The organism is Rhodococcus sp. EPR-147 (assembly GCF_001647185.1).
Taxonomy (GTDB): domain Bacteria; phylum Actinomycetota; class Actinomycetes; order Mycobacteriales; family Mycobacteriaceae; genus Rhodococcoides.
Genome location: NZ_LVCU01000137.1, coordinates 1 through 41,709 on the forward strand (window position 1 = coordinate 1; position 41,709 = coordinate 41,709).

Genomic DNA, 41,709 nt, shown 5'->3' on the forward strand with positions numbered 1-41,709 from the left:
CCGGTACTTCTGTGCCGACAGATGCTTACAACGCGCGCACCTGTCGGCTTGTTCCCCGGACGAAAGATCCGGGAAACAATTGTCAGTCGTTCGCCCCGCCCGGCGCAGTCTTGGAGACTTCCATCAGGAACTCGAGGTTGTTCTTGCTCTTCTTCAGACGGTCGACCAGCAGGTCGATGGCCTGATGCGAGTCCAGTCCGGACAGCACGCGCCGCAGCTTGTGTACGACGGCGGCCTCGTCGGGAGCAAGGAGCAACTCGTCGTGGCGGGTGCTCGACGGGTTGATGTCCACTGCCGGGAACACGCGGCGTTCGGCGATCTTGCGATCGAGCTTGAGCTCGGCGTTGCCGGTGCCCTTGAACTCCTCGAAGATCACGGTGTCACCGGTGGATCCGGTCTCGACCATGGCCGTGGCGATGATCGTCAACGAACCACCGTGCTCGATGTTGCGAGCCGCGCCGAGGAACCGCTTCGGCGGGTACAGCGCGGTCGAGTCGACACCACCGGACAGGATTCGGCCCGATGCGGGCGAGCTGTTGTTGTACGCACGTCCCAGACGGGTGATCGAGTCGAGCAGAACCACCACGTCCTGGCCGGCTTCGACCAGACGCTTGGCCCGTTCGATCGCCAGCTCGGCCACCGCGGTGTGGTCGCCCGGCGGCCGGTCGAACGTCGACGCGATGACCTCGCCCTTGACGGAGCGCTGCATGTCCGTCACTTCCTCGGGACGCTCGTCGACGAGGATGACCATCAGGTAGCACTCGGGATTGTTGATGGCGATCGCGTTGGCGATGGCCTGCAGGACGCTCGTCTTACCTGCCTTGGGCGGGCTGACGATGAGTGCGCGCTGACCCTTGCCGATCGGCATCACCAGGTCGATGATGCGCGTGGTCAGGATGTTCTGCTGAGTCTCGAGACGCAACCGCTGATTGGGGTACAGCGGGGTGAGCTTGCCGAACTCCGGACGCTTGCGCGCGGCCTCGACCTCTCCCCCGTTGACGGTGTCCAGACGCACGAGCGGGTTGAACTTCTGCCGCTGGCTGGACTGCTCGCCTTCGCGTGCCACCCGAACCGCACCGGTCACCGCGTCGCCGCGGCGAAGGCCGTTCTTGCGAACCAGGTTCATCGACACGTAGACGTCATTGGGTCCGGCGAGGTAGCCGGAGGTACGGACGAACGCGTAGTTGTCGAGAACATCGAGGATGCCGGCTACCGGCTGAAGAACATCGTCCTCGCGAATCTCGGTATCGCGCTCGCGGCCACCGCCACCGTCGTTGCCTTCCCCACGGTCGCGTCCGCGACGGCGCTCACGGAACCGACGTCCCCGACGTCCGCGCCCTTCGCCGTCGTCGTCCTGGTTGTTGTCGCGGTTGTCGCGGGGACCGTTGTTGCGATCCTCGTTGCGGTTGTCGTTGCGACCGTCGCCCTGGTTGCGATTGCGTCCGCCCTGATTACGACCACCGCCGTCGCGGTTGTCGCGGTCACCCTGATTGCGGTTTCCATTGTCCCGGTTTCCGTTGTCACGGTTGCCGTTCTCGCGGTTGGAGCCGTCCCGGTCCCCTTGATTGCGGCTTCCGGAGTCGCGGTTCGCGTTGTCGCGGTTGCCGTCGGCGTCACGGGGTTCGCGTTCCGACCCGTCCTGGCGGTTGCGGTCGCCGCGACTACGGCGTGGGCGCTCGGTCGCGGCGCTGTCGCCGGTCTCGTCCGGCTTCTCCGCCTGCGGCGCGACTGCGGGTGAATCGGTCGCCGCGGGAGCGGATCCGGCCGAATCGTTGCTGTCGTCGAGTGGGAGCTGTTCGGGAGCACCGGCTCGCCGACCTGCGGCACGACGTCCGCGTGTTCGGCGGCCCGTCTCGGGAGCGGCATCGGCAGAGTCGCCCGATTGCGTCGCCGGCGCGTCCGAGGACGGCGCTTCTGGAGCCGACTGCTTCGGTGCCGCCTCGGCTGCAGGCCGATCTTCGACGACCGGCGCGGATGCAGCAGCGCGACGCGACTTGGGTGCGTCGGATTTCGGTGCGTCCGTCTTGGCCGGTGCGCTGCCCGATTGCCGCTCGGAAATCGCAGCGATCAGATCGCCCTTGCGCATCCCGGAAACGCTCTTGATACCGAGTTCACCAGCGAGGCTGCGGAGCTCGGTGAGAACCATTCCGGACAGGCCAGCACGTCGGCGTGACGTTTCGGGCGCAGAGATAAGTTCCGTATCGGTCACGGAGGTCCTTTCCTTCCCTCGCTCGCTCGATGCGCAGCCGAGGGTTCGTTCCGCAGTTCGGCGTTCTGCCGAGCTCGGATATTGCCGTTCATGTTCGACGCACCCCGTCGACGACACCATCGATCCGGACCGCAGAGAACTACGGGAAGGATCGAGTCAGGAGCGTCACATCACTCGGACGTTTGAATCCCCCGAATGCAGCGACCTGAATGCCCTGACGAAACCGGCGTCTGAAGCGCACGATGTACGGACAGGGTTCACCATAGCGCCGTTGTCCCCACTCGGCAAGAACCCTACTGCCGCGTCTGTCACGCGACGGTGACTCCGTCGGCCACGTCCAGGTCGAGCACCCGCCACCCCTCGGCCGATGCGGCCTCGCGCAGATCGGCCGGAAACTCCTCGGTGCACAGCGCCATGACCGTCGGGCCCGCACCGGACACCACGGCCGCGATGGACCGCGCGCGCAAGGTGGTGATCCAGCGAGTGGTGTCGGGTAACGCCTGAGCGCGCTGACCTTGATGCAACAGGTCCTCCGTCGCCGACATCAGCAGATCCGGGCGCTCGGTCAGCGCCACCACCGCGAGGGCACTACGGCTGACGTTGAAGGCCGCATCACGGTGGGGCACCAACTCGGGCAACAATCCCCGCGTGTGCGACGTCGACGAGCGTTCGGACGGTACGAGCACGACGACCTTGATGCTCGGGTGCACCTCCAGCCGCACGGCTGCATACTTCCGCGCCGTGACACTGGCATTGGGCGGTTCGCTCCACGACACCACCGCACCGCCGAGGCAACTCGCCGACGCATTGTCGGGATGACCCTCGAATTCCGATGACAGCTGGACCAGCTGACCCTCCGACAGCGCGAGCGAGCGATCCACTTTCGCGGCCAGTGCGTTGGCGGCAGCGAGGCCCCCGACCACAGCCGACGCCGAGGAACCGAGCCCCCTTGAGTGCGGAATCACGTTGCGGCAGTGGACATCCAAGCCGTCGGCCCACACTCCGGCAGCTTCGAGACCCCGCTCGATGGCGCGTACGACCAGATGCGTCGGTCCCCACGGCACGTCCGCCGAACCCTCACCGTCGACGTGAATCCGCAGTCCCGACGCGGTGGTCGTCACCTCGATCTCGTCGTACAGCCCCAAAGCGATTCCGAGACTGTCGAATCCGGGTCCGATGTTGGCACTGGACGCCGGGACGCGCGCGGTGACCGTGAGCCCGATGGGAAGTGTCGTCGTCATGGCCGGAGATTCCGTCAACTCAGGCCAGCTCGAGCGCAGCCGCGACAGCGACGGGATCGACCGAAATGGGTTCTACGACAGGCATTCCCGACAGCGCCGTATCGGGATCCTTGAGGCCGTTTCCGGTGACCGTGCACACGACGGTCAGGCCCGGTTCGAGCCAGCCTTCCTTTCGAGCTGCGAGCAGCCCGGCGACACTGGCGGCGGAGGCGGGCTCGACGAACACGCCCTCGGTCTTGGCGATCAATCGGTACGCCTCGAGGATCTCCTCGTCGGTCGCTGCGCGGAATGCTCCGTTCGATTCTTCCTTGGCGTTGACGGCGCCGTTCCAGGATGCGGGCGAGCCGATCCGGATCGCGGTGGCGATGGTTTCCGGATCCTTCACCGGCGCACCGTGAACCAGCGGAGCAGCGCCCGCGGCCTGGACTCCGAGCATCCGCGGCTTGCGCGTGGTCAGACCGTCACGGAAGTACTCCGAGTAACCGCGCCAGTACGCGGTGATGTTGCCTGCGTTGCCGACCGGCAGTGCGTGGATGTCCGGTGCGTCGCCGAGGGCGTCGCAGATCTCGAAGGCCGCGGTCTTCTGGCCTTCGATGCGGACGGGGTTGACGGAGTTGACCAGACCGATGGTCGGAAACTCGGCCGTGGTCTTGCGGGCCAGTTCGAGGCAATCGTCGAAGTTGCCCTGCACCTGAATGATCTTGGCTCCGTGCATGACTGCCTGCGCGAGCTTGCCCATGGCGATCTTGCCCTGCGGAACCAAGACGGCACAGCTCATTCCGGCCTTGGCCGCGTAGGCAGCTGCGGAGGCCGAGGTGTTGCCGGTCGAGGCGCAGAGAACGGCCTCCTGACCTCGGGCGAGCGCGTCGGTGACGGCCATGGTCATCCCGCGGTCCTTGAAGGAGCCGGTGGGGTTGAGTCCCTCGACCTTGAGATGCACTGTGCACCCGGTCAGTTCGGACAGGTGCCCGGCCGGCAACAGCGGGGTGCCGCCCTCGCGCAGCGTGACGGTCTTCCAATCCGGGCCGATCGCCAGACGCGAACGGTATGCCTCGATCAGACCGGGCCAGGGGGTGTGGACGCTCATACGGTGGTGCCTTCCAATCGGAGAACGCTGGCGACGTGAACGACGACGTCGAGCTGCTCGAGGGATGCAACGGTGTCGGACAGTGCGGAGTCGGCCGCGAGGTGCGTGACGACGACGAGCCTGGCTCCGTCACCCGAGCCCTGCTGACGCACCGTGGAGATGCTGACGTCACGCTTGGAGAACTCGGCCGCCACGGTGGCGAGAACGCCTGGCTTGTCGGCAACCTGCATGCTGACGTAGTAGCGAGTGAGGATGTCACCCATGGGGGCCACCTTGAGCTTGGCGTACTTGGATTCGAGTGGACCCCGTCCGCCGTAGAACTTGTTGCGAGCGGCCATCACCAGGTCGCCGAGTACTGCGGACGCGGTCGGCGCGCCGCCTGCACCCTGGCCGTAGAACATCAGGCGGCCTGCGGCCTCTGCTTCGACGACCACGGCGTTGAACGCACCGTTCACCGACGCCAACGGGTGGTTCAGCGGAACGAGCGCCGGGTAGACCCGAGCGGAGATTCGCTCCTTGCCCTTGGGCGTGACGATCCGCTCGCAGATGGCCAGCAGCTTGATGGTGCAGTCCAGGGATTTCGCGGTTTCGAGATCGTCCGAGGTGATCTTGCTGATGCCCTCGCGGTAGACGTCACCGGCAGTGACCCGCGTGTGGAATGCGATGGACGCCAGGATGGCGGCCTTCGATGCAGCGTCGTAGCCTTCGACGTCGGCGGTCGGGTCGGCCTCGGCGTAGCCCAGACGCCCTGCCTCGGCGAGGGTTTCGGCGTAGTCCGCGCCCGTCTCGTCCATGGCCGAGAGGATGAAGTTCGTGGTGCCGTTGACGATGCCGGCAACCTTGTTCACACGGTCACCCGCGAGAGACTGCATCAGCGGGCGGACGACGGGAATGGCTCCGGCCACGGCGGCCTCGAAATACAGGTCGGCACGTGACTTCTCGGCCGCGTCGGCCAGTTCCCCGGTGTACTCGGCCAGCAGGGCCTTGTTCGCCGTGATGACGGACTTGCCCTTCTCCAGGGCAGAGAGCACCAGCTTGCGGGGAATGTCGATGCCGCCGAGAACCTCGACGACGATGTCGACGTCGTCGCGGCCCACGAGCTCGGCGGGATCGTCGGTGAGCAGCTCGGCCGGAACTCCACGATCGCCGTCGACCCGACGCACCGCGATGCCCCGAATCTCCAGTGGCGCACCGACTCTCGCCTCGAAGTCGTCAGCGTTCTCGGTGAGGATCCGAACGACCTCGCGGCCGACGTTTCCGAGTCCGAGTACGGCGACGCCTATCGGCTTCGATGTCATGGCTGAACCTCCAAGCTGAGCAGATCTTCGATGGTTTCCCGCCGCAGGATCAGGCGCGAGTGCCCGTCCTTGACCGCAACCACAGCGGGCCGCGTCAGCAGGTTGTAGCGACTGGACATGGAGTAGCAGTAGGCCCCTGTGGCCGCTACCGCGAGCAAGTCACCCGGCCCGACGTCTGCCGGCATCCATGTGTTCTTGATGACGATGTCGCCGCTCTCGCAATGCTTTCCGACCACCCGAGCCACGACGGCCTCGGCATCGCTCGTGCGAGAGACCAGCCGACAGTCGTATTCGGCCTGATACAGCGAGGTTCTGATGTTGTCGCTCATGCCGCCGTCGACGCTGATGTAACGCCTACGCGTCGACTTGTCGACGGTGACATCCTTGATCGTGCCGACCTCGTACAGCGTGACGGTGCCCGGTCCGGCGATGGCGCGGCCCGGCTCGACGGCAATCGTCGGGACCGGTAGACCCACTGCAGTGGACTCGGTCTCCACGATGGTGGTCAACTTCGCCGCGAGCTGCTCCACCGGCGGCGGATCGTCACTCGGCACGTACGAAATACCCATGCCGCCACCGAGAGCCAGAGTCGAGATCTGCGCGGTCTTGTCGACGCCGAACTCCGAGACGATGTCTCGCAGCAGACCGATGACCTTGTGCGCTGCCAACTCGAAGCCGTCGACCTCGAATATCTGCGAACCGATGTGACTGTGCAGTCCGACGAGGCGAAGGTTGTCGGCAGCGAACACGCGCCGGACGGCGTCGAGCGCAGAGCCGTCGGCGAGCGAGAATCCGAACTTCTGATCCTCGTGCGCGGTGGCGATGAACTCGTGGGTATGCGCCTCGACACCGACGGTGATGCGAATGAGAACGTCCTGCACCACACCGGCCGCACCGGCGACGCCGTCGAGACGGTCGATCTCGATGTTGGAGTCGAGCACCACATGTTCGACGCCTGCGCGCACGCCCGCCTCGAGCTCGGCGACCGATTTGTTGTTGCCGTGCATGGCAATTCGGTCGGCCGGGAATCCGGCAGCCAACGCGATGGCCAACTCGCCTCCGGAACAGATGTCGAGAGAGAGCCCTTCGTCGGCCACCCAGCGTGCGATCTCTCCGCACAGGAAAGCCTTGGAGGCGTAGTGAACTCGTTCGGGCGCCCCGAAAGCGGCGGCCATCTCACGGCAGCGCGAACGGAAGTCGTCCTCGTCGACGACGAACAACGGTGTGCCGTACTGCTCCGCGAGATCGGTGACCGACACTCCGGCGAGCCGGACGGTTCCGTCCTCACCGCGCTCGGCGTTGCGGGGCCACACCTGCTCGGGCAGCGTCGTCATCTCCGACGCGTCGGCCGGGCGATGGGACATCGACTCCTTCGCGGGGGCGTCGGCATGCTTGGGTCCTGCCGGATGTGCGCTCACATGCGCTCCGGTGCGCTGACCCCGAGCAGTTCGAGGCCGTTGGCCAGGACCTGCCGGGTCGCGTTCCCCAACGCCAGTCGTGCGGTGTTCACAGGTCCGGGCTCCTCGTCTCCTTGTGGAAGTACTCGACACGCACCGTAGAAACGGTGGTAGGCACCCGCCAGCTCTTCGAGGTAGCGGGCGATCCGGTGTGGTTCGCGTAGTTCGGCGGCGCTGGCCACCACTCGCGGGTACTCGCCGATCGTCCTGATCAGCTCGCCTTCCTGCTCGTGGGTGAGCAGGCTCAGATCCGGTTGCTGCGCGCTGATTCCCAGTTCGGCGGCATTGCGCGCGAGTGAGGCCAGGCGGGCGTGGGCGTACTGGACGTAGTACACCGGGTTCTCGTTGCTGGCGCTCGCCCACAGGGCGAGGTCGATGTCGATGCTGGAGTCGACGGACGACCGGATCATGACGTACCGGGAGGCGTCGACGCCGATGGCTTCGACCAGGTCGTCGAGGGTGATGACGGTTCCGGCACGCTTGCTCATCTTCACGGCCACACCGTCGCGCACCAGGTTGACCATCTGGCCGATCAGTACCTCGACGGTCGCGGGGTCGTCTCCGAACGCAGCTGCGGCCGCCTTGAGGCGTCCGATGTATCCGTGGTGGTCCGCTCCGAGCATGTAGATGCACAGATCGAAACCGCGCTGCCGCTTGTTCTGGAAGTAGGCGATGTCGCCGGCGATGTAGGCGGCGTTGCCGTCGCTCTTGATGACGACACGATCCTTGTCGTCGCCGTACTCGGTGGACCGTAGCCACCAGGCACCGTCCTCCTCGTAGAGGCTCCCCGAGCTCTTGAGGTACTCGACCGACTTCTCGACCTCACCTGAGTCGAACAGCGAATTCTCGTGGAAGTAGACATCGAAGTCGACACCGAACTCGTGCAGATTGGCCTTGATCCGGTCGAACATCAGCTGGGTGCCGATCGCTCGGAACGTCTCTTCCTGGGCCTCGGGTGCCAGCGCGAGCGCTTCCGGCTCCTGCACCAGCACCTGCTCCGCGATCTCGGCGATGTACTCGCCTGCGTAGCCGTTCTCCGGAGCGGGTTCGCCCTTGGCCGCGGCGATCAGCGACCGGCTGAATCGGGCGATCTGTGCGCCGTGATCGTTGAAGTAGTACTCGCGAGTGACCTCGGCCCCGTGGGCGGTCAGGATCCGACCGAGTGCATCGCCGACGGCTGCCCACCGGGTACCGCCGAGGTGCACCGGACCGGTCGGGTTGGCCGAGACGAACTCGAGATTGACCTTCTTGCCCGTCATCGAGGAACCGCTGCCGAAGGCCGCGCCTTCGGCGAGCACGCGGGCAACGATTTCGCCCTGCGCTGCAGCGGCCAACCTGATGTTCAGGAACCCGGGACCTGCGACGTCGGCGCTGTCGATCGCGGCCTCGGCCGCGAGAGCCTCGGCGAGCCAGCCGGCGAAGTCGCGGGGGTTGGCTCCGGCCTTCTTCGCGACCTGGAGTGCCACGTTGGTCGCGTAGTCGCCGTGCTCGGGATTGCGAGGACGCTCGACGGTCAGCTTCGCAGGGAGGACTGATGCATCCAGGCCGCGGTCGGCAAGCACCTTCGCGGCGGTCGCGTGAAGCAATTCGGCAAGATCGGCGGGAGTCACAGGTAGCTATCCTATTGGCTGGTGCGCGGCGTCCTCGCATCCACTGCCCGTCTGCCGGCGAGCAACCTCGGCCTGCGCGGTCCGCGCAGGCTCTGAGCACGCTCTCAGGCAGAGAACGTACAGTGAGGGCGCTCTGCGCTGATGGTCATCGGACGATGCTGTCACCAGCAGATACGCATCACCAGCGCAACCGAACACCACCTTTCCACGACTGAGAGAGCAACTACAGCGATGCCAACGGGTCCCGACAAAGGCAGTCAGAACAAGTCGGCTGCGAAGGCAGACAAAGCCATCAATGCAGCCAACAAGAAGTCAGCTCGCAAGAAGAAGGGCGGCGTGCCCACCGCGACGGGCAGGCAGATTCCCTGGCTGACGGTTGCCGGTGTCGTTGTCGTCGTCGGTCTCGTTGCGGGCCTCGGGATCAATCTGTATCCGAAGTACCAGGACCGCGCCGAGGCGCAGAAGTTCGCGCCGAGCGAGGCCAATCAGGATCCGTCGACCGGCATCGAGGGTGTCGCGATCCAGGAGTACCCCGCGGCTCTGCACGTCGGGCGCACGCAGCGGGTCGCCTACGACCAGTCGCCGCCGTTCGGTGGACCGCACGATGCCGTGTGGGCCACCTGCACGGGAATCGTGTACCCCGAGGCCATTCGCACCGAGAATGCCGTGCACTCGCTCGAGCACGGTGCCGTCTGGGTCACCTACAACCCCGACGATCTGAACGAGGACCAGGTCCAGTCGCTGGCCGATCGCGTCGACGGTGAAACGCAGATGATGATGTCGCCGTACCCCGGCCTCGATTCCCCGGTCTCGCTGCAGTCCTGGGGCCACCAGCTCAAGTTGGACAGCGTGGACGACGAACGCATCGGCCAGTTCATCTCCGCCCTGCGCCTCAACCGTTTCGCCTACCCCGAGGTCGGCGCCAGCTGCGCATCGGTCCCGGGAACCGGTGACAACGCATTCGATCCGGACAACCCACCCCTGTTCGACGCCTCTGCACCCGGCGCGGACGCGGTACCGATGGACGGTGCCGGCATCACCCCCGATGCAAGCGAGACCGGCGGCACCGGCGGAGTTCAGCTGCCGAGCGATCTTCAGGTCCCCACCAACTGATGACCGAGCCGACGACAACCGACAGCGCGGACGCCACCGCGTCCGCCACCAAGCCGAGCCAGCGCACCGCGCTGGTGGCGCTGGCGCTGATCGCCGTGCTGGCGATCGGTTTCGCGCTGGGCTTTCTGGTGCAGAGTCCGTTCCGGGACGACGACACCGCACCTGCTGCGGACTCGGTGGACGTCGGCTTCGCGCAGGACATGACCGTGCACCACAACCAGGCGATCGAGATGGCGGCGGTGGCGCTGACCAACGCGCCGGATCAGGCAGTCAAGAGCCTGGCGTTCGACATGCTCACCTCGCAGCAGAACCAGGTGGGACAGATGCAGGGCTGGTTGGCCCTGTGGGACCGAGCACCGATCTCGACCGACGGCTACATGAACTGGATGGCCGAGGACGACTCTCACGGTCACTCGATGGGCGGAATGTCCATGGATCCCGGGTCCTCGGATCCCACCAGGGCCATGCCGGGCATGGCCAGTTCCGCTGAGCTCGCCGCTCTTCGCCAGGCCACCGGCTCGGATGTCGACGTGATGTTCCTGCAACTCATGCTGCGCCACCACGAGGGCGGCCTGGCGATGATGGAGTACGCGCAGACTCACGCGCAGTCACCGGCGGTGATCAATCTGGCGAACTCCATGGTCGCCACCCAGACCAGCGAGTCGACGCTGATGAAGCAGATGCTCGCCGAGAAGGGTGCGCAGCCGCTGCCCGAGGGGTGATTTCGGCTCGGGTCGCGGATGCGCTAGTCTTTCGTACAGCCCAACAGGCACACCGGTTCGTCCGGTGCGCCCCCGTAGCTCAGGGGATAGAGCGTTCGCCTCCGGAGCGAAAGGCCGCAGGTTCGAATCCTGCCGGGGGCACACATCTTTCACGCACGTCACCGTCGTACGGTGGCTGCTCGAACGAGACGGTGGACTTCGATGTCCGAGAATCTCCCCCGAGTCGAGACCGTCGTCGACGACCTGTACTCACTCCCTCCCGCTGATTTCGTCTCGCATCGTGCGGCATACGTCACCCGGTTCAAGAAGGCCGGCGACAAAGCCGGTGCCACCCGCATCGGCGCCCTGCGCAAACCCACTCTCGTGGCGTGGTTGGTGAACACACTCGCTCGCCGAGACGAATCGGCCCTGGCGGAACTGTTCGATCTGGGTGAGCAACTCGAACGAGCACAGCAGTGCGGCGACGGCCCCCGACTGCGTGAATTGTCCACTGCCCGAAGCACTTCGATACGTGCACTGACCGACCGAGCAGTCGCGCTCGGACGCGACCTCGGGGCGACCGTCGGCGACAACGCAGCCCGCGAGATCTCCAACACCCTGAACGCGGCGATGGCCGACGCCGAGATACGCGACCGCGTCCGCAAAGGCAGAACCGTGGTGGCCGAAACGTACAGCGGCTTCGGGCCTGCGCTGCTGTCGATCGTTCCGGACTCTCCCGACGATGACGACGCCGCCGAGGACGACCCGGTTTCTCCCGAGGTCGAGGACGACCGGCATAAAACCGACGAAGCCGAACGAAACCGACTGCTCGCCGAACTCGAGTCGGCCGAATCCGATCTCGATACCGCGCGAACCGAAGTCGACGAAGCCCAAGCGGACACCGAACGAAAAGCGTCCGAACTGCACAGCGCTGCAGAAGAAGTCGAGCGAATCGAGGCCGAGCTGGAGGCCGCCGGAGCCCGAGAGCAGGCTGCACGAGAAGCACACGAGGCCAGCGTCGTACAGGCGGAGTCGACGGCGGCGGCACTAGACGCGGCCCGCATCCGCGTGGCCGAAGCCCGGTCGGCCCTCGACTCCCTGACCTGACCTACCCTGGCGGGGTGACCACACGCTGGCAAGCCGAGAACTCCGCAGACGATTCCGCGCGCTACATCGAGCGATTCGACCGCCTGGCCGAACGCGGCGTGGATCTGCACGGCGAGGCCCGCATGGTCGACGCGGTGGTCTCCCCCGCGTCGAGCATTCTCGATGCCGGATGCGGGACCGGCCGACTCGGTGTCGAGTTGGACCGCCGCGGACACCGTGTGACCGCAGTGGATCTCGATCCCGTTCTGGCCGAGGCCGCGCGAGCACACCCCGAACTCGACGTTCATGTCGCCGATCTGACGACGCTCGATCTGGGCCGGACGTTCGACGCGGCCGTCGCAGCGGGCAACGTACTCGTCTTCATGAAGCCCGGTACCGAACGCACTGCGCTCCAACGCATCTGGGCACACCTGACCGAAGGCGGAGTGTTCGTCACCGGATTCGCCACCGATAGGGAGTACACCGTGGACATGCTCGACGAGGATCTGGCGGCGGTCGGTTTCGTCCTCGAGCACCGATTCGCGACGTGGGATCTCCGGCCCTGGCGGACGGACGCCGACTGGGCCGTCACCGTGGCACGAAAGCCGGCCCTGCTGGCCTGACACGGCATCGATCGGAGCGACGGGATTCGAATACCGAGGGTTGATTCGGACGCCTACGGGAAGACTGTGCGTCATGAAGGAACACATGGCGAAGCTGCGGGAATCGTTCTGGTTCATTCCCGCCGTCCTCGGGGTCGTCGCACTCGTGCTCGCGCAGGCTCTGGTGAGTCTCGATCGCTATCTGCTCGATACCCGGGTGGATCTGACGGGCTCGCTGCTCTACCACGTGGGTGCCAGCGGCAGCCGAGACATCCTCGGTGCCATCGGCGGGTCCATGCTCGGCGTGGCTGCGACGTCGTTCTCCATCACCATCTCCGTCCTCGCCACCGCCAGTTCCTCGTACGGCCCCCGCCTGGTGCGCAACTTCATGGCCGATCGCGGCAATCAGGTGGTGCTCGGCATCTTCGGTGCCACGTTCCTGTACTCGCTGATGGTGCTGCGGTCGATTCGCTCGATCGAATCCGACGGCTCGGTCTTCGTGCCGGACATCGCCGTCAACGTTGCCGTCGCACTCGCGGTGGTCGACGTGGGTGTGCTCGTCTACTTCATTCATCACATCGCACAGTCGATCCAGGTGGCGACGCTGTCCGGCCGCGTCCGCGACGAACTGTCGGAGTCCGTCGACGCGCTCTACCCACCCGAACAACCCGCCGATGCAGCGTCGGCAGAGGGCATCGTCAAGCCGCCCGTCTCCACGACGGTGCTGGCCGAGGAGTCCGGGGTGATCATCGACATCGACGAAGACGCAGTGCTGAACATCGCTGGCGACACCGACACCGTGATCGATGTTCATCGAGTGCCCGGTGAACACGTCGTCGCCGGTGAACCGCTCGCCGATGTTCTGGCCGATCGATCGGCGAACATCTCCACCGACGCGGTCGGACGGGTTCGAGGGTCGTTCGCCATCGGCACCAGTCGAACACCGCGGCACGACATCGCTTTCGCCGTCGAGCAGATGACCGAAATGGCTGTGCGCGCCCTGTCGACGGGCGTCAACGACCCGTACACGGCACGCAACGCCATCGACGATCTCACGGTCGGACTGGTCGCGGTCGTCCAGCGTCCCAGGCCCTCCCGTGCTCGGTGCGGCTCCGACGGCACCGTGCGGGTGATCACCCGCCGCGTCGCGGTTCCGTCACTGATCGACCATGCCCTCGATGCGGTGCGGATCTACGGCACCGGCAGCCCCATGGTGGTGCAGGCCGGAATTCGCCTCGCCGAGCGAGTGGGTCGGGCGGCACAGGATTCCGAGAACGTCGACGCCGTACTGACTCAACTGGTCTTGCTGGACCGCGCGTTGGCCTCCGGCGACACCGATACCGCCCGCACAGCCGAAGCCCGCGAGCAGATCTCGCTTGCCCGCGCCGCGATCACGGATCGAGTTCCGCTCGCAGTACCTCGCGTCGTCATTCGGTAGACGCCGGAACCGGACACCGTGGGAGGATGGTCGGTATGCCAGCACCGTCTCCGCTTCCCCTCGATCCCATTGCAGAGGCACACCGCCAGTGGACCAAACACGGATGGTCCGACGCCGCCGACGGTATGGCCGCAGTGACCTCGTTGATGCGCGCGCAGCAGATCATGCTCGCCCGGGTCGAGGAAGCGTTGAAGCCGACGGGACTGACCTTTTCGCGCTACGAGCTGCTGACGTTGTTGACCTTCACCAAGAACGGGGCTCTGCCGATGGCGAAGGCGAGCGCACGTCTGCAGGTGCATCCCACGAGCGTGACCAACGCTGTCGATCGTCTCGAGTCCGTGGGATACGTTCGACGCATCCCACATCCGAGCGATCGGCGCACCACACTGGTCGAAATCACCGAGCAGGGACGCACTTTGGCCGTCGAGGCCACAGAGCGCTTGAACTCACTGGTGTTCGCACGCCCCGGACTGGCACGGGACAAATTACTGGCGCTCGTTCGGATCTTGGCGGAACTCCGTTCGGATGCAGGCGATTTCGACAGTGAAAACATCACTACATCGTTCTGAGTTCGATCGTGACTCGTCACAAGACAATGGCACACCCGTACCGTTCGTGGTGCAATTGCTCCAGGAACAGGTCGGAGCCGATCTGCTGAAGGGCGGGGCGGGGTGCTGGTTTTGGGGGTCGGGGCGGGTGCGCACGGCGCACGCGCAATTCTGACGTATCTGGACAGCCCCCACCGCACACCCATCGTGTCCAGGACGGTGCGCCGAGCCCCGGGTCAGTCGCTGTCCACCACGATCGCCACCGGCGTCGACGCCATCCACTCCATCGCCGCGACGATGTCGCTCCCGGTTCAGTTCTCCGCCATCGCCTATCGGGTTGCCACCGATCCCGGCTCGGTCGCCACCAGCGGTACGGCGCGCACGGCCTCGCTCGTTCCGGAAACCGCTGCGCAGGTGCGCTATCTGCGTTTCATCGGGCTGGTGCCCAATCACGGCGTCACCGTGTTGTGCGATATCGGAAGCACCGGAACCACTGTCACCGTCATCGACCTCGCGTCCACTCGCACCCTCATGACGCGGCGAACGGCCACGTTCTGCGGCGACGATCTCGATCACTCGGTTCGGCGGCTGCTCTCGTCCAACGGTGTTCGCATCGGAATCGACGCCAGCCGGTCCATCAAGGAGCAACTGAGCGTCGACTCCGTCGTCAGCACCACCGATCCATCCGGTGCGGCGCGGCATGTGCTGACCCGACGCGACTTCGACGATCTGATCGCCGGACCGGTGCGGTACGCGGGCATGTTGGTGGAGCAGACCATCGAATTGTCCGGTGCCAGACCGCAGTCCATCGTCGTGGTGGGCGGCGGCGCGAACATCACCTCGATCGCGCGGTCGCTCGAGTTGCGAACCGGCCTGACGACGCTGGTGCCATCGATGCCGGAGTTGGTCTCGGCCCGCGGGGCCGCCCTCCTGTCACCCGACAGGTAGGGCGGGCCCGGGAGTGGAGCCTGCGGAACGACCCCGAAGGTCAGCTACCGATGCTGGAAGTTCGGCGTTCGCTTCTCGATGAAGGCCGACATGCCTTCCTTCTGGTCCTCGGTGGCGAAGGTCGAGTGAAACACGCGGCGCTCGAACAGAACACCCTCGCGAAGGCTCGACTCGAACGATCGGTTCACTGCTTCCTTGGCCATCATGGCGACCGGGAGCGACATCTCGGCGATGGTGGTGGCGGTCGCGACGGCGTCGTCGAGGAGATCCGCGACCGGCACGATGCGCGAGACCAGCCCTGCTCGCTCGGCTTCCTCGACCTTCATGTTGCGACCGGTCAAGCACATCTCCATGGCCTTGGCCTTGCCCACTGCACGCGTCAGGCGCTGCGACCCACCGATTCCCGGAATGACGCCGAGCTTGATCTCGGGTTGCCCGAATACCGCGGTGTCCGAGGCGATCAGAACGTCGCACAGCATCGCGAGTTCGCACCCGCCGCCGAGCGCGTAACCGGACACCGCCGCGATCAACGGCGTTCGAGCAGATGCCAATCGGTCCCATGCGGCGAAGAAGTCGTCGAGATACACGTCCATGTAGGACTTGGGCTGCATCTCCTTGATGTCGGCCCCGGCCGCGAAGGCCCGCTCGGAACCGGTGATGAGAATTGCACCGATGTCGGAGTCCGCGTCGAGCTCCTCGACCACCGCGACGACCTCGCGCATCAACTGAGAATTGAGTGCGTTCAACGCCTTGGGACGGTTGAGCGTGATGATGCCGACGCGTCCCCGACGTTCGAGCAGAATCGTCTCGTAGTCACTCACAGGTCTGCTCCGTTCGAGCGCTCGCGGATGTCGTTGATGATGCCGGAGAAGTCGACATCGGTGCCGCCCCCGGTTGTTTCCTTGAAGCGAGCGTACAACTCGGCCGCCCGTAGGCCCAGAACACCCTCGACACCGTTGTCGCGCAGTGCATTGGCGGCCAGGCCCAGATCCTTGTCCATGAGCGCCGCCGCAAAGCCGGGCTTATACTCGTTGTTGGCGGGGCTCGTCGGTACGGGACCGGGCACCGGGCAATTGGTCGTCAGCGCCCAGCATTGACCGGACGCAGTCGAGGCCACGTCGAACAACGCCTGGTTGCTCAAGCCGAGTTTTTCCCCCAACACGAACGCCTCGCTGATGGCGATCATCGACACTCCGAGAATCATGTTGTTGCAGATCTTGGCGGCCTGGCCGTTGCCCGCTGCGCCGCAGTGCACCACCTTGCGACCCATGACGTCGAGAACTGCTGCAGCAGAAGCGAAGTCCTCTTCGGATCCGCCCACCATGAATGTCAACGTTCCCGCAGCCGCTCCCCCGACACCACCGGAGACCGGTGCGTCCAGACTGCGGTGGCCAGCCTCGTGCACCAGCTTGTGCGCGGTGTGTGCGTCTGCGACGTCGATGGTCGAGGAGTCGATGAACAACGTGCCCGGCGCGGCAGCAGGCAGCAGGTCCGCGTACAACCCGAGTACCAGTTTGCCGTTGGGCAGCATCGTGATGACGATGTCGGCATCGGTGACGGCGGCCACGGCCGATTCGACCACGGTGACGCCGTCCTTCGTGGCCTGCTCGAGCGCGGCGGGCACCAGATCGAAACCCTGCACCGTGTAGCCCGCCGCAGCCAGATTGGCGGCCATCGGTCCACCCATGTGGCCGAGGCCGATGAAGCCGATCGTCTTCTCGCTCATGACTGCTCACCTTCTGTGTGTGCGTTCGACAGGCCCAGTTCCGCGTCCCCGAGAGGTGCGAAGTACCGATCGACGTCCTCGGGCGTGACGTCTGCCGACGTACGCGGTTGCCATTGCGGGTTGCGGTCCTTCTCGACCACCTGTGCTCGAATTCCTTCGACGAGGTCGTGACTGCTCAGGGATGCGACCGACACGCGGTACTCCTCGTCGAGCACTGCTTCCAGCGTCGGCAGCGTGGCTGCCCGGCGCAGCGACCTCAGCGTCACGGCCAGCGACACAGGCGATTTGGACGCGATGTCCTCCGCGGACTTCTGCGCCTCCGGCACCGTGCTGGCTGCCAGAGCGTCGACGATGGCCTGAACGTCGTCGCCGGCGTAGCACTCGTCGATCCATCCCTGCTGACGGGCAATCGTGGACTCCGGTGCCGGCTCGCTGAACGTCGCGACCGCCTCTCCGACGCTGACCGTCTCGAGTGCCGAGTAGAAGTCTTCCAGCTTGTCGGACGGGATGTAGTGATCGGCGAAACCGACTGCGATGGCGTCGCCGGCATTCATCCGCGCCGTGGTGAGCGCGAAGTGGGTGCCGATCTCGCCCGGAGCACGCGAAAGTAGGTACGTACCACCCACATCCGGAACGAAACCGATTCCGACCTCCGGCATCGCGATCCTCGATCGCTCGGTGACGATGCGAGTGTTGGCATGTGCCGAGAGCCCGACGCCTCCGCCCATGACGATGCCGTCCATGATGGCGACGAACGGCTTGGGGAATCGAGCGATCGCGGCGTTGAGGATGTACTCCTCGCGCCAGAATTCCTTGCTGCCGCTGCCACCGTCCTTGGCGTCGTGGTAGATGGAGACGATGTCTCCGCCTGCGCACAGTCCGCGCTCACCGGCTCCGGTCAGAAGGACGACGTCGACAGCGTCGTCGGTTGCCCACTGCGCCAACGCCGGCGCGATCTCACGCACCATCGCATGATCGAGCGCATTGATCGCTTTGGGGCGGTTCAGGGTGATCCGACCGATTCCGCCGGAGACCTCGAGGATGACGTCACTCATGCGGCACCCACGATCGAACGTGCGACAACCACTCGCATGATCTCGTTGGTCCCTTCCAGAATCTGGTGCACTCGAAGGTCACGAACGATCTTCTCGACGCCGTATTCGCTGAGGTAGCCGTACCCACCCAGCAGCTGCAATGCGCCGTTGGCGACCTCGAAACCGGTGTCGGTTCCGAAACGCTTCGCCATCGCGCACATCTCGACCTTGTCCGCAGCGTCGTTCTGCAACGCGTCCGCGGCCCGCCACAGCAGCGTGCGGGCGGCTTCGAGTTCGGTCTTGAAATCGGCCAGTCGGAACTGGAGCGCCTGTGCATCGAGCAACCGTGCCCCGAACGCCTTGCGCTCGGCCAGGTACGCAACGGCCTTGTCGAGAGCGGACTGCGCTCCGCCGATCGAGCACGCGGCGATGTTGATGCGTCCGCCGTTGAGTCCGTTCATGGCGATACGGAACCCGTCGCCCTCGTTGCCGAGCAGATTCTCGGCCGGAATGCGGACTCCTTCGAGAACGACCTGCCGAGTGGGCTGAGCGTTCCACCCCATCTTCTTCTCGTTGGCTCCGAAGGAGAGGCCCGCCGAATCCTTCGGCACGATGAACGCGGAGATGCCACGAGGGCCCGGAGCACCGGTACGCGCCATGACGACGTACACCTCGGAAGTGCCTGCGCCGGAGATGAATTGCTTGACACCGTCCAAGACGTATTCGTCACCGTCGCGCACCGCCTTGGTGCCGAGCATCGCGGCATCCGATCCCGCGCCTGGCTCGGTGAGGCAATAGCTGCCCAGCTGATCCATCGTGCACAGGCCCGGCAGCCAACGCTGCCTCTGCTCGTCGGTTCCGTAGGTGTCGATCATCCAGGCGACCATGTTGTGAATGGAGATGTATGCCGCGATGGACGGGTCACCGGTGGCCAGCTGCTCGAAGATCCGCACCGAATCGACTCTGGTCAGACCCGATCCGCCCACGTCCTCGCGAATGTAGATGCCGCCCATACCCAGTCCCGCTGCCTTGCGCAGTACGTCCACGGGGAAATGCTTGCTCTGGTCCCACTCGACCGCGTTCGGGGCCAGAAACTCGTCGGCGAATTCACGAGCGGTGTCGTTGATCGCCCGCTCGTCCTCGTTCAATGTGAACATCGCCGAATCAGTCCATGTTCGGAATGACGAAGTGATTCTGTGCCGCAGCCTCTTTGGTGCCCGACGGCCAGCGCTGCGTGACGGTCTTGGTCTTGGTGTAGAAGCGGATCGAATCGGGTCCGTGCTGGTTCAGATCACCGAATCCCGAGCGCTTCCAACCGCCGAACGTGTGGTACGCGATCGGTACCGGAATCGGCACGTTGACCCCGACCATTCCCACCTGGACGCGGGAGCAGAAATCGCGTGCAGTGTCGCCGTCGCGGGTGAAGATGGACACGCCGTTGCCGTATTCGTGCTCGGTGGGCAGACGCAGCGCATCCTCGTAGTCTTTTGCGCGCACGACGATCAGGACGGGCCCGAAGATCTCTTCCTTGTAGATCCGCATGTCGGTCGTCACTCTGTCGAACAGTGTTGCGCCCGCGAAGAACCCACCCTCGTGGCCTTCGAGGCTGAAACCGCGCCCGTCGACGACCAACTCGGCACCCTCGTCGACACCGATCTGGGTGTAGTCGTTGACCCGCTTCAACGCATCGCTACCCACGAGCGGGCCGAAATCCGCGTCCTCGTCGTCGGAGCGACCGATCTTCAGCTTCGCAACCCGCTCGGTGAGCTTGGCGACGAGCGCATCCGCGGTCTCTTCACCCACCGGAACCGCGACGGAAATGGCCATGCAACGCTCGCCCGCGGAACCGTAGGCGGCACCGAGAAGGGCGTCGGCGACCTCGTCGAGATCGGCGTCGGGCATCACCAGGGCGTGGTTCTTGGCTCCACCGAAGCACTGTGCACGCTTGCCGTGCTTCGCTGCGGTCTCGTAGATGTACTGCGCGATGGGAGTCGAGCCGACGAACCCGATCGCCTTGACGCGGTCGTCGGTGAGCAGCACGTCGACGGCGGTCTTGTCACCGTTGACGACGTTGAACACACCCGGCGGCAGTCCTGCTTCGAGGAAGAGTTCGGCGAGCTTGAGCGGGACGGACGGGTCGCGCTCGGAGGGCTTGAGGATGAATGCGTTTCCGCAGGCGATGGCCGGGCCGGCCTTCCACAGGGGAATCATCGCGGGGAAGTTGAAGGGGGTGATTCCGGCTACGACGCCGAGCGGCTGACGCATCGAGTAGACGTCGATTCCGCCGCCTGCACCCTCGGTGTACTCGCCCTTGAGCAGATGCGGAACGCCGACGGCGAACTCCACGACCTCGACGCCGCGTTGGATGTCGCCCTTGGCGTCGGCAATCGTCTTGCCGTGCTCGGAGGACAGCAGGCGGGCCAGTTCCTCGGTGTCGCGAGTGACGAGCTGCAGGAACTTCATCAGGACTCGCGCTCGGCGCTGCGGGTTCCACTTGGCCCATTCACGTTGGGCCTGTTCGGCATCGGCGATGACGGCCTCGACCTCGGATACGTCGGCCAGGGGAACACGGGCCTGAACCTCGCCGGTGTTGGGGTCGAACACGTCCCCGAAGTTTCCGGAGGTGCCGGCGACGTGCTTGCCGCCGATGAAGTGCGTGAGTTCGCGAGCCATGGAGTTTGTCCGTCCTCGAGCGTGGAAAGTGAAGTACGCCCATCCTATAGTCGGATGTCCACGTAAGTCCAGAAGTCGTCACATTCGGTCGTAGAACTGCCTCAGATCGGCACCGGCGCGACTGACCTCGGCCTCGGAGGAGCCGTCGGCGCGGAAGATTCGACGCAGGATCAACGGATCGAGATCGTCCATCGCGGGAGCGAACGACACCTGGGGAAGTTGGGGGAACGACGCGCGATCGCCGAACCAGTCATCGGGGTCGAACTCGTCGTCCCCGTCGCCGACGCCCTCGATCAGTTGATCGAGATCGACTCCACGCAGTGTCAGGATGGTGGCGGCGGATGCGTCGATGTGCTCGGCGGCGATGTACATCAGCGCCGCCGCGTGTTTGCAGGGCCACCCGTCGTCGGGGCACGTGCAGTCGAAATCGAGCTGCCCCTTGTCGTGCGGCAGCAACACCGACGCCAGCGCCTGCGGAATGGCGTTGGAGGCCAGCTCGGCCAGCATGCCGGGGTTCGAACGCACCCGGCCGACCAGTGCGGCAACCTCACCCTGAGTGAGCGGGTCGACGGTGACCGAGGCCGAGAACGGCTCGAGCTGACTGCCCTGCACCTCGCCGTATATCTGCCCGCGCTCGACCCCGAGAGTGAGCACCTGCCCTTGGCGCGCATACGTTCTACCCCGAGCGATCCGGCCCGGATCCGCGAGGTCTTCCATGGCCGCCACGAAATGCCTGCCCCACCACGTCTGCCCGAAGGCACCGCGCTTGTTTCTGGACTCGATGCCGCCCTTGGCTTTTCGACGCTTGCCGTACTGCGAGAAGTCGACCATCACTCCCCCACCGCATCCTCACTGAGGCGGAACAGTTCCTGCAGCTCCGCGGTGTCCATCTCGGTCACCCAGTTCTCGCCGGTGCCCACCGCCAGATTCGCCAGGTCCTGCTTGGAGACCAGCATCGAGTCGATCCGTTCCTCCACGGTGCCCACGCACAGCAGTTTGCGCACCTCGACGTTCTTGCGCTGCCCGATGCGAAAGGCCCGGTCCGTCGCCTGATTCTCCACCGCCGGATTCCACCAACGATCGAGATGAACAACATGGTTGGCGGCCGTGAGGTTCAACCCGGTGCCGCCGGCCTTGAGCGAGAGCATCATGATCGGCGGACCGTCGTCGCTCTGGAACTTCTCCACCATCTCGTCGCGCTTGGCCTTGCTCACCCCGCCGTGGAGGAACGGCACCTCGGTGCCGAATCGTTCGGCGAAGTAGGGTGCCACGAGCTCACCGAACTCCCGAAACTGCGTGAACAACAACGCTTTCTCGTTGTCGCCGAGAATCGAGTCGAGCATGTCCTCCACCAAGCCGATCTTGCCGGAACGATGCTGACCCCTCTTGAGCACCGGCGAGCCGTCGGACAGGAAATGGGCGGGGTGATTGCACACCTGTTTGAGGCGAGTCAGCGCGGACAGCACCGCGCCCTTGCGCTTCATGCCCTTCGCGTCGGCGATCTGCGCCATCATCTCGTCGACGACCGCCTTGTACAGCGCAGCCTGCTCGGCCGTGAGGTTGGCGCGCACGGTCATCTCGTTCTTCTCGGGCAGATCCGAGATGACTGTCGGATCGGTCTTGACGCGACGCAGAATGAACGGCGACGTGATGGCGCGCAGACGCGAAACCGCGCTCTCGTCGTTCTCGCGCTCGATCGGAACCGAGAATCGCTTTCGGAAATCCGACGGCCTACCGAGCATGCCCGGATTGGCGAAGTCGAGAATGGACCTCAGCTCGTCGAGACGATTCTCGACCGGCGTTCCGGTGAGCGCCAGCTTGTGATCCGCGGGGATCGCGAACGCCGCCTTGGCCTGCACGGTGCCCGAGTTCTTGATGTGTTGCGCCTCGTCGAGGACCACACGACGCCACGTCTGCTCCGCCAACTGCGCGCGATCCTTCGCCATCAGCGCGTACGTGGTGACGATCAGATCGTGCTCGGCGATCGCCCGGTCGAGCTCCTCGTCGCGTAGTCGCGTCGGACCGTGATGCACCAGAACCCGCAGTGCCGGCGTGAATTTCGCCGCTTCACGCTGCCAGTTGCCGACCACCGCCATCGGTGCCACCAGCAGTGTCGGCGTCGAACTCTTCTCGTGCGCGAGCAGTGTCAGCACCTGCAGCGTCTTGCCCAGCCCCATGTCGTCGGCGAGTACCGCCCCGAGACCGAGCCGACTCATGAACGCGAGCCAATCGAGCCCACGCTGCTGATACGGCCGCAGAGTCGCGTTCACACCGTCGGGCACCGGGATCGTCTCCGGCACCGCACCGGGCTCGAGCAACGTGGCCGCCCAGCCGGTGGCGCGGATGTCCTGGACCGGAGCAGGTGGCGGATCGGCCAACGTCATCTCACGCATCAGCGTGCTGAGCGCAGTCCCGTCACCGTGATGCTCGGCGACGTACTTGGCGGCTCGCGCGAGCTGACCGCCGTCCGCGAGCACCCACTGACCGCGGAGCCGCACGAGATCGCCCTTCGAGACGGCGAGCCTGTTCATCTCCGCCTCGGTGAGCACCATGTCGCCGAGTTGGAGTTGCCAGTCGTAGGACACCAGTTCGTCCATGCCGACCGCCCGATCGGCTGCCGCTTTCGTCACCGCCGGTGAATCGACGCGCAATCTCATCGACGGATCGAGCCTCGTCCAGGCCCGGGGAAGCAGAACCGTGGTTCCGGTGGCCTGCAGTGCCGTCGCACCGTGTTCGACGAGGTCGATGACCACCGAAGTCGGAAGCAACAGATCCAGGGTGCCTTCCTGCGACGGCAGATCGCGCAGTCTCGGGTACGCCGCCACGGCCTCACCGAGCTTGCGCACGGCGATGGAGAGCAGCGTGGCATCGACCTTGCGGCTCATCGGAACCGGTCGCGGCGCTTCGCCGTCCGCGCGCAGACACACCTGCAGCGTCCAGTACGACTCCACCGCTTCCTCGGAGGAACTGTCGACGGCGTCGTCGTCATCGGGTTCGAGCAGCCGGAGCACCAGCGAGGGTTCGTCGACGGTGAGGCTTCCGCGCCACTTCTCGAGCAACGTCGACATCTGTTGAGTGCCATCGGCATACGGGTCGTCGCGAACCAGAGCCGACAACAGTGGATGCTCCGAGTCGGGTCTACCCAGAACCGATCTGACGATCGGATCGGTGAGCTCCTCCACCATGTCGTCGAGAATCTTCTTGGGCCGCTCACCTGCGCGCTGCACCGACGGCATCGCGACGGCGAGTTCGCTGAGCCAGGCACGTTGACGCTCGCCCCCGACCAGACGCCACCGTGGCCACCACTGCCCGTCCATCAACTTCAGGGCCGGAACGACGCGACCGCCGCGGACCCAGCGTTCGATTCCGCGGGCGACATGCGCCAGGTAACGGAGGTCACCGGAGATCGCCGCGTGGTCCGGCGGCGTCCGCAACAGCAGATCGGCGCCGTCGTGCGGGGCGAGTGCGATGGCCGGAACCTGCACCGGGGCCTGCGCGGTGGCGGCGCGTCCGGGTGCCGGAAACGACACCGCAGCACGGTGCCGGAACGTTCTGGTGAGCACGTGCGCGTGGGTCGGCGGCAAGTCGGGTTCGTCGCCGGTGGTGATCTCGTCGTCCCACAGCATCAGCCCGGCACCGGGAGACCAGAGACCGTGCAGCATCGGTCCATCCAATCAGCAAGCACCGACAGACTTCGGGTGAGGCGCTTCGAGTGAGTCGCTGGGTGAGGCACAGTATGTGCATGATCGCGTACGGCTTCAGTGAATACGGCGGGCCCGACACCGAATACCTTCTGGACCTACCCGTCGCCGAGCCGGGACCTGGCCAGATTCTCGTCGCGGTCCACGCCGCCGGCGTCAATCCCGCGGATTGGAAGGTGCGGGCGGGCAATCGCAAGGACACCGTGCCGATCACCCTGCCTGCGGTTCTCGGCCGGGAAGTATCGGGCACGGTCGTTTCGGCCGGTGCCGGTGTGGCCGACTTCTCGGTGGGCGACCACGTGTTCGGAGCCACCGCGTCGGGATACGGAGGCTATGCGCAGTACACCGTGCTCAACGCGTCGAGCACAGCCCACAAGCCCGAATCCGTGTCCTGGGCGGCCGCAGCCACTCTGCCGGTGGCCGCCGGGACCGCATACGACGCGCTGGCGCGGCTCGCCGTTGACACGGGTGACTCCATCCTGGTGCTCGGCGCGGGCGGCGGCGTGGGTTCGACCGTTCTGCAACTCGCGCGAGCCGACGGTATCGACGTTCTCGCAGTCGCGAGTACGGGCAAGCAGGAGTGGATCGAGAGCCTCGGAGCCGAATTTCTCGCCTCCGGCGCCGATTTCGTCGACTCGCTGTCACGACCGGTGAACGGCATCATCGATCTCGTCGGGGGCGAGAGCTTGCGCGCCGCCGCGACCGCTGTGACGGCGGGGATACCGATCGTCAGCGTTGCCGACCCGGTGCTCGCGGCGCAGTGGGGTGGTTCCGGTGTCGATCGCGACCGCACCACCGCGGCATTCGCCCGGCTGGCCGACCTGACTGCGTCGGGCATCATTCGTCCGCGTATCGACCATGTGTTCCCGCTCGAGCGTGCGGGTGAGGCTCTCGCTTCGGTAGAGGACGGGCACGTGCTCGGCAAGGTCGTGGTCGAGGTTCGCTGATGCCGGGTTGGCGTGAGCGGAGAACTGTCGGTGTCTTCCGGCACACTGCTGACGCAAGGAACGACAACCGAGGACCGAGATCGACGATGGGGCGTGCGTGAGAAAGCTGTGGGTGGCGGTACTGCTGGTGATCTCTGCGGCCGTGATGGCTGTGTTCGGCTCGTGCGACCGGCCCGTCATCCCCGGTTTCTCCCCCGCCGAACCCGCTCCGGGTAGTCCCACTCGCACTCAGGTCGAGCAATTGCTCGCGCAGGTTCGCGTGGCCGCCGCCAGGCCCGACGCCCTCGGCTACGAGCGCGGATGCAAGAGCGGCGAAGGGTGTGTGTTCGGCCCGGCGTGGACGGACGACTACGACGGGCCGGGTGGTCACGACGGCTGCGGTACCCGCGACAACGTCCTGGCGCTGTCGATGACGGAAGTCGAATTCCGCGCCGGCACCCGCGACTGCGTCGTGCTGTCGGGTTCGCTCGCAGATCCGTACTCCGGTGAGCCGATGCAGTTCACCAAGGCCGATGCCGGAAAGATCCAGATCGATCACGTCTACCCCCTGTCCGCCGCGTGGGACATGGGCGCGAACACGTGGTTGCCCGACAAGCGAATTCGGTTCGCCAACGACGTGGCGTTCAATCTGCTCGCGGTCAACGGAGTCGACAATCAGAGCAAGAGCGACAAGACACCCTCGCAATGGTTACCGCCGAACGAGGCCTACCACTGCTTCTACGCGGGAAAATACCTGTCGGTCGCCGCCCAGTACGAGTTGCCGATCACCCAGGCCGATCATGGTGTTCTCGCTTCGGTCGCCTCGACGTGCGCGGCGTAAAGTCTCAGCGATGGCACCAGCACACGCGCGCAGCTTCCTCGACCGTGAGACACAGCTCTGCATGTCCCTGTCCGGCCGACCGAGCAACATCGGAACACGCTTTCACAACTATCTGTACGACGAGTTGGACCTGAACTTCGTCTACAAGGCGTTCACCACCACCGACCTCGCCGCCGCGGTGGGAGGCGTTCGCGCGCTGGGCATTCGAGGCTGCGCCGTGTCCATGCCGTTCAAGGAAGATGTCATCGAACTGGTCGACGTGATGCACGAGTCCGCCAGCGCGATCGAATCCGTCAACACGATCGTCAACGAGAACGGCGTCCTGCACGCATACAACACCGACTACCAGGCCGTCGCGAACCTACTCGGCGCGAGTGGATTCTCGACCGATTACTCGGTGGCGGTCACCGGCAGCGGCGGTATGGCCAAAGCTGTCGTTGCCGCGCTGCGGGATTCGGGTTACACCCGGGGTACCGTCGTCGCCCGCAACTCGAACACCGGCCCCGCCCTCGCCGACACCTACGGCTACGACTGGTCCGCCGAAGCGGTGGGCGCAGACCTGTTGGTGAACGTGACCCCGGTGGGTATGGCCGGCGGACCGGACGCTGATTCGGCACCGTTCACCGACGAGCAGATCGACGCGGCGAAAGCCGTGTTCGACGTCGTCGCCATGCCGTCGGAGACGCCGCTGATCGTCGCCGCTCGGGCCGCCGACAAACCCGTGATCACCGGCGCTCAGGTCATCGCCCTGCAGGCGGCAGAACAATTCGTCCTCTACACCGGAGTCCGGCCGTCGGACGAACAGATCGCGCGCGCATCGGAGTTCTCGCGCAGGTGACTCACAGGTGCTGCCACCGCGGCTTGTTGGCGTAGGCGTACCGGTAGTACTCCGCGAGTGCGAGCGACGACGCCGCGGCCTCGTCCAACAGCACCGTTGCGTGCGGGTGCCATTGAATGGCCGACGCCGGACAGTACGCCGACAGCGGTCCCTCGACGGCCGCCGCCACCGCATCCGCCTTCGACTCCCCCGTCGCGATCAACACGAGGTGCCGCGCCTCGTCGATGGTGCCCAGCCCCTGCGTCAGTACGTGATGCGGTACGTCCTCGGGAGAATCGAAGAACCGGGCATTGTCGACGCGCGTCTGTTCGGTCAGCGTCTTCACCCGCGTCCGCGATTTCAGTGAAGATCCGGGCTCGTTGAAGCCGATGTGCCCGTCGGTGCCGATTCCGAGGATCTGGACATCGACGCCACCTGCGGCCGCGATCGCGGCGTCGTACCGCTGCGCCTCTGCAGCTATGTCGTCCGCTTCGCCGTCGGGCGAGAACACCGCGGCGTCGTCCAGGTCGACGTGGTCGACGAAGTTCTCTCGAATGAACGAGAAGTACGACTGCTCAGCGGTTTTCGGCAGTCCGATGTACTCGTCGAGGAGGAAGGCGCGACAAAGCGCGAACGACAGGCCGTCCTCCCGATGCCGTCGAGCCAATTCGCGATAGGTGCCCACCGGGGTCGACCCGGTCGCCAGTCCCAGTACAGCCGGACCGGCTCGCACCACTCGTTCGACGATGTCGGCGGCCGTTCGATCCACTGCGTCGACCCCCTCGAGGATCACTACCTCCATCTAGCTGTCCTCTCCGATTGCAGTTCCGCCTCTGATCACCTGCAGTGGCTCGAACGCCGCGTCGACCACCAGGACGTCAGCTCTCATGCCCTCTTCGAGGCAACCGATCTCGGAGTCGAGGCCGATCGAGGCCGCCGGAGTCGACGATGCAGCCCGCACGGCCTCGACCAGGGGCACGCCGGCGTCCAGCACGGCTCGGCGCACCAGGTCCAGCACGGTAGCGGTTCCGCCCGCGATCGGAGCGGTCTCGTTGTCTGCGTCGCGGGCCAACCGTGCAACCGCGTGGCGGACGGTCACATCCAGTGGTCCGAGTCGATAGCGACCGTCCGGCATACCGGCTGCGGCCATCGCGTCGGACACCAGTGCGATCCGTGCGCCACCGACGAGATCGAACACCGCACGCACGGTCTCGTCGGCGAGATGCACTCCGTCGCCGATCAATTCGAGCACCATCATGCTGCGCGCCGCGGCCGCCAGGCATTCGCTCACCGGGCCCGGCGACCGATGATGCCAGGTCGGCATTCCGTTGAACAGATGTGTTGCAGTCATGGGGCCGTCCCCCAACGACTCGATACCGCGTCGAGTGGTGAGCGCGTCGGCGTCCGTGTGCCCGATGCTGGGAAGTATTCCGTTCTCCCGCAACATCTCTGCGATGACGGGGAACCCGTCGATCTCGGGCGCCAGGGTCATCGACCGCACCGCGCCGCGGCCCGCGTCCAGTATGTCGCGGAGCAGTCCGGGATCTCCGCTGCGCAGCGAGGCCGGATCCTGTGCGCCGCAGCGTGCGACGGCGAGAAACGGCCCCTCGAGGTGGACGCCTGCGATGTCACCGGATTCGTACAGATCGGCCAACAGCGACGTCTGCGCGATCAGCCGATCCGGCGGTGCCGACACCAGTGAGGCGAGCATCGTCGTGGTCCCGCGAGAGCGGTGATGCCGTACCGCCGTCATGAGATCGACGGCCGGTGAATCGGGAAACGACGTTCCAGCTCCACCGTGGCAGTGCAGATCGACCAACCCCGGGAGGATCGTCGAATTCGTTTGCGGGACGGCCTCACCGGGCCACGCCGATGTCGGCCCGACCCACGAGATCCGGTCTCCCGTCGACGCGACGACGCCGTCCTCGATCACCCGGTCGCGCGTGACGACCCGTCCGCGGTGCGTCGTCGCAGTGGATGCGGTCATGCTCGGTCGGGTTCGAGCACGGCGTCGTCCTCACGTCCGGGGGTGCGCAGGTTCCACTTCTTGATGACGAAGCTGAACAGGAAGTAGTAGATCACCGCGTACACCAGGCCGATCGGAATGAGCAGCCAAGCCTTGGTGGCGATTCCGTAGTTCAGCAGGTAGTCGATGCCACCGGCGGAGAAGAAGAAACCGTCATGGATTCCGAGGGCATTGGTCAACGCCATCGAGGTTCCGGTCAACACCGCGTGGATGATGTAGAGCGGCCAGGCCACGAACATGAACGAGTACTCGAGCGGCTCGGTGATCCCGGTGACGAAGGCAGTCAGGCCGGTGGACAACATGATTCCGCCGACGATCTTCTTCTGCGACGGCTTGGCATTGCGGTAGATCGCGAATGCCGCAGCGGGAAGGGCGAACATCATGATCGGGAAGAATCCGGTCATGAACACTCCGGCGGACGGGTCGCCGGCGAAGAACCGGTTCAGATCGCCGCGGACCAATTGACCGCTTGCATCCTGGTAGTCCCCCACCAGGAACCAGACGACGGAATTCAGAATGTGGTGCAGCCCGGTGGGAATGAGCATGCGGTTGGCGAAACCGTAGATTCCGCTGCCCACCACACTGTGGTCGGCGACGGTGTTGCCCACCCATTGGAGAGCGCTGTAGAAGAGTGGGTACACGAACGACATGATCACGGCGACGACGAGACCGGTGATCGCCGTCATGATCGGCACCAGACGACGGCCGCTGAAGAAGCCGAGATAGTCCGGCAGCTTCTGGCGATAGAAACGCTGCCAGAGAATTGCCGAGAGCAGTCCGATGACGATGCCTGCCAACACGCCGTAGTCGATCACGGCGGGGTCACCGTTGGCATCGACCTCTCCGTCGAGCACGACCGGCGACATTGCCGTGAAGACGCCGTTCATCACCATGTAGCCGACCACCGCTGCGAGCGCCGTCGAACCATCGGACTTCTTCGCCCAGCCGATGGCGATACCGACCGCGAAGATGAGGGGAAGCCAGGTGAAAACCGACTGACCGGCGGCGGAGATGACCGCAGCAGTGGTCTCCAGTGCGCTGAATCTCCCCAGCAGGTCGTCCTGACCGAGCCGCAGGAGAATTCCGGCGGCAGGCAGAACAGCGATCGGCAGCATGAGGCTGCGACCGAACCGCTGCAGCCCGGCCAATGATCGTGATTCCTTCTTCGGCTCGGTATCGATCGAGTCCGTCTTCTTCGGGGTCATGGCGACCTTCTCTTCGAGGCTGGTCCTTCGAGGGCGATTTCGCTGTTGTGACCGGATGCCATCAGGGGTACTGTCCGGTCATTACCAGTTGTAGTTTGGCCAGGTGGCAGGCTCGTGTCAACCCGGCCGTGTGATCCACCCGACAGATACAAGCCGACAGAAAGCGAGAATCCACATGTCCAAAGCGGACGCGATCGTCGAAGGCCTCGGCGGTGCCGACAACATCGTCGAGATCGAAGCGTGCATCACTCGGCTGCGCACCGAGGTGAAGGACGGGTCGTTGGTGAACGAGGCGGCGCTCAAGGCGGCAGGTGCCCACGGCGTGTTTCACAAGGGAACCGCCGTTCAGGTCATCGTCGGCCCCGAAGCGGACACGCTCGCAGAAGACATCGGCGACATCCTGTGAGCGCACGGGCGATCCTCAGCCCGGTTGCCGGGCAGGTCATCTCGCTCGCCGATGTGCCGGACCCGGTGTTCTCGGCGCAGGTGGTCGGCTCCGGTGTCGCGCTACGCCCGGCTCCGAGCGACGGGGCCGTCGAGGTTCGGTCACCGGTCGCGGGCACGATCCTCAAACTCCATCCGCACGCGTTCGTCGTCTTCACCGAGGACAAGGCGGGCGTGTTGGTGCACATCGGCATCGACACCGTGAAGATGAAGGGCGCGGGCTTCGAACTCGTTGCCGCAGAGGGTGATCGAATCCAGGCCGGCGACCTCGTCGTCACCTACGATCCCGCAGCGATCGCGGCGGCAGGCTACTCGGATGTCGTTCCGGTGGTACTGATGGACTCGAAGCCGGATTCGGTCACCAGTGCAAGCATCGACAACACCGTGGCAGTGGGCGATCTTCTGTTCGAGCTGCCCTGATCTCACCGACGCTGCGGGGTGCGCCGCCCGCCTTCGACTTCCATCGACAGTTGATACCGATCGCAGCGGTACCAGCTCTCGGTGTGTTCGAGCGGCTCGTCGCCGCTGAAGGAGACGCGGTCGAAATACAGCACGGGGGCACCGCGCTTGGTGCCGAGCAGAGTGGCGATATCGCTGTCGGCCGCAGTGGCTTTGACGGTCTGCTCGGCCCGGTCGATGGTCAACCCGTAGTGGATCTGCACGGCCTCGTACACCGATTTGCTCAGGTCGTGCTCGATCAGGCCGGGGAGCAGGGAAGCCCGGTACCACGCGTCGTCGACGCTGACCGGTTCGGCGTCGGCCAGCCGGAGGCGCTTGACGTGGTAGGTCTGTTCGCCGTCGGCCAGGCCGAGGGCACGAGTCGTTGCCGCCGAAGGGCTTTCGAGCCGTGCGAACAGCACCACCGTGGTAGGCGTCAATCCTTGCGCGCGCATCTCCTCCGAGAACGACGCCAGGTGCAAACGAGACTGAACGGTGCGACTGGCCACGAACGTGCCCTTGCCACGCACCCGAACCAGGTGTCCGTCGTTGACGAGCTGGCCGATGGCCTCGCGGACGGTGATGCGGCTGACGCCGTAGTCCTCCATCAGTTTTCGCTCGCTGGGCATCAGATCGCCGGGTTGCAACTCCTTGGTGCAGCGGTGCAGCAGAATCGCGCGAAGCTGTTCGTGCTTCGGGACTTGACTGTCCCTCAGATGTACGGGCATCACCACTGCGCCGGCCTTTCCGTCACTCGCCGACCCAGCGGTACGGACTGGTCCGGTCCAACCCAAAGACTACGTCACGTCGACCGTGCCCCGACAGCGTTCGGCCACCGACTCCGAGCGCCGACCCGGCGCGACGGGAAACGACGCGACAGGCGACGGCCCACAGTGCATCATCGTCAGTCGTGACCACTGCCGACGCCGCCGACAGACCGACGCCGCTCTCGACCCCCGTCAGCGCGGGAATCGTGGCATCACTGGTCGGCTTCACCAGCTCGTTCGCCGTCGTGCTGACGGGCCTGCGGGCGGTAGGGGCAAGCCCGACCGAGGCGGCCTCCGGATTGCTGGCGCTGTGTGTCACCCAGGCCGTGGGCATGATGTGGCTCGCGCGCAGATACAGACAGCCCATCACGCTGGCGTGGTCGACGCCGGGCGCTGCGCTGCTCGCCGGAACCGGCATGGTGGTCGGAGGGTGGCCCGCCGCAGTGGGTTCGTTCGTCACTGTTGGGGTGCTGATCGTCCTGACCGGCCTGTGGCCACGACTCGGTGCCGTGGTCTCGAAGATCCCGATACCACTCGCTCAGGCGATGTTGGCCGGAGTGCTGCTACCGCTGTGCGCGGCACCGGTCGTTGCATTCGCCGACTCCCCCGCCCGGATAGCTCCGGTGGTACTCGTCTGGCTGCTGGTACTTCGCTTCAACGCGCGCTGGGCGGTGCCCGCTGCGTTCCTCGCGGCAGCTGCAGTCATCGCAGCGGACTTGATCGGCGGCGGCACACCCATCGCGGCCTCCGATCTGATTCCTCGGATCGACTGGACGATTCCGCACTGGACGTGGCAGGCGACCGTCGGTATCGCGGTGCCGCTGTACATCGTCACCATGGCGTCGCAGAACATCCCGGGCACCACCGTCATGGCGTCGTTCGGCTACCGAATTCCTTGGCGTGCGTCGATGACCGTCACCGGAACCGGAACCGTCCTCGGCGCTTTCGCGGGTGGGCACACGATCAACCTCGCGGCGATCAGCGCTGCGCTCGCGGCGAATCCCGGTGCCCATCCGGACCCGAAGCGGCGATGGGTCGCGGCGTTCTCTGCCGGCTCCTCGTATCTGGTGCTGGCGCTGGCGTCCGCGGCCCTGGCGACCCTGGTTGCCGCAGCGCCTGCAGGCGTGGTCGAAACCGTTGCCGGACTTGCCTTGTTGGCAACTCTCGCCGCGTCGCTGTTCGGTGCACTCGAACATGCGTCGGACAGGGAGGCGACCGTTCTGACGTTCCTCGTCGCCGCTTCCGGCCTGACGTTCGCAGGAATCGGCTCCGCATTCTGGGCCTTGGTCGTCGGGCTGGTGGTCCGAGCGATCCTGCGTCGGCAGTCCCCGGCGACGCCCGCTTCCGACGCCACTGGTTAGGGTCACGTTCATGACCGATCAGGTGAACCCAGGGCCGGAATTGTCGCACGCATCGGACTTTCCGGCTCTGTGGCCCGTGACGACGCGATGGGACGACAACGACCACTACGGCCACGTCAACAACGTCACCTACTACGCGTATTTCGATACCGCCGTCAACGGTTGGTTGATGGAGACGACCGGACTCGATATCCGGACACTGCCGGCGATCGGTGTCGTCGCCGAAACCTCGTGCCGCTACCTGTCCGAGTTGAGCTTCCCGGATCGACTTCAGGTGGGCCTGGCCGTCGAGAGGCTGGGCACCCGAAGCATCGTGTACTCGCTCGGGTTGTTCCGCGAGGCCGGCGACGATGCGTTGGAGTTGGCGGCGAGGGGTCGATTCGTACACGTGTACGTCGATGGGGTCACCCGTAAGCCGGTGGCGATTCCGCCCGAAATCGAGAGCGCAGCGCGCACTTTGGTGATCGGGACCGCGTCGAGCTGACCGACTACAGGCCGATTTCGTCGGCCGTACGCAATGCCCTGGTGACTATGTCGTCGATGGGCGTCGTCGTCGGCCCGCCTGCCACGGCCCGGTTTCGCGAGTCGGCTTCCATCCGGCGCATGACGCCTTCGGCGATGATCGAGAGCTTCCACAGCGCCAACACCTGCCAGAATCCGACGTCGGAGACGTCGCGCCCGGTGTGCTGCGCATACGACTCGACAAGCTCGGCCCTGGTGGGAAAGCCCGGCAGAGTCGAAGCCATGAACGGACCAGCGAACCCGTCGTCGGCTTGCGGCCAGTAGGCCAGCAGACCGCCGAGGTCCGCCAACGGATCTCCGAGTGTGCACAGTTCCCAGTCGACGACCGCCGCGACACGGCCGTCTTTGCGGGCCGTGATGACGTTGCTCAGGTGGAAGTCTCCGTGCACCAGGGTCACCTCGTGCTGCGGAGGAATCCCCGCTGCCAATCGAGTTGCCAGCGAATCGATACCGGGTACGTCGCGAGTGCGCGAGGATTGCCACTGCTTCGTCCACCGGGCGAGTTGGCGAGCGGCGTACGGTTTGTGACTGGCCAGATCTGCCAGACCCGCGGAGTCGAGATCGACGCGGTGGATGTCGGACAGCGCCACCGTGAGGCCGAGTCCGATGCGGCGTCGGTGATCGGGGTCGAGTTGTTCGGCTGCCGCCACCGAGTCGACGACGATCCCGTCGACGAAACTCATCAGCACGAGCGGGACCTCGGACACCGAAGGATCCTCGGTGATCGCAATCATCTTCGGAACCGGCACCGCCGTGTTCTGCAGGCCGGACAGAATTCGATGTTCGCGCACGACATCGTGTGCGGAGGCCAGCAGATGCCCCAGTGGTGGACGGCGAAGCACCCAGTTACTGCCACCGGCGTCGCGGACGGCGTAGGTGAGATTGGACTGACCGTTGCCGATCCGCTGAAAGGTGAGGGGCGAGGTTGCGCCTATCCCCAATCCTGCGATCCAGGTCGATACTGCGTCTTCGTCCAGTCCCACTGCGCCCATACAGAACCCTCACTTCGCCGCGCGACACCGTTGTCGCCTGCCGTCACCGGAATTCGACCGATAGTAGCGAAGCGGAACCTGCCCTGGTGCGAAAGACTCCGGGCTCGGGGCGTGTCAGCTGGCGCGCACGAACGCGGGGACCAGATCCGGTGCGGCAGGTACTGCGGCCGGCACCGCTGCGCCGCGCTTGACGGCGATTTCGTCCACTTCACCGATCAGCATTGCGACCAACGTCTCCGGTTCTGCCGCCCACACCGAGGAGATGTTGCGCACCTCGGCCGGAGCGAAGAGGCCGCTGTTGGTCAGTGCATCGATCCACTCGGCGACGGCCTCGGCGGTGGGCTCGGGCACCGTGGATCGATCGAGGGAGTCCGCCTCGAACTCGTTGCAAAAGAAGGCGCGGACCATGTCGAGCTGTCCCTGAGACATTGCGGTCATGTTCTTCTCCTTCGAATGTCCGGCGTCCGTAGTTGTCGAATACCCCGTGGCTACGGGTTACGACGGGTAGCACGGTCCGTTTCCAGATCGTTATCGTTTGGGCTGTAACGGTCGAATGCGGGTTTCCGATGCGGCTGAAACTACGCCCTTCCGGTGGGTCTCGCCCAGGGTGAACTGGACTATGTGAGTATCGTCACACAGTTTTACCCATCCGATCAACGCTTTGCAACGAAGTCATAGTTCGCTTTACGAACTGCTGTGATGGGGAACAATGGGAGGACAAATGCCCAGCTGAGAGGGCCGAGGGCCGACCCGGGGTGCTGTTCGACACTCGGACATGAGCACCACCGAATCGAATCCACCCCGCTCCGTTCCAGGTCAGAGGATTGCTGCCACGCATGCAAACATGTTCGCGCACCTGAATATGGCGCTGAAACAAACTTCCAGAATTTGACGGCGCAGACTCTGCTCCTCGACAATTCACGGTTCCGCACACGCGACCCGGTGTGATCGAATCGTTACCAGAGCAATGATCAGCCGGTTCCCAAGTTCCTCACATCCGCCGTTCAGCAGGTTCTGGCACCGTGGCACCCATGTCACCACCGAGCCTGGACTCCGGACCGATTCGCGCGTCGACCGACGCAGAGACGACTGCGCTGCCGTCCAGCACCTCGAGCCGCAGACGCAGGCGAGCCGTCGTCGCGCGCTCGGCCGTGTCAGGTGCCTCTGCGGTCCTGCTGCCGATCTTCCTGATGTGGGCACCGCACATCGCAACCACGACGTCCTGGGAATCGACCCCGGCCGCGGCACTGGCCGCTCATCTGCTCGATGCGATCGATGTGACCGCGGTGTTGATCGCCGTAGCCGCGCTCGCCGTCGTGGCGCTGATACGCAAGCTGCCGTACGGAATCGGGGTGGTGATCGCCTGCACCGTCGGTGCCGTCGTCACCAGTGCGATCGCTCGCGAGATCATGGGAGCGTCGATGCCGTCCGCAGACCTTCCGAGCGGTCAACTCGTCGCCGTGGCCTCGCTGCTCGGAGCTGCATCCATGGTGGCGTCCGCGGCGTGGCGGCCCGTGATCCTCGGTCTGGGAACGGTCGCAACACTCGCGGTGGCGGCGGCCGCCCTGATCGTCGGATCCGCGTCCGTCACCGGGATCGTGAGCGCCGCATCGATCGTGTTCGTGTGGTGGCCGACGTGCTCGATCGTCATGCTCTTCTCGCCCGATGCAGCTGCCCGTGAAGCCCGCAACCCGATCGACACGGCCGCTCTGGCCGTTCGACGCAAGACGGGGCGCTCCCGTTGACATCAGGAGCGCCCCATTCTGCGTTGCTACGAGGTCGTGACTAGAGAGCTTTGAGCTCCTCGGTCACCTCGGATACCGACTTCTTCGCGTCACCGAACAGCATCGAGGTGCCCTCGGCGAAGAACAGCGGGTTCTCGATGCCTGCGAAGCCCGAGGACATCGATCGTTTGAGGACGATGACCGACTTCGACTGATCCACGTTCAGGATCGGCATCCCGTGAATCGGGCTCGACGGGTCGTTGCGCGCCGCCGGATTGGTCACGTCGTTCGCGCCGATGACCAACGTGACGTCGGTACGGGCGAACTCGTCGTTGATGTCGTCCATCTCCTTCATCGCGTCGTAGGCGACGTCAGCTTCGGCAAGGAGCACGTTCATGTGCCCGGGCATGCGACCGGCGACGGGGTGAATGGCGTACTTGACCTCGACGCCCTTCGACTCCAGCAGCTTGGCCATGTCCTTGACCGCGTGCTGCGCCTGCGCGACGGCGAGGCCGTATCCGGGAACGACGATGACCTGGTTGGCGTACGCCATCTGGATGGCAGCGTCGGCTGCGGAGGTGGCCTTCGCCGTTCCGCCGCCTGCACCCGCAGGACCTGCAGCAGCGTCGCCCCCGCCGAATCCACCGGCGACGATCGCCGGAATGGAACGGTTCATGGCCTTGGCCATCAGGTTGGTCAGGATCGTGCCGGACGCGCCGACGATCATGCCGGCGACGATCATCGCAGTGTTGTTGAGCGCCAGGCCTGCGGCCGCCGCAGACAGACCGGTCAGAGCGTTGAGCAGCGAGATGACGACCGGCATGTCTGCGCCGCCGATGGGCAGCACGACCGTCAGACCGAGAATTCCGGCGAGTACGAGAACCGCCACGATCCACCACTGCGACACCCCGCCGCCCGGAGTGGCGTTGATGCCGATGACCACGGCGGCGGCCACAGCACCGATCAGCAGCAGAGCATTGAGCGGCTGCTGCAACTTTCCGATGGTGATGGGCGAGCCGGGCAGGGTCTCCTGCAGCTTGAGGAACGCGATCAGCGATCCCCAGAACGAGATCGACCCGATGATGGCCGCGAACAGCGACCCGATGACGATGTGGACCGTCGGCGATTCACCGTGCTTGAAGTTCGAGAATCCCGACGTGTCGAGGAATTCCGCCCACGCGATCAGCGCAACCGTTCCACCGCCGACGCCGTTGAACAGGGCCACCAACTGTGGCATCGCGGTCATCTTGACTCGGCGAGCAGGCGGGATACCGAGCGCGACGCCGACGACCAAGCCGACGACGATCAGAATCCAGTTTCCGGTATCGCGAATAGAGATCAACGTCGCCACGACGGCGAGGAACATGCCGACAGCGGCGATCTGGTTGCCGCGCACGGCTGTCTTCGGTCCGGTCAGACCCATCAGTCCGTAGATGAACATGCCGAAGGCGACGATGTAGAGAATGTTGACGAGATTGTCCATCAGGAGTCAGCACCCTTCGTGGCCTTGGCAGGAACGGGCTTGGACTTGAACATGCCGAGCATGCGGTCGGTGACCACGAATCCACCGATGACGTTGACCGTTCCGAACACGAGAGCGACGAACAGGATGACCTGCAGGCCGATGGACGGATCCTCGACCTTGCCGAGCACCACCAGGGCACCGAGCACGACGATGCCGTGGATGGCATTGGTTCCCGACATCAACGGGGTGTGCAAGGTGTTGGGCACCTTGGAGATCACCGCGAAGCCGACGAACCCGGACAGCACCAGGATCGCGATGTTCGCGAGCAGCGGGGTGTACATCAGTTCTCCTTCTCACGTGTCACGCAGGCACCGGCGAGGACCTCGTCCGAGAAATCCGGAGCGAGCTTGCCGTCCACCAACATGAGTTCGAGCAATGCCGAGATGTTCTTCGAGTACAGCTCGCTGGCGTGCTCGGGCATCGAGGCCGGCAAGTTCAACGGGGAGCAGATGGTGACGTCGTGCTTGACGACGGTCTCGCCGGGCTCGGTGAGTTCACAGTTGCCACCGGTTTCCCCTGCGAGGTCGACCACGACGCTGCCCGGCTTCATGCCCTCGACGGCCGCGGCCGTGACCAATCGGGGGGCAGGGCGTCCGGGCACCAACGCGGTGGTGATGACCACGTCGAATCCCTTGATGGCCTCTTCGAGAGCCTTCTGCTGTTGCACCCGTTCGTCTTCGGTCAGCTCACGCGCGTATCCGCCCTCGCCAGCGGCGTCGATCCCCAGATCGAGCCACTGCGCGCCGACGGAACGAACCTGATCCGCCACCTCCGGACGCACGTCGTATCCGGTGGGGCGGCCGCCGAGACGCTTCGCGGTGGCGAGCGCCTGCAAACCTGCCACGCCGACGCCCAGCACCAGCACGGTAGCGGGCTTGACGGTGCCCGCAGCGGTGGTGAGCATCGGGAAGAACCGGGTGGACTCCGACGCTGCCAACAGCACGGCCTTGTAGCCGGCGACGTTGGCCTGAGAGGACAGTGCGTCCATCACCTGCGCCCGTGAGATCCGCGGGATCGCCTCGACGGCGAAAGCCTGTACTCCAGCCGCCTTCAACGCCCCGATGCTGTTCTCCGCGTTGCGCGGTGCCAGAAATCCGATGAGCGTCGAACCCGACGTCAGCTTGGCGATCTCGGCATCGGACGGCGGCGCGACCTTCACCACGACGTCGGCCGACCATGGATCACCGATGGTCGCTCCGGCGGCGACGTACAGCTCGTCGGGAATCAGAGCGCCGAGACCGGCGCCGGACTCGACGACGATCTCGACGCCCTTGCCCGCCAGGGAGGCAACGATCTTGGGCACCAGAGCGACACGACGTTCACCCTCCCCCGATTCCCGAACCACACCGACGACAGTCGTGGATCCCGAACCCTTCTCAGTGCTCTGCGATGTATCCAAATCTCCGTCTTCCTGCGTTGAATGGTGTCCACGAATCGACCAACGGCTCCGAGCCTGCGACGAGCGGACGAACCCATGCGACAAGGCACAAGGTCCCTGATAGTAGCCAGAGGAGACAGACCGCGGGTAGCCCGGAACACAGTCCGATTCGTTCTGAATCGAGTCCGTTTCGACATTCCTCGGCCACGGGGAGCGCAATTGTGATGCGCGCCATATGGGTCTATCGGTGATGAACGGACCCTACAGTGACAACCGTGGAACCTTGCATCTTCTGTGCCATCGTCGCGGGTGACGCTCCCGCGCACCGCGTGTTCGAGAACGACCATGCCGTCGCGTTTCTCGACATCCGGCCGGTCACTCGCGGCCACCTGCTCGTCGTTCCGCGCGAGCACGCCACCGATCTGAACGCGACCCACCCGGACGCGGCCGCAGACGTGTTTCGCGTCGGGCACACGCTGGCGCGCGCGGTCCGGCACTCGGACCTGCGCGCCGACGGAGCCAATCTCGTGATCAACGACGGTAAGGCCGCATTTCAGACGGTCTTCCACCTGCATCTGCACGTGGTGCCTCGTTGGCACCGGGACCGCTTCCGGTTCGCGGCCGGCTTCGTGACACGTCGTCTGAGTGAGCCCGAGCGTGTCGCAGACGCCGTTCGTGTCGGGTTGGCCCGGCTCGATGGCGATCCGACAGCATGAAGCTGTTCCTGTCGTCGTATCGATTCGGTGGCCACTCCGAGGCTTTCGTCGACCTCACCGGCCCACCGTCCGATCTCGCCGTGATTGCGAACGCATCGGACGCGTGGCCGCGCGCCGCTCGCGAATCCTCGCTCACAAGCGAGTTCGTTCCGCTGCGGGCGCTCGGGTATCGGCCTGCCGAGCTGGATCTGCGCGAGTACGTGGGTCGGTCCGCTGCTCTCGACCGCGCCCTCGACGACTTCGGCGCGGTGTGGGTGCGCGGGGGCAACACGTTCGTCCTGCGCGCTCAGCTCGCCCGCTCGGGCGCAGACGAGGTCATCGCCGAGCGTGTTCGGCGAGGATCGATCGTGTACGGCGGATACAGCGCGGGCGCGTGTGTTGCCGCACCGTCGTTGATCGGCGTCGAGGACGCGGACGACCCCGGCGAGGTTCGGCCCGCGACAGGTGTCGATCCGGTGTGGACCGGACTGGGCCTGGTCGGTTTCTCGATCGTCCCGCACCTGAATTCCGTTCTGGACGAGAACGATTCGGGGCATGCAACGATGCAGCGCCTGCGCAGGGACGGCATCGACTGCCGTGGGTTGACCGACGAACAGGCCATCGTCGTCGATGCGTCGGGAACGCGTGTGCTCGGTAGTTGACCGTCCTTCGGCCCGGGCGAGTCTTCAGCCCAGGCGAGCAAGTGGAGCGAGTCGGTCCAGCGAGGACCACGCCAGCGAGCACCGTCTGGCGGTCATTTCGTCCGCGTCGAGCACCAGCATGTCGAACAACTGGCGAGGGGCCTGATGCCACGAGTCGGCAATTTGCGCGATGGCTGCTCGATCGAAGAGCCCGGACTGTGTCAGCGCCTGAACCCACTCGTCGATCTCGCCTCGGTGAATGCGCTCGATGGTGTCGTATTCGATTCCGCCCCCGAGAAATTCGTACGAGAACATCGCGGCCACGTAGTTCCAGGAGTCACTTCCGGGATCGATCATGGTGCAGCCTCCTTGTCGACTCGCACCGCGTGGAGTGCGAGGTTCGCTGCGCTGGACGCTAGCGTGGCGAACTACAAATTTACGTGTCGACGACGCATCGATCTGGTAACGCCTGAGGCTGGTGTTACTGATGTGACTCACTTCGGTCAAACGCTCTCCCTCTCCCCGACAGGGTGGGTAAAGTCCGCGTTCGTGCGCACTCGAGCCGTTGCAGCCTTGATCGCTGCGGTCGCGTGCGGGCTGGTCGGATGCTCGAACACGCCGGCCACCGAGGCCGGTCCGGATACGTCCGAGACGGCCGACCGACCCATCACCGAAGAACTCTTCGTCGGTGAATGCGGCTCGATGGACGACGCAGAAGTGCAGGAACTCACGGCCGTATCCGACCTGACGGCGGTGTCCGAGAACGCCATTCGTTGCCGCTGGGAATCCGCGAGCGGCGCGTACGCGATGTTCACCTGGTACCGCGGCAGCCCCATCGACCGAGAGAGTTCCGTGGCCGAGGCCGTCGGTCGCACCATCGAGCGCATCGATGTGGACGGTCACCCTGGATTCACCGCCGCGGCGTCGGGAGCGTC

41 protein-coding genes and 1 tRNA gene are annotated in these 41,709 nt (G+C 65.3%); 19 read left to right on the top strand and 23 right to left on the bottom strand.

All coding sequences use genetic code 11. The features are described from left to right. Positions 1-82: 82 nt before the first annotated feature. The 6 genes from rho to argS all read right to left on the bottom strand — a co-directional run bounded on the left by rho (position 83) and on the right by argS (position 8,902). On the bottom strand, positions 83-2,329 hold the full coding sequence (gene rho, locus A2J02_RS06510; RefSeq protein ID WP_373454781.1) for a transcription termination factor Rho: 2,247 nt from the start codon (positions 2,327-2,329) through the stop codon (positions 83-85). Between the two features lie 188 nt (positions 2,330-2,517). Next, positions 2,518-3,450: a homoserine kinase gene (gene thrB / locus A2J02_RS06515; protein ID WP_068048282.1), complete on the bottom strand. Its 933-nt coding sequence runs from the start codon at positions 3,448-3,450 to the stop codon at positions 2,518-2,520. 19 nt (positions 3,451-3,469) lie between these two features. After that, positions 3,470-4,537, bottom strand: a complete 1,068-nt coding sequence (gene thrC / locus A2J02_RS06520) for a threonine synthase (protein ID WP_027497914.1) — start codon at positions 4,535-4,537, stop codon at positions 3,470-3,472. Continuing rightward, positions 4,534-5,835 (bottom strand): homoserine dehydrogenase, encoded by a 1,302-nt coding sequence (locus tag A2J02_RS06525; protein ID WP_068048287.1) that lies wholly within the window; start codon positions 5,833-5,835, stop codon positions 4,534-4,536. Before A2J02_RS06525 ends, thrC begins: the two co-directional genes overlap by 4 nt. Next, positions 5,832-7,253, bottom strand: coding sequence for a diaminopimelate decarboxylase (gene lysA / locus A2J02_RS06530; protein WP_068048290.1), 1,422 nt, complete (start codon positions 7,251-7,253; stop codon positions 5,832-5,834). The genes A2J02_RS06525 and lysA overlap by 4 nt, the downstream gene beginning before the upstream one ends. Further along, positions 7,250-8,902: an arginine--tRNA ligase gene (argS, locus tag A2J02_RS06535; protein WP_068048294.1), complete on the bottom strand. Its 1,653-nt coding sequence runs from the start codon at positions 8,900-8,902 to the stop codon at positions 7,250-7,252. The genes lysA and argS overlap by 4 nt, the downstream gene beginning before the upstream one ends. Before the next feature lie 231 nt (positions 8,903-9,133). On the opposite strand from argS, the gene A2J02_RS06540 reads away from it, so the two are divergent. The 8 genes from A2J02_RS06540 (at position 9,134) to A2J02_RS06575 (ending at position 15,338) form a co-directional block, all read left to right on the top strand. Further along, complete coding sequence (locus A2J02_RS06540) at positions 9,134-10,015, top strand: DUF3105 domain-containing protein (RefSeq protein ID WP_068048298.1); 882 nt, start codon at positions 9,134-9,136, stop codon at positions 10,013-10,015. Next, a complete protein-coding gene (locus A2J02_RS06545) occupies positions 10,015-10,737 on the top strand; it encodes a DUF305 domain-containing protein (protein ID WP_068048301.1) in 723 nt (240 codons plus the stop codon). Before A2J02_RS06540 ends, A2J02_RS06545 begins: the two co-directional genes overlap by 1 nt. A gap of 68 nt (positions 10,738-10,805) precedes the next feature. Then, positions 10,806-10,878: transfer RNA gene (locus A2J02_RS06550), tRNA-Arg, on the top strand. A gap of 60 nt (positions 10,879-10,938) precedes the next feature. Continuing rightward, positions 10,939-11,823: a hypothetical protein gene (locus A2J02_RS06555; RefSeq protein ID WP_068048304.1), complete on the top strand. Its 885-nt coding sequence runs from the start codon at positions 10,939-10,941 to the stop codon at positions 11,821-11,823. A 14-nt stretch (positions 11,824-11,837) separates the two neighbouring features. After that, complete coding sequence (locus A2J02_RS06560; RefSeq protein WP_068048307.1) at positions 11,838-12,425, top strand: class I SAM-dependent DNA methyltransferase; 588 nt, start codon at positions 11,838-11,840, stop codon at positions 12,423-12,425. Between the two features lie 73 nt (positions 12,426-12,498). After that, positions 12,499-13,842 (top strand): DUF2254 domain-containing protein, encoded by a 1,344-nt coding sequence (locus tag A2J02_RS06565; protein WP_068048310.1) that lies wholly within the window; start codon positions 12,499-12,501, stop codon positions 13,840-13,842. Between the two features lie 35 nt (positions 13,843-13,877). Beyond that, positions 13,878-14,411, top strand: coding sequence for a MarR family winged helix-turn-helix transcriptional regulator (locus A2J02_RS06570; protein ID WP_068048377.1), 534 nt, complete (start codon positions 13,878-13,880; stop codon positions 14,409-14,411). A 102-nt stretch (positions 14,412-14,513) separates the two neighbouring features. Next, positions 14,514-15,338 carry a hypothetical protein gene (locus A2J02_RS06575; protein WP_068048313.1) on the top strand — a complete coding sequence of 275 codons (825 nt, stop codon included), beginning with the start codon at positions 14,514-14,516 and terminating at the stop codon, positions 15,336-15,338. Positions 15,339-15,382: 44 nt separating this feature from the next. Here A2J02_RS06575 and A2J02_RS06580 read toward each other — a convergent pair whose 3' ends face one another. The 7 genes from A2J02_RS06580 to A2J02_RS06610 form a co-directional block, all read right to left on the bottom strand. Beyond that, positions 15,383-16,159: an enoyl-CoA hydratase gene (locus tag A2J02_RS06580; protein WP_068048315.1), complete on the bottom strand. Its 777-nt coding sequence runs from the start codon at positions 16,157-16,159 to the stop codon at positions 15,383-15,385. After that, on the bottom strand, positions 16,156-17,064 hold the full coding sequence (gene mmsB, locus A2J02_RS06585) for a 3-hydroxyisobutyrate dehydrogenase (protein ID WP_068048317.1): 909 nt from the start codon (positions 17,062-17,064) through the stop codon (positions 16,156-16,158). The genes A2J02_RS06580 and mmsB overlap by 4 nt, the downstream gene beginning before the upstream one ends. Continuing rightward, positions 17,061-18,119, bottom strand: a complete 1,059-nt coding sequence (locus A2J02_RS06590) for an enoyl-CoA hydratase/isomerase family protein (RefSeq protein ID WP_068048321.1) — start codon at positions 18,117-18,119, stop codon at positions 17,061-17,063. The genes mmsB and A2J02_RS06590 overlap by 4 nt, the downstream gene beginning before the upstream one ends. Next, positions 18,116-19,255, bottom strand: a complete 1,140-nt coding sequence (locus A2J02_RS06595; RefSeq protein WP_068048324.1) for an isobutyryl-CoA dehydrogenase — start codon at positions 19,253-19,255, stop codon at positions 18,116-18,118. Before A2J02_RS06595 ends, A2J02_RS06590 begins: the two co-directional genes overlap by 4 nt. 7 nt (positions 19,256-19,262) lie before the next feature. Next, a complete protein-coding gene (locus A2J02_RS06600) occupies positions 19,263-20,771 on the bottom strand; it encodes a CoA-acylating methylmalonate-semialdehyde dehydrogenase (protein WP_068048327.1) in 1,509 nt (502 codons plus the stop codon). 78 nt (positions 20,772-20,849) lie between these two features. Next, the gene (locus A2J02_RS06605) at positions 20,850-21,602 is read right to left on the bottom strand and encodes an SWIM zinc finger family protein (protein ID WP_068048330.1); all 753 of its coding nucleotides are present in this window, start codon (positions 21,600-21,602) and stop codon (positions 20,850-20,852) included. Then, entirely contained in the window at positions 21,602-24,433 is a 2,832-nt protein-coding gene (locus A2J02_RS06610) for a DEAD/DEAH box helicase (protein ID WP_068048332.1), read from the bottom strand. The genes A2J02_RS06605 and A2J02_RS06610 overlap by 1 nt, the downstream gene beginning before the upstream one ends. Before the next feature lie 80 nt (positions 24,434-24,513). Here A2J02_RS06610 and A2J02_RS06615 point away from each other — a divergent pair, with 80 nt between their 5' ends. The 3 genes from A2J02_RS06615 to A2J02_RS06625 all read left to right on the top strand — a co-directional run bounded on the left by A2J02_RS06615 (position 24,514) and on the right by A2J02_RS06625 (position 27,077). Then, positions 24,514-25,419, top strand: a complete 906-nt coding sequence (locus A2J02_RS06615; RefSeq protein ID WP_068048334.1) for an NADP-dependent oxidoreductase — start codon at positions 24,514-24,516, stop codon at positions 25,417-25,419. A 97-nt stretch (positions 25,420-25,516) separates the two neighbouring features. After that, positions 25,517-26,239 (top strand): HNH endonuclease family protein, encoded by a 723-nt coding sequence (locus tag A2J02_RS06620; RefSeq protein ID WP_068048337.1) that lies wholly within the window; start codon positions 25,517-25,519, stop codon positions 26,237-26,239. Positions 26,240-26,249: 10 nt separating this feature from the next. After that, complete coding sequence (locus tag A2J02_RS06625; protein WP_068048338.1) at positions 26,250-27,077, top strand: shikimate 5-dehydrogenase; 828 nt, start codon at positions 26,250-26,252, stop codon at positions 27,075-27,077. A 1-nt stretch (position 27,078) separates the two neighbouring features. Here A2J02_RS06625 and nagB read toward each other — a convergent pair whose 3' ends face one another. The 3 genes from nagB to A2J02_RS06640 are packed head-to-tail and all read right to left on the bottom strand — an operon-like array spanning position 27,079 to position 30,287. Beyond that, positions 27,079-27,858, bottom strand: coding sequence for a glucosamine-6-phosphate deaminase (gene nagB / locus A2J02_RS06630; protein WP_068048339.1), 780 nt, complete (start codon positions 27,856-27,858; stop codon positions 27,079-27,081). Continuing rightward, positions 27,859-29,043, bottom strand: a complete 1,185-nt coding sequence (locus A2J02_RS06635; RefSeq protein ID WP_068048340.1) for an N-acetylglucosamine-6-phosphate deacetylase — start codon at positions 29,041-29,043, stop codon at positions 27,859-27,861. Further along, positions 29,040-30,287, bottom strand: a complete 1,248-nt coding sequence (locus A2J02_RS06640) for a PTS transporter subunit EIIC (protein ID WP_068048343.1) — start codon at positions 30,285-30,287, stop codon at positions 29,040-29,042. Before A2J02_RS06640 ends, A2J02_RS06635 begins: the two co-directional genes overlap by 4 nt. Before the next feature lie 175 nt (positions 30,288-30,462). Between A2J02_RS06640 and A2J02_RS06645 the strand changes: the two genes are divergently transcribed. Further along, positions 30,463-30,693 (top strand): glucose PTS transporter subunit EIIB, encoded by a 231-nt coding sequence (locus A2J02_RS06645; protein WP_032393491.1) that lies wholly within the window; start codon positions 30,463-30,465, stop codon positions 30,691-30,693. Further along, positions 30,690-31,151, top strand: a complete 462-nt coding sequence (locus tag A2J02_RS06650; protein WP_068048345.1) for a PTS sugar transporter subunit IIA — start codon at positions 30,690-30,692, stop codon at positions 31,149-31,151. Before A2J02_RS06645 ends, A2J02_RS06650 begins: the two co-directional genes overlap by 4 nt. 2 nt (positions 31,152-31,153) lie before the next feature. Here A2J02_RS06650 and A2J02_RS06655 read toward each other — a convergent pair whose 3' ends face one another. After that, positions 31,154-31,897, bottom strand: a complete 744-nt coding sequence (locus A2J02_RS06655; protein WP_176460457.1) for a GntR family transcriptional regulator — start codon at positions 31,895-31,897, stop codon at positions 31,154-31,156. A 182-nt stretch (positions 31,898-32,079) separates the two neighbouring features. Here A2J02_RS06655 and A2J02_RS06660 point away from each other — a divergent pair, with 182 nt between their 5' ends. Together A2J02_RS06660 and A2J02_RS06665 are read left to right on the top strand one after the other, a co-directional pair. Beyond that, complete coding sequence (locus A2J02_RS06660; RefSeq protein WP_068048348.1) at positions 32,080-33,297, top strand: benzoate/H(+) symporter BenE family transporter; 1,218 nt, start codon at positions 32,080-32,082, stop codon at positions 33,295-33,297. Between the two features lie 10 nt (positions 33,298-33,307). Further along, positions 33,308-33,781 (top strand): acyl-CoA thioesterase, encoded by a 474-nt coding sequence (locus A2J02_RS06665; RefSeq protein ID WP_068048350.1) that lies wholly within the window; start codon positions 33,308-33,310, stop codon positions 33,779-33,781. A 4-nt stretch (positions 33,782-33,785) separates the two neighbouring features. On the opposite strand, the gene A2J02_RS06670 is transcribed toward A2J02_RS06665, so the two are convergent. Then, positions 33,786-34,811: a phosphotransferase family protein gene (locus A2J02_RS06670; protein WP_068048352.1), complete on the bottom strand. Its 1,026-nt coding sequence runs from the start codon at positions 34,809-34,811 to the stop codon at positions 33,786-33,788. Between the two features lie 114 nt (positions 34,812-34,925). Beyond that, complete coding sequence (locus A2J02_RS06675; RefSeq protein ID WP_068048355.1) at positions 34,926-35,249, bottom strand: hypothetical protein; 324 nt, start codon at positions 35,247-35,249, stop codon at positions 34,926-34,928. Positions 35,250-35,842: 593 nt separating this feature from the next. Between A2J02_RS06675 and A2J02_RS06680 the strand changes: the two genes are divergently transcribed. After that, positions 35,843-36,556 carry a hypothetical protein gene (locus A2J02_RS06680; protein WP_068048358.1) on the top strand — a complete coding sequence of 238 codons (714 nt, stop codon included), beginning with the start codon at positions 35,843-35,845 and terminating at the stop codon, positions 36,554-36,556. A 40-nt stretch (positions 36,557-36,596) separates the two neighbouring features. Here A2J02_RS06680 and A2J02_RS06685 read toward each other — a convergent pair whose 3' ends face one another. From A2J02_RS06685 to A2J02_RS06695, 3 genes are read right to left on the bottom strand one after another with little or no spacing between them, the layout of a single operon-like run. Next, the gene (locus tag A2J02_RS06685) at positions 36,597-38,018 is read right to left on the bottom strand and encodes an NAD(P)(+) transhydrogenase (Re/Si-specific) subunit beta (RefSeq protein WP_037193418.1); all 1,422 of its coding nucleotides are present in this window, start codon (positions 38,016-38,018) and stop codon (positions 36,597-36,599) included. Beyond that, positions 38,018-38,341 (bottom strand): NAD(P) transhydrogenase subunit alpha, encoded by a 324-nt coding sequence (locus A2J02_RS06690; RefSeq protein WP_068048360.1) that lies wholly within the window; start codon positions 38,339-38,341, stop codon positions 38,018-38,020. The genes A2J02_RS06685 and A2J02_RS06690 overlap by 1 nt, the downstream gene beginning before the upstream one ends. Next, a complete protein-coding gene (locus tag A2J02_RS06695) occupies positions 38,341-39,459 on the bottom strand; it encodes a Re/Si-specific NAD(P)(+) transhydrogenase subunit alpha (protein WP_068048363.1) in 1,119 nt (372 codons plus the stop codon). Before A2J02_RS06695 ends, A2J02_RS06690 begins: the two co-directional genes overlap by 1 nt. A gap of 245 nt (positions 39,460-39,704) precedes the next feature. Here A2J02_RS06695 and A2J02_RS06700 point away from each other — a divergent pair, with 245 nt between their 5' ends. After that, a complete protein-coding gene (locus A2J02_RS06700; protein ID WP_068048366.1) occupies positions 39,705-40,154 on the top strand; it encodes an HIT family protein in 450 nt (149 codons plus the stop codon). Continuing rightward, on the top strand, positions 40,151-40,795 hold the full coding sequence (locus A2J02_RS06705) for a Type 1 glutamine amidotransferase-like domain-containing protein (protein ID WP_068048368.1): 645 nt from the start codon (positions 40,151-40,153) through the stop codon (positions 40,793-40,795). The genes A2J02_RS06700 and A2J02_RS06705 overlap by 4 nt, the downstream gene beginning before the upstream one ends. Before the next feature lie 24 nt (positions 40,796-40,819). On the opposite strand, the gene A2J02_RS06710 is transcribed toward A2J02_RS06705, so the two are convergent. Further along, the gene (locus A2J02_RS06710; RefSeq protein ID WP_068048371.1) at positions 40,820-41,131 is read right to left on the bottom strand and encodes a hypothetical protein; all 312 of its coding nucleotides are present in this window, start codon (positions 41,129-41,131) and stop codon (positions 40,820-40,822) included. A 192-nt stretch (positions 41,132-41,323) separates the two neighbouring features. Between A2J02_RS06710 and A2J02_RS06715 the strand changes: the two genes are divergently transcribed. Continuing rightward, on the top strand, positions 41,324-41,709 hold a 386-nt coding region (locus A2J02_RS06715), incomplete at its 3' end, for a DUF3558 family protein (protein WP_231911420.1).

Bases quoted from the DNA above. Each gene is read 5' to 3' on its own strand.
- A2J02_RS06675 (WP_068048355.1), bottom strand. From the start codon at position 35,249: ATGACCGCAATGTCTCAGGGACAGCTCGACATGGTCCGCGCCTTCTTT.
- A2J02_RS06600 (WP_068048327.1), bottom strand. From the start codon at position 20,771: ATGGCTCGCGAACTCACGCACTTCATCGGCGGCAAGCACGTCGCCGGC.
- A2J02_RS06555 (WP_068048304.1), top strand. From the start codon at position 10,939: ATGTCCGAGAATCTCCCCCGAGTCGAGACCGTCGTCGACGACCTGTAC.
- thrC (WP_027497914.1), bottom strand. From the start codon at position 4,537: ATGAGCGTCCACACCCCCTGGCCCGGTCTGATCGAGGCATACCGTTCG.
- A2J02_RS06645 (WP_032393491.1), top strand. From the start codon at position 30,463: ATGTCCAAAGCGGACGCGATCGTCGAAGGCCTCGGCGGTGCCGACAAC.
- A2J02_RS06610 (WP_068048332.1), bottom strand. From the start codon at position 24,433: ATGCTGCACGGTCTCTGGTCTCCCGGTGCCGGGCTGATGCTGTGGGAC.
- A2J02_RS06525 (WP_068048287.1), bottom strand. From the start codon at position 5,835: ATGACATCGAAGCCGATAGGCGTCGCCGTACTCGGACTCGGAAACGTC.
- A2J02_RS06685 (WP_037193418.1), bottom strand. From the start codon at position 38,018: ATGGACAATCTCGTCAACATTCTCTACATCGTCGCCTTCGGCATGTTC.
- A2J02_RS06665 (WP_068048350.1), top strand. From the start codon at position 33,308: ATGACCGATCAGGTGAACCCAGGGCCGGAATTGTCGCACGCATCGGAC.
- mmsB (WP_068048317.1), bottom strand. From the start codon at position 17,064: ATGAGCGAGAAGACGATCGGCTTCATCGGCCTCGGCCACATGGGTGGA.
- thrB (WP_068048282.1), bottom strand. From the start codon at position 3,450: ATGACGACGACACTTCCCATCGGGCTCACGGTCACCGCGCGCGTCCCG.
- A2J02_RS06635 (WP_068048340.1), bottom strand. From the start codon at position 29,043: ATGACCGCATCCACTGCGACGACGCACCGCGGACGGGTCGTCACGCGC.
- A2J02_RS06545 (WP_068048301.1), top strand. From the start codon at position 10,015: ATGACCGAGCCGACGACAACCGACAGCGCGGACGCCACCGCGTCCGCC.
- A2J02_RS06705 (WP_068048368.1), top strand. From the start codon at position 40,151: ATGAAGCTGTTCCTGTCGTCGTATCGATTCGGTGGCCACTCCGAGGCT.
- A2J02_RS06595 (WP_068048324.1), bottom strand. From the start codon at position 19,255: ATGTTCACATTGAACGAGGACGAGCGGGCGATCAACGACACCGCTCGT.
- A2J02_RS06625 (WP_068048338.1), top strand. From the start codon at position 26,250: ATGGCACCAGCACACGCGCGCAGCTTCCTCGACCGTGAGACACAGCTC.
- A2J02_RS06605 (WP_068048330.1), bottom strand. From the start codon at position 21,602: ATGGTCGACTTCTCGCAGTACGGCAAGCGTCGAAAAGCCAAGGGCGGC.
- nagB (WP_068048339.1), bottom strand. From the start codon at position 27,858: ATGGAGGTAGTGATCCTCGAGGGGGTCGACGCAGTGGATCGAACGGCC.
- rho (WP_373454781.1), bottom strand. From the start codon at position 2,329: ATGGTGTCGTCGACGGGGTGCGTCGAACATGAACGGCAATATCCGAGC.
- A2J02_RS06690 (WP_068048360.1), bottom strand. From the start codon at position 38,341: ATGTACACCCCGCTGCTCGCGAACATCGCGATCCTGGTGCTGTCCGGG.
- A2J02_RS06670 (WP_068048352.1), bottom strand. From the start codon at position 34,811: ATGGGCGCAGTGGGACTGGACGAAGACGCAGTATCGACCTGGATCGCA.
- A2J02_RS06565 (WP_068048310.1), top strand. From the start codon at position 12,499: ATGAAGGAACACATGGCGAAGCTGCGGGAATCGTTCTGGTTCATTCCC.
- A2J02_RS06710 (WP_068048371.1), bottom strand. From the start codon at position 41,131: ATGATCGATCCCGGAAGTGACTCCTGGAACTACGTGGCCGCGATGTTC.
- A2J02_RS06655 (WP_176460457.1), bottom strand. From the start codon at position 31,897: ATGCCCGTACATCTGAGGGACAGTCAAGTCCCGAAGCACGAACAGCTT.
- A2J02_RS06540 (WP_068048298.1), top strand. From the start codon at position 9,134: ATGCCAACGGGTCCCGACAAAGGCAGTCAGAACAAGTCGGCTGCGAAG.
- A2J02_RS06570 (WP_068048377.1), top strand. From the start codon at position 13,878: ATGCCAGCACCGTCTCCGCTTCCCCTCGATCCCATTGCAGAGGCACAC.
- A2J02_RS06680 (WP_068048358.1), top strand. From the start codon at position 35,843: ATGTCACCACCGAGCCTGGACTCCGGACCGATTCGCGCGTCGACCGAC.
- A2J02_RS06640 (WP_068048343.1), bottom strand. From the start codon at position 30,287: ATGACCCCGAAGAAGACGGACTCGATCGATACCGAGCCGAAGAAGGAA.
- A2J02_RS06590 (WP_068048321.1), bottom strand. From the start codon at position 18,119: ATGAGTGACGTCATCCTCGAGGTCTCCGGCGGAATCGGTCGGATCACC.
- A2J02_RS06615 (WP_068048334.1), top strand. From the start codon at position 24,514: ATGATCGCGTACGGCTTCAGTGAATACGGCGGGCCCGACACCGAATAC.